We start from the raw sequence: 53732 nt of genomic DNA, 5'->3' as shown, positions 1-53732 counted from the left end.
ACGGCCGTCAACGCTCAGGCCTCCAGCCCCGCATACGGCATGTCATGAAGTACCCGGTGGTGGACGATCTTCCACTCGCCGTCGATGCGCCGCAGGTCGGTGTCGTAGTAGCCGGACTCGATGGGACGGATGGTGCCCTGGGCGCCGAACGCGTCCTCGGGCCAGCCGCCCTCCGGGCGGGAGAGGGCGCGGACCTCGAAGACCACGAAGTGGGCGTTCATGTGGGCCCGGTCGCCTGCGACCTCGATGAGGTGGTCGGCCGTGACGTGGTGGCTGGAGCCGCCCTCGGGGTGCGGGGCCATGAAGTTGTCGACCGCGTACGCCACTCCCGCGCTGCCGATGATGGGCTCGCCGATCTGCTCGTAGGCGTCGGGGCCGGTCTTGACGAAGACGTCCACGATCGCGTCGTCGGTGAACAGGGCGCCCTGGCTCTTGCCGTCCCGCCGGTCGGCGGCGCGGACATAGTGGGCCAGGATCTCCTGGACCTTGCGCTCGTCGCTCATGGTTCGCACGTTCCTCTCGTGTGTCCGAAGTGGGGCTCGCTGACTGCTTCGAGTCGACCATCGGGAACGGGGCGGAGCCATGAGGGTTCCGGCAAGGGTCGATACCCTTGAGGTATGGATCGTCTGGAGACCCGCGAACTCGCCTACTTCGTCGCGGTCGCCGAGGAACTGCACTTCGGCCGCGCCGCCGAGCGCCTGGGCATCGCCCAGCCCCCGCTGTCCCGCGCGATCAGCCGGCTGGAACGCCGGATGGGCGTACGGCTGCTGGAGCGCACCAGCCGCCGGGTCGCGCTCACCGACGCCGGTGCCGTGTTCCTGGACGAGAGCCGACGGCTGCTCGACTCGCTCGACGCGGCCGTACGGCGGACGCGGCGGGTGCCGCAGCCCGGCCGGCTGGTGATGGCCGTACGTCCCGGCACCGCGTCCGGACTGATCGCCGAACTGCTGCGCTCCTCCGAGGTCGGCGGTCACGACATCGTCTTCACCCATGACCGCCCGGCCGCCCTCAGGGACGGCCGCGCCGACATCGCGCTGCTGTGCGTCGGCAGCGACGACCTCACCGGGCTGCGGACCGCCGACCTGGCCGAGGAGGCGCCCTTCGCGCTGGTTCCGCGTGACCATCCGCTGACCCGCCGCCCCGCGGTGACGGTCGCGGAACTGGGCCGGGACCCGCACTACGCCCGCGAGTGCCCACCCGTCGGCCTCGACGAGATCATCGACCGGGTCGCGCTCGGCCGCCTGGTCACCGTCGTGGGTTCGGGGGCCGCCGAACGGATCTCCCCCGAGGTGACCGCCGTACCGGTGTCGGACCTCCCGCCCACCCGTCTCGCCCTCGCCTGGCCCGAGGGCGCGTCCCGCCCGGCCGTCGCCGCGTTCGTGCGCACGGCCCGCGCGGCGGAGGCACGGCGGACCCTCGACGCGAGGGACGCGCGAGACGCGAGGGACAGAGCCGGGGCCGACCTGCGCTGATCGGTCCGCCCCTTACCGGAACGGGATGTTCAGCCAGGGGCTCCCCGGATCGGACGTCAGGATCCGGTGCGCGGTGACCATCTCCTGGTACCAGGGGCCGAACTCCTCCTCGTCGAAGTGGAGGCAGCGGCCCAGGATGTAGCCGGCCGAGAAGTCCGGCCAGGAGCGATAGGCGAGGGAGGCGGCGCGGCCCGCGCGGACGAGCGCCGACTCGGTCTCCGGCAGGGTGCAGAAGCGGGCGCCGAGTCCCCAGCGGGCCATCTTCGAGGCGCGGCCCAGGTCCCAGGCCTCGACGGAGGTGACATGGCGGTTCTCGTCGAGGATGCCGTCGGCCCGCATCCGGGCCTCGTAGCGGGTGATGCGGCCGATGAGGTGTTGTACGCCCTCGATGCGGGCCTCGGTCTCGGACGCGGGGCGCGGGTCCGTCTTCGTGACGCCGTCCTCCGTGATGACCGTGGAGCCCTCGGAGTCGGCGCGGATGACGGTGGCTACGGCCTGCCGCCAGTAGCCGGTGTCGACGTGGCCGCCGAAGTCGCGGGCGATGGTGCGGCGCAGGCTCAGCGCGAACTCCCACACGGAGCTGGAGGCTTCGGCGGCGAGCAGGTTGCGCAGGTGCTGCTGCCATGCGGCGCGGGTGGTGATGCCCCACCATTCGCGCAGCTGCCGGCGCTCACCGTCGTAGCCGCTGCCGTGCCAGGCCGGTGCGTTCCACAGGGAGCCGTTGCTGACGCAGAGGAGGGCTCCGCAGGCCAGGCCGTGGGCGACGGGACCGTGCAGTGCGCCGCCGACGTGCAGGGCGCGCAGGCGCATCGCGGTGGCGGGCGTGCCCGCGTGTTCGGCCGCGCGCGACCAGTCCGTCGTGCCCCGGGGGCCGTAGGGGAGGGGGAGTTCGCAGGGGGTGCCGGGGTTGATGACGAGGGTGGGCGGGCACTGCGGGGTCCAGGCGTCGGCTATCCAGCGCAGTGAGGCGCGCGAGTAGACCATGTCGGTGCGCGGCGCGGGGAGCATGCCGTCGGTGAACAGTTCCCAGTGCCGGGTGCCGTGTCGGACATCGCGGATGAACACGCGGTGCACACGGTCGGGTTGGGCGTCGTAGGCCTCGCGGGACATCTCGTAGTAGAGGTGGGTCCGGGCCAGTACGTCGTAGTACGCGGGCCAGTCGCCGCGCGCCCTGGCCCCGGCGAGGTCCCGCTCGGTCTCGGTCGGCGGGGTCCAGGCGGGCGGACCGGCGGGCGGGGGAGGCCCGAAACCGGCGGAGGGCGGTCCGAACGACATGGGTGCTCTGTCCTTCCAGGGTCCAGCCGCTGCTGACCCCGGCACACTCCCACACGGGTCTGAGACGCCCCTGTGGGCCCCCGGAAACGCCCTTCCCAGTTGTGCCCGAGGCCCCCGGCCGCAGTCACGCGGTCAGGGGCCTCGCACAGTGCACTGCGGGCGGGTTGTCCGTCAGACGTTGACGCCGAAGTCCTGGGCGATGCCGACCAGGCCCGAGGCGTAACCCTGGCCCACCGCGCGGAACTTCCACTCCGCGCCGTTGCGGTACAGCTCGCCGAAGACCATCGCCGTCTCCGTCGCCGCGTCCTCGGAGAGGTCGTAGCGGGCGATCTCCGCGCCGCCCGCCTGGTTCACGATGCGGATGTAGGCGTTGCGGACCTGGCCGAAGTTCTGCGAGCGGGTCTCCGCGTCGTAGATCGAGACCGGGAAGACGATCTTGTCGATGTCCGCCGGGAGGCCGGCCAGGTTGACGTTGATCGCCTCGTCGTCGCCCGCGCCCTCGCCCGTGCGGTTGTCGCCGGTGTGGACGATGGTCTGGTCCGGGGTCGACTTGTTGTTGAAGAAGATGAAGTGGCCCTCCGAGTAGACCTTGCCCTCGGGGTTGACCGCGATCGCCGAGGCGTCGAGGTCGAAGTCCGTGCCGGTGGTGGTGCGGACGTCCCAGCCGAGGCCTACGGTGACGGCGGTCAGGCCCGGGGCCTCCTTGGTGAGCGAGACGTTGCCACCCTTGGACAGGCTTACAGCCATTGTTGGGAGTCCTTCCCTCGTTGCGGTGCGGGCTTCGTACTGAGGACGAAGCTACCGGTACCTCTATGAACGCCAAGAGGGGTATCGAAGGTTCCACGTGGCTTTACTTTCTTTACCCGGCGACGTTCCAGGTAATTGGCGTGACGTGGACCGGACAGGCAGGCGACCATGGGGACATGTCCGGTCCTTATCTCATCCGCGGCTCCGTCTCCCTGCCCGAGGCCGAGCTGATGTGGCGTTTCTCGCGGTCGTCGGGGCCGGGCGGGCAGCACGTCAACACCAGCGACTCCCAGGTGGAACTCCGCTTCGACCTGGCGAAGACCGAGGCCCTGCCCGAGGTGTGGAAGGCCCGCGCGCTGGAGCGCCTCGCCTCCCGGCTCGTCGACGGCGTGGTGACCGTACGGTCCTCCGAGCACCGCTCCCAGTGGCGCAACCGCGAGACCGCCGCCGTACGCCTCGCCGCGCTCCTCGCGGAGGCCACCGCGCCGCCCCCGAAACCGCGCAGGCCCACCCGGATCCCCCGGGGCATCAACGAGCGCCGGCTGCGCGAGAAGAAGGCGCGCTCCGACACCAAGCGGGGGCGGACCGGGCGCGACTGGGGGTAATCCCCGGTTCCCGCCGCCGGTTGTCACATCCTCGGCCCGCGCTCCGTCGTAGCAGTGACGACGGACCGCGACGAGGAGTGTTCACCTGTGGGCGACTTCGCATTTCCCCGACAATTCCCGCAGCGACAGGACAGCGAATTTCTCGCCGCCCGGTTCGAATCCCACCGTGCCCGCCTGCACGCCGTCGCGCACCGCATGCTCGGCTCGTCCGCCGAGGCCGACGACGCCGTGCAGGAGGCCTGGGTACGGCTGAGCCGGACCGACGCGGAAAAGGTGGAGAACCTCGCGGGCTGGCTCACCACCGTCGTGGGCCGGGTCTGCCTCGACATGCTCCGCTCCCGCACCTCCCGCGCCGAGGAACCCCTCGACGCCGGCGCCCCGGTCCCGGCCGCCGTGCCCACCCCCGAACAGGACGCCCTCCTCGCCGACTCGGTCGGGGCCGCGCTCCTCGTCGTACTGGAGACCCTGACGCCCGCCGAACGGCTCGCGTTCGTGCTGCACGACCTGTTCGCGGTGCCGTTCGAGGAGATCGCGTCCATCGTCGGCCGTACGCCCACGGCGGCACGGCAGTTGGCGAGCCGGGCCCGGCGGCGGGTGCGCGGGGCGCCCGCGCCGGACGGGGATCCGGTACGGCAGCGGGTGGTCGCCGACGCGTTTCTGGCCGCCGTGCGCGAGGGGGACTTCGAGGCGCTGGTGAAGGTGCTCGACCCGGACGTGGTCGCGCGCTCCGGGGACACGGTGACCGCGGGTGCCGCCGCCGTGGCGACCGGCGCGACCTCCTTCGCCCACTTCGCGGCCTTCGCCCGGCCCGCCCTGGTCGACGGCGCCACCGCCATCGCCCTCGTCGTCGACGGCCGCCCCGAGCGCACTCTGACCTTCACCTTCGTCGGCGACCGCATCGCCGCGATCGACATCGTGACGGAGGCGGAGAAGGTGGCGCTGCTGGACGTACGGCTCGTGTGAGGCGCGGCTACGACAGTTCCAGCACCCCGACCGTCTCGCCCTCGCTCAGCTCGCCGTTGGGCCGGAAACCGAGCCCCAGATAGAAGTTCGCCGGCCCGGCCGCGCCCTCGTGCCAGGTGACGTAGAGCTCCTTGCCGCCCCGGCGGCGGATCTCGGCGGCGACGGATTCGACGGCGAACCGGCCGTAGCCGCGCCCCTGTTGGTCCGCCGCGATGTTCAGGCGCCACAGGCCGGAACGGATGACGGTGCCGTCCAGGTTCCAGTCGATGTCGAAGAAGGCCATGAGGAAGCCGACGGGGCGGTCCTGGTCGACGATCAGGCGGGGCCAGGCGGTGCCGGGGTGGACGTAGGCCTCGGCGAGGGATTTCACGACGGGGGAGACCGCGAATTCCTGGTCGGGGTGGACCCGAATGCCCAGGGCGGCGTCGATGTTGGCGCGGGTGATCTCTTCGAGGCGGGGCCCTGGTTCGGCGGTGGTGATCGTCGTCATGGGGGCACGGTAGGCGGACCGCTCACCGGGGGGCGACCGAATTCCCGGTCACCCCAACTGCCGGTACCTGCCGCGGAAATAGGCCAGCGGGCCGCCGTCGGTGCTCGTCGCCTCCGCCGTCAGTACGCGGCCGATGACGAGGGTGTGGTCCCCGGCCGGAATCCGTTGTTCCGTGCGGCATTCGAGGGTCGCGAGGGCGCCGCGCACCAGGGGCGCGCCGGACGCCGCCCCGTGGACGTAGGGGATGTCGTCGAAGAGGAGGCGGTCGCTGATGCGGCCCTTCATCGCGAAGCGGCCCGCGATGTGGCGCTGGCTCTCGGAGAGGACGGAGACGGCCCACAGGGGCTGTTCGTCGAGGAGGTCGTCCATGCGGGAGCCGTTGCGGAGGCTGACCAGGACCAGCGGCGGGTCCAGGGAGACCGACATGAAGGCGGTCGCCGTCATGCCCACGTCCTCGCCGACCGGGGCGTGCGGGTCGTCCGGGTCGTACGGCTCCTCGTGCGCGGTCACCAGGACCACGCCCGCGGCCAGCCGGGCGAGGGCGGCGCGGAACTCGTCGTTGCTCACCCCCACAGCATGCCCGGAGGGGAGGGACCCGGTGATCGACGCGGTGTTCAGCACGCCGGGAACGCTAATCTCCGAGTGCCGCGCTCCGCATCGGACTTGGGTCGCAACAGGGTCCTAGGACCAATGGCCCACGCGACGGAACATCGTCGTGCATCATGTCCACACAGCCACAAAGTTTGCGTTCAGTAAACGCACAGGTAAAACGCAGAAACTCCACTCAATTGTTCATCTTCTGCTGTGACTTGAGTCACAAGGGGTAGTAATTGTTGACCCTGTGTACCGAGTGGGCAGCGCGCTGTGATTCAGTGGCGGGGAAGAAGACCCTTGATTCGCTGCGAGGTCTCGGGGGGAGGGCGAGTATGGAGACCGAGTCGGAACCCTACGTCCGTCTTGAGAACCTGCGGCAACTGCATACGGTCATGGCGGACATGAACACCGCCCGCAGCCTGGCGGACACCCTGCAGACCGTCGCCGACGGCGTGGTCAACGGCCTCGGGTACGAGCTGGCGTGCGTCAACCTCGTGCGCCCCGACGGCGACCTCGTCGTCGCCGCGTTCTCCGGCAACTCCGCCGCCGAGGCACTCATCACCGGCCGCGTCGGCTCCCGCGCCTCCTGGGAGCGCCGCCTCGGCATGGGCGAGGACTGGGGCGACCTGCGGTTCATACCGCACACCGAGGGCTGGGTCCTCGACGAGGACGACGTACCCCAGTGGTACACCGACGGCCCCGCCCCCCGCTTCGAGGACGAGTGGCACCCCTCCGACCGGCTGTTCGCGCCGATGTACACGCCCGGCGTCTCCGGCGGCTCGTGCGGCGAACTGATCGGCGTCCTGTCCGTGGACCGGCCGCGCAACGGCCGCCGGCCGGGCGCATGGGGTCGTGAAGCGCTCCAGATGTACGCGTTCCAGGCCGCCATCGCGATCAGCAACGCGCGTCTACGTGCGAATATGCAACGCGCACTTGTCAGACTCGAACGCGAGCAACAGGCCCTGCGCGCAAGCGAGGAGAGCTTCCGGCAGGCCTTCGAGTACGCCCCCTCCGGCATGGCGATAGCCGAGATGGGCGGCGACCAGCACGGCCGAATACTCCGCAGCAACGACGCCCTGTGCCGCCTCCTGGGCCGCCCCGCCTCCGCGATGCGCCGCTACTCCTTCTCGGACCTCGTCCACCCCGAGGACATAGGCACCCTGCTGAGAACCTCGGCGGAGGGCGGACGGGCGGAACTCCGCCTGGGCCGCCGGGACGGCACCTACGTCTGGGTCTCGCTCCGCAACTCCGTCGTCGCCGACGCCGCCGACGGGCCGCGCTTCCTCCTCTCCCACGTCGAGGACATAGAGGACCGCAAGCGCCGCGAGCTGCAGCTCGCCCACCGCGCCGCGCACGACGCGCTCACCGGCCTGCCGAACTCGGCCGAGCTGCGCACCCGCCTCTCCTCGCGCCTCTGTCAGCGCCCGACCTCCGCCTTCCCCGGCGAGGTCGAGTCCCTCGACGCCGCCTACGGACACCCGGCCTACGACACGAACGGCCACGGCTTCGACTACCCCCCCGGCGCCGACCTCCTGGGCGCCTACGACCACCACGTCCACACCATCGCCCCCGAGGGCGAGCGCGACGACGGCACCAAGGGGCTCGCGGTCCTCTTCTGCGACCTCGACGGCTTCAAGTCGATCAACGACCGGTTCGGGCACAACGCGGGTGACGCGGTCCTCATCGAGGTCGCCCGCCGGCTCGGCCGGGCCGTGCGCGACGGCGACACGGTGGCCCGGCTCGGCGGCGACGAGTTCGTGGTCCTCGCCGACGGCCTCGGCAAGGCCGACGCCGCCGACCTCGCCGTACGCCTGCGGAACGAGATCATTCAGCCCATCCGGGTCGACGGCCGGGCCATGCGGGTCGGGGCCAGCTTCGGCATCGGGTGGGCCCACTGCGGCATGACGGCGGACGAGGTGTTGAAGTCCGCCGACGAACGGATGTACATCGAGAAACGATCTCGTCCCAAACAGCACAGACGCGCGGGATGATCTCCAGGTCAGCGTTGTGATGCGGCCCGAGTCACCTGTTTGGACTACGCGGAGCGGGTAGGCTCGCAGTTCTCCAGACGTATGAAGCTGACGTTTCTGATCCGCCCCGCACCTGTTGAGGAGTACCTAGGGATGACGCCCGGCAACAACGGCGCGAGCACGCCCGAGGACGACGACCCGTTCGGCTATCTGTACGCCGATGGCCAGGCCAACGGCGCCCAGCCGCCGTCCGGCGGTGGCGGCTACGGCTACCCGGGTTCCGTCAACCGGGTGCGCGCGGTCGGCGAGCGCCAGTACGGCGGCCCGCCCGCCGCCGCCCCCACCGCCCAGTACCAGCAGCCGTACGGCCAGACCGTCCCGCAGCAGCAGGCCTACGGCGCTCAGCCGAACGCGCACTACCAGGCCCCGGAGGCGTTCGGCGCCCCGCCCACCCAGCAGCCCCCGTCCTACGACGGCGGACGCGGCGGCGGCCGGGGCCGCGGCCCCAACACCAAGGGTCTGCTGATCGGCGCGATCGCGGTCGTCGCCGCGGTGGTCATCGGCATCAGCGTGGCGATGATGAACGGCAACGACGACAGCAACAAGACCGGCGACCAGGCGGGCAGCACCCCGTCCGCGTCGCAGAGCGCGTCGTCGAGCCCGTCGCCGAGCAGCAGCGCGTCGGACGGCGCGGAGACGCAGGAGGTCGACGCCAAGGCGCTGAAGCTGGACGGCGGGACCACCACGGCCTCGGACGTCGATGGCGCGGAGGCCGCGGGCGGCGTCTATGTGTCGGGCTTCAACCAGGTCGGCGCGTCCATCACCTGGACGGTGAACGGCATCACCAAGGCCGGCAAGTACACGCTGAACGTCAACTACGGCGTACCCGGCAAGGACGCCAACGCCACGCTCACGGTCAACGGCACGGCCCAGACCCGCCCGCTCAACCTCGGCAACTTCGCCAAGGCCGCGGAGGGCGACTACGAAAAGGGCTGGACCAACACCTGGGGGAACATCACCCTCAACAAGGGCACCAACACCATCAAGGTCTCCTGCGAGCAGGGCAACCAGTGCGACGTCAACTTCGACCAGTTCTCCCTGGAATCGGGCTGGAAGTCGTAGCCCCGGGCGGGTCCTATGCCGCCGTGGCGTCCCCCGTCACCGTGACCCGCCCCAGCAGCTCCTCGTAGGCCGGGCGGTCGAACTCGCCCGCCGCCGGTGCCAGTACGGTCGCCGCCGACAGGGCCACGGCCCGGGCCAGGCGGTCCGGCCAGGGCAGGCGTTCGACCAGTCCCGAGAGCAGGCCCGCGACCGCCGAGTCGCCCGCGCCAGCCGGATTGCCGTGCACCCGCGCCGGAGGCGCCGCGTGCCAGTCGCCCTCCGGGGTCGCCGCCAGCAGACCCCGCACACCCAGCGAGGCGACGACCGTACGGGCGCCCCGGCGCCGCGCGTCCTGCGTGGCCCGCAACGGGTCGTGGGAGCCGGTGAGTTCGGCCAGTTCGTCGGTGTTGGGCTTGAGGATGTCGGGGCGGGCGGCGACTCCGCGGCGCAGGGGTTCGCCGCTGGTGTCCAGCAGCACGGGCACCCCGGCCGCCCGCGCTGTCCGGACCAGCCCGGCATACGCGCCCACCGGCACCCCCGGCGGCAGACTCCCGCACAGGGCCACCGCCGACACCCCGCCCAACAGGGCGCCGTACGCCTCCTGGAACGCCGACCACTCCGCCGAAGTGACCGTCGGGCCGGGCTCGTTGAGTTGAGTCGTGTCACCGGTCAGCTCGTCCACGATCGCCGTCGTGCGCCGGGTGGCCCCGGAGACCGGGACCAGCGCGTCCAACACACCCGGCGTACCGGCCAGTTGCTCCTGTACGACCCGCCCGGTGGCACCGCCCGTGAACCCGGTCACCGTCACCTCGTGGCCGAGGGCGGCCAGCACCCGGGCCACGTTGATGCCCTTGCCGCCGGGCCGCTCGGTCACCTCGGAGACGCGGTGTGTGCCGTGCGGCCGCAACTCCCGTACCCGGTAGGTGATGTCGAGCGCGGTGTTGAGTGTGACCGTGAGAATCACCCGCGTCGACCTCCCCCGACTTTCGCGTGAACGCGCTTGCTCCGGAGGCTCGATGATGCCAAACGGGAGGCGGTCCTCCCAGTCCCCCGGGACAACCGCCGCCGTCAACCACGTCACATATCAGCCCAGTTGGGGCTCGACCACCCAAGTGCCGCGCCGCATCACGCCCTTGAGATCGAAGTCGGAGTCCAGCAGCACCAGGTCGGCGTACTTGCCGGGCTCCAGCGAGCCGATCTCGTCGTAACTCCCCAGCAGTTTGGCCGGGTTGGCGGAGATCGCGGTGACCACGTCCTCGACCGGCAGCCGGTCGACCGTCACCGCACGCTTGAAGGCCCGGTCCAGGGTCAGCGTCGAGCCGGCGATCGAACCGCCCTCCACCAACCGCGCGACCCCCTCACTCACCTCGACCTCCAACGGGCCGAGCATGTACCGGCCGTCACCGAAGCCCGCCGCGTCCATCGCGTCCGTGATGAACGCCACCCGGCCCGCGCCCGCGTGATGGAACGCCAACTCCAGGGCCGCCGGATGGAGATGCGTACCGTCGTTGATCAACTCGACGGTGACGCGCTCGTCTTCGAGAAGCGCCGCGATCGGACCGGGCTCCCGGTGACCGAGCTGCGGCATCGCGTTGTACAGATGCGTGGCGACCGTCGCGCCCGCGTCGATCGCCTCCACCGTCTGCTCGTACGACGCGTCCGTGTGCCCGATCGCCGCGATGACGCCGTGCTCGACGAGCAGCCGTACGGAGTCGAGGCCGCCCGGGAGTTCGGTCGCCAGCGTGACCATCTTGGCGCTGCCGCGCGCCGCGTCGACCAGCTTGCGCACGTCCGCGGGGTCGGGCTCGCGCAGCAGGGCCTCGGAGTGGGCGCCCTTGCGGCACGGGGAGATGAACGGGCCCTCGAAGTGGATGCCGGCGAGGTCGCCCTGCTCGGCCAGTTCGGAGAGGAGGCCGGCGCGGTGGGTCAGGAAGTCCATCTCGCCGGTGACGGTCGAGGCGACGAGGGTCGTCGTGCCGTGCAGGCGGTGGGTGTGGATGCCCTTGAGGACGTCCTCGACGGTGCCGGAGGTGAAGGAGGCTCCGCCGCCGCCGTGGTTGTGGAGGTCGACGAATCCCGGTACGAGCCAGTGGCCGGTGACGTCGAGTACTTGGGCGTTGTCGGGGGCGGCATCGGTGATCTTCGTGCCGTCCACGATGACTCGGCCGCCGCGCACGATGCCGGTGGGGAGGACCACGTTCGCGCCGGACAGGATCAGGGGTGCGTTCGCCGTTGCGGGGTGCGGGCCGGTGGGGGCTGGTCGCGCAGTTCCCCGCGCCCCTGAGGGAGTTGCCATTAGGGCGTTACCTCCGTGCGGTCAGTGGTGTGTAGGAGATCCCAGGCCAGGAGGCCGGCACCGAGGCATCCGGCGGTGTCTCCCAGGGCCGCGGGGACGATCGTCGGAAGTTTCTGGAAGGTGATCCTGGTCTCGACCGCCTCCCGGAGTGGTGTGAACAACGTTTCCCCCGCCTCGGCCAGGCCGCCACCGATGATGATCGTGCGGGGGTCCAGGAGGGTGAGGGCGGTGACGAGGCCGTCGGCGAGGGCGTCCACGGCTTCCTGCCAGACTTTTTCCGCGCGGGGGTCCCCGGAGGCGACCGCCTTCGCGCAGTCCGCCGCGTCCGCGTCCGGGGCGCCGGAAACGGCCGTCCACGCCTCGGTCACCGCCGCCGCGGACGCGTACCGCTCCAGGCAGCCGGTCTGGCCGCAGGGGCAGGGGGCGCCGCCGGGGCGTACGACGATGTGGCCGATCTCGCCCGCGAAGCCGTGGGCGCCCGCCTCCACCCGGCCGTCGATGCCGATCGCGCCCGCTATGCCGGTGCCCAGCGGTACGAACAGGAAGCGGTCGGCGCCCTTGCCCGCGCCGATGCGGCCCTCGGCGAGGCCGCCGGTGCGGACGTCGTGGCCGAGGGCGACCGGGACACCGCCGAGCCGGGCGGCGAGCAGGTCGCGCAGGGGTACGTCGCGCCAGCCGAGGTTGGCCGAGTAGGCGGCGATGCCCCGCTCGGCGTCGACGATGCCGGGGACGGCGACTCCGGCGGCGGACGCGGGCTCGCCGTACCGCTCCTCGCCGTACGCGCGCAGCTCGGCGGCGAAGCCGAGGATGTGCTCGACGACCGCGTCCGGTCCGCGCTCGCGGCCGGTCGCCCGGCGGGCCCGGTGCAGCAGCTCGCCGTCGGCGCCCACTAGGGCGGCTTTCATCCCGGTGCCGCCCACGTCGAGGGCGATGACATGTCTCACGGGGGACAGTGTGGCCCGTCTACCCGCGAGAGGTCTAGTCCACTTACGTGGTGTAGACCTTATGGGTTCGCGGAGCGAACGTCACGACAGCAAAGCTTTGGGGAGTCAGCAGTGCAGCGGCGCAGGACAGGAATGATCGCGGCGATGTCCGTACTGGGCATGACGGCGGTCCTCGGCGGCTGCGGCCTCGGCGGGGACTCCGGTGACGTCACCCTGAGACTCGTCGCCGCCGACTACGGCGACTCCGCGTCCAACAGTTCGCGGAAGTACTGGGACGCGCTCGTCAAGGCGTACGAGGCGAAGCACCCCGGTGTGAAGGTCGACGTCAGCGTGTACTCGTGGAACGAGGTCGACGCCAAGGTCAGGGCCATGGTCGACGCGGGGAAGGCCCCGGACATGGCGCAGATCGGCGCGTACGCCGACTACGCCGACGAGGGCAGGCTGTACTCCACCGCCGACCTGCTCTCCATCCCCGTGGAGGCGGATTTCCTGGAGCCGCTCGCGGACGCCGGGAATGTCGACCACGTCCAGTACGGCATGCCGTTCGCCGCGTCCACGCGCGTCCTCTTCTACAACAAGACCCTCTTCGCCGACGCCGGTCTGACCCCGCCCAAGAACTGGCGCGAACTGGCCGCCGACGCCGAGGCGTTGAAGGAGCGGGGCGTGAAGTACCCGTTCGCGCTGCCGCTCGGCTCCGAGGAGGCGCAGGCCGAGACCATGCAGTGGCTGCTCGGCGGGGGCGGCGGCTACACCGACGACCTCGGCAGCACCTACACCCTCGACTCCGCGGAGAACATCTCCACCTTCACCTGGCTGCGCGACAACCTCGTCGGCAAGGGCCTGACCGGACCCGTCGCACCCGCCAAGCTCAACCGCGCGGACGCGTTCGCCGCCTTCGCCGACGGTGACGTAGGCATGCTCAACGGTCACCCGACCCTCATCCAGCAGGCGGCCAAGAAGGGCGTCAAGTTCGGCACGGTCGCGATGCCGGGGCGCACCGGCAAGGCCAAGACCACGATGGGCGTCGCCGACTGGATGGCCGCGTTCAAGCAGAACGGCCACCGCGACCAGATCGGTGACTTCCTCGACTACGTCTACAGCGAGAAGAACGTGCTCGCCTTCTCCCGCGAGTACGACCTGCTGCCGGTGACGAACTCCGCGTCGAAGGTGATGGAGGCGTCGAAGCAGGACCAGGACCTCCGCCCCTTCCTGGAGGAACTCCCCCTCTCCACGCTCTACCCGGTCGGCAACACCTCCTGGGCCGCGGTCAGCGCCGACATCAAGAAGCGCATAGGGCAGGCGGTCGCCGCGAACGGCAGCCCGGGCGCGGTGCTGGGGCAGCTGCAGGCGGCGGCCTCGCTGGCGGAGAGCGGCAAGTAGGCGGCGGCCGGGCCGGGCCGGGGCCGTTGTCGGTGGCGGGGGTTACGGTGCAGGGCATGGACAAGGACCGCCCCTCGCGTCTCCCGCCCCTGCACCGGAGGGAACAGGACATCCTCGCGCTGGAGCGCCGCGGCTTCCCGGGCCCCGGCGCGAAGGAGCGCGCGATACGCGAGGAACTGGGCCTGGTCCCCGTGCGCTACTACCAGCTGCTCAACGCCCTGCTGGACGACGAGCGGGCGCTCGCCCACGACCCGGTCACGGTGAACAGGCTGAGACGGGTCCGTGAGACGCGGCGTTCGGAGCGGTGAGGGTCCGGCCGAGGGGCGAGGGGTGCGGTCGGCTCCGCCCGGATAGGGTCGTTGTATGGGCAGCCCTGAGGACTCCACCGATCCAGTCCATTCCCCTTCCCATTCCCATTCCCCTTCCCCTTCCCCGGACGCACTGCCGACCCTGCCGATCCCTCGTACCAGTGCCGGGCGTGAGGGCCTGGAAGCGATCCTCGCGCGCCCCTCCGCCGCGGTGATCGGACTCGACTTCGACGGCACACTCGCACCGATCGTCGCGGACCCCGAGCAGGCCCGTGCACACCCGGGCGCGGTGCCCGCGCTGGCCGCCCTCGCCCCGAAGGTCGCCTCCGTCGCCGTGATCACCGGCCGCCCGGCGGGCGTGGCGGTCCGCAACGGCGGCTTCGCGGGCGTCCCGGGCCTGGAACACCTCGTCGTCCTCGGCCACTACGGCACGGAACGCTGGGACGCGGTCACCAGCACCGTCAGCGCCCCCGCCCAGCACCCGGGTGTGGCCGCCGTCCGCGCCGAACTCCCGGGCTTCCTCGACCGGATCGGCGCGTGGCAGGGCACCTGGATCGAGGAGAAGGGCCGCGCCCTCGCCGTCCACACCCGCCGCGCCACGGACCCCCAGGCCGCCTTCGAGGCCCTCCGCGCCCCCCTCACCGACCTCGCCACCCGCCACGGCCTGATCGTCGAACCGGGCCGCCTGGTCCTGGAGTTGCGCCCACCGGGCATGGACAAGGGAGTCGCCCTCGCCGACTACCTCCGCGAGACGAACGCCGAGTCCGTCCTCTACGCCGGCGACGACCTCGGCGACCTCCCCGCCTTCGCCGCCGTGGAAAAACTCCGCTCCGACGGCCTCCCCGGCCTCCTCGTGTGCAGCGGCAACGACGAGGTGACAGAACTGCGGGAGAGGGCGGACCTGGTGGTGGACGGGGCGGCGGGGGTTGTAGGCCTGCTGTCGGCTCTCGCCGCTCAACTGGGCTGATTGTGTGGGGGTGTTGACGGGCGCGCTGGGTCGGTTCGTCGCGTCGGTCCGGGTGCCCCCGGCTGGCTTTCTCGGCGTTCCGGCGCCCCCGTCGGTGGCCATCAACGGGGGTAATCAGGTGGGGTGTTGGTGGTGCCGGTTCAGGTTTTCGCGTCGGTCCGGGTGCCCCCGGTCGGCGGTCCGGTGTTCGGCGCCTCCCGCCCGTGGTCATCAACTGGGCTGATCAGGGCGGGTGTTGGCGGAGGAGGTCAGCAGGGGTCCGGTCCTGCGCCCGGCGCGGGCAGCGGCGAGTCGGGCCCGCCGCAACGGCGTGGCGGGCGTCGTCCGCCGGGACCGTGGCCCTGCCGTTGACGCGGGCCCGTGAACTCGGCTGATCGTGCGCGGGTGTTGGCGGGTGCTGGGCCGGATTGTCGGGCCGGGCCCGGGCGTCACCGGTCGGCGGTCCCGGCGGTACGCCACCCGCCCGTCGTCATCAACTGGGTTGATCGGGGCGGGTGTTGGCGGAGGAGGCCGGGTGGGGTGTCAGGTCCTGCGCCCGGCGCGGGCAGCGGCGAGTCGGGCCCGCTGCAACGGCGTGGCGGGCGTCGTCCGCCGGGACCGTGGCCCTGCCGTTGACGCGGGCCCGTGAACTCGGCTGATCGTGCGCGGGTGTTGGCGGGCGCCGGGTCAGGTCGTCGCGGCTGCCCGGGCGCCCGTCGGCCGGTCTCCCCGGCGCTCTAACGCCCGCGCCCGACGATCAACTCGCCTGGTCCCGCAGCGCGTTCAGCTGTTCCAGGAACCACTGGGCCGGGGGGAGTGCCGTGGCCGCGACGGCCAGCCTCTTTGTTCGTTCGGCGCGTTCCTCGGCCGGCATGGTCAGGGCCTCGTGGAGGGCGTCGGCCGTGCCGATCACGTCGTACGGGTTGACGGCGATCGCGTCCTTGCCCAGTTCCTGGAACGCGCCCGCCTCGCGGGACAGGACCAGCGCGCAGCCCTCGTCGGAGACGACCGGGACCTCCTTGGCGACGAGGTTCATGCCGTCGCGGATGGGGTTGACGAGGGCCACGTCGGCGAGGCGGTACGCGGCGAGGGAGCGGGCGAAGTCGTCCTTGACGTGGAGGACGACCGGGGTCCAGCCGGGCGTCTGGTAAAGGGAGTTGATCTCGTCGGCGACCCGTTGCACCTCGGCCGTGTAGTTCCGGTACACGGCGAGGTCCTGCCGGGACGGGTAGGCGAAGGCCACGTGCACGACCCGCTCCCGCCACTCGGGGTGGTCGTCGAGGAGTTGGCGGTAGGCCAGCAGTCCGCGCACGATGTTCTTGGAGAGTTCGGTGCGGTCGACGCGGACGATGGTCCGGCGGCCCTCGCCGATCTCCTCGCGCAGCGCGGCCATCCGCTCCTCGACGTCCGCCTGGTGCGAGCGCGCGTGCAGGAACTCGGCGTCGGCGCCGAGCCCGTGCACACCGATGAGCGTCCGGCGGGTGATCCGCTCCTGGTGGGTGGGCCCGTCCTTCCCCAGGTGCTCGATGGCCCGCGGGGCGCCCGACGGCCACGTGGAGAGCCAGCGATCGGTGTCGACCCCGCCCGCGCAGTTCTGGAACGCCGTCGCCCAGCGCCAGGTCAGGAACCCCACCCGGTCCGCCCCGAGCATGCCCTCCATCAGCCGCGCCTGGATGTCGTCGGGCAGCATCCGGAAGTAGTCCTGCGGCGCCCACGGCGTGTGCGAGAAGTGTCCGATCCGCAGGTCCGGCCGCAACTCCCTCAGCATCCCCGGGACCAGACACAGGTGGTAGTCCTGCACCAGTACCGCCGCGCCCTCGGCCGCCTCCTGGGCCAGCGCCTCGGCGAACGCCCGGTTGTATGTCTCGTACGACTCCCACTGGCGCCGGAACTCCGCGTCGAAGACCGGCTCCAGCGGGGTCTGGTACAGCATGTGGTGGACGAACCAGAGCACGGAGTTGGCGATGCCGTTGTACGCGTCGGCGTGCACGTCGGCCGGAATGGCGAGCATCCGCACACCGTCCTCGCCGACGCCCCGCCGTACCGCCTCCCGGTCACCCTCCGACAGCGCCGAGCACACCCACAGCGCCCCCGCGTCCGGCCCGATCGCCGAAAGACCCGACACCAGCCCGCCGCCCCCGCGCCGGGCGTGCAGCGAACCGTCGTCGCCCACCTCGTACGAGACCGGGCCGCGATTGGACGCGACGAGCACCTGAGCTGCACCGGGAGAGGGCGTGGAAGCCGTGGAAGCCATACGGCACAACCTAGCCCGGCCCGGAAACACTCAAACGTACGGACGGCCCGCGGCGGACTGTCGGAGTCCGTATACGGCCCCCGGGCCCTGGCTGTCGTGCCGTCGGCTACGCCACCTTGCGCGACTGGTACTCGGTGATGTCCGCCATCGGCGGCCGTTCCTCCGTGTCCACGGAGTACGTGCGCGGCTCGAAACCGTCCGGCCCCCGCTCGAACTGGGTCAGGGACGGCCGGATGAGATGCCCGCGGGCCAGCCTCAGCTGTGCCGTGCGGTAGATCTGCGCGGCCATCCGCCCCAGTGCCTGCCCGTCCTGGTGCCGGTGCTTGCGCACACCCACGTCGACCTGGGCGAGGGCGTCCAGGCCCACCAGGTGCAGCGCGTCGACGAGCATGCCCAACTCGACGCCGTACCCGACGGGGAACGGCAGCTGTTCGAGCAGCGAGCGCCGGGCCGCGTACTCGCCGCCCAACGGCTGGACGAATCCGGCCAGTTGAGGCCAGTGCATGTTCAGCAGCGGGCGGGCCATCATCTCGGTGACACGTCCGCCCTGGCCGGCCGCGCCGCCCAGCGGGCGGTCGTACATCGCCTTGACGAGGTCGACGCCGGGGTCGGTGAGCAGCGGGCCCACGATCCCGGTGACGAAGTCGGAGGAGAACTCCTTCAGGTCCGCGTCGATGAAGCAGACGATGTCGCCGCTGGTGACCAGCAGCGAGCGCCACAGCACCTCGCCCTTGCCGGGCACGGTGGGGATGCGGGGCAGGATGTCGTCGCGGTGCACGACCCGGGCGCCCGCCGCGGCGGCCACCTCGGAGGTGCGGTCGGTGGACCCGGAGTCGACGACGACGATCTCGTCGACGAGCGGGACCTGCTGCATGAGGTCGTGACGGATGATCGCGACGATCTCACCGACCGTCGCCTCCTCGTTGAGCGCGGGCAGCACGACGGAGACCGACTGGCCCGTGCGGTGCTTCGCGGCCAGGATCTTGTGGAGCGGCCGATCGGTCAGGGACCAGGAGCGGGTGCTCAGCCAGTGCTCGACTTCCTTCAGCACGTTGCGCGGCTCCTCTGCGTTCTCTCGGCGAGGACTGGTCACAGACAGTGAGTATGTGATCCATCTCGCGGTTCGGACGGCTCACTCAACTGTCCTGGCCTTCGGTTACAGTCTTGAACAACGCTGATGACCATCGCATGTCGGGGGCCGTCGGCGAGACAATTGCATACACAACTGAACACCGCTCATCCAGAGGGGCAGAGGGATACGGCCCGTTGAAGCCCCGGCAACCCTCCAGCCGGTCTTGCCGCATGGTGACCATGCGCCGAGGCTCCCGGCTCGGGAAGGTGCCAAATCCGTCTCACGGCGAAACGCGTCGTGAGGAAGATGAGGAAAGGGCCTCGCCTCCATGGCTGCGCAGACTGTTGCAAGCACCACGAACCCCGCGAAGACGGACACGAAGTCCGCAGACGCCGTTGATCTCGGCCCCGCCACCGCGCTCTCCTGCCGCGAGTGCGGCCACCGCGTCCCGCTCGGCCCGGTCTTCGCCTGCGAGGAGTGTTTCGGCCCGCTGGAGATCGCCTACGACTTCTCGGCCTACGACACCGAAGAGCTCCGCAAGCGGATCGAAGCGGGCCCCGCGAACATCTGGCGTTACGCGCCCCTCCTGCCCGTCCCCGCCGACGTGGCGACCAAGCCGAACATCAACCCCGGCTGGACCAAGCTCGTCCAGGCCGACAACCTCGCCCGCGAACTGGGCGTCGACGCGGGCAAGTTGTTCGTGAAGGACGACTCCGGCAATCCGACGCACTCCTTCAAGGACCGCGTCGTGGCACAGGCCATCGAGGCCGCCCGCGCCTTCGACTTCACCACCCTCTCCTGCTCCTCCACCGGCAACCTCGCCGGCGCCGTCGGTGCCGCCGCCGCCCGGGCCGGCTTCCGCTCCTGCGTGTTCATCCCGCACGACCTGGAGCAGGGCAAGGTCGTCATGGCCGCGGTCTACGGCGGCGAGCTGGTCGGCATCGAGGGCAACTACGACGACGTGAACCGCTTCTGCTCCGAGCTGATCGGCGACCCGGCCGGCGAGGGCTGGGGCTTCGTCAACGTCAACCTGCGGCCGTACTACGCGGAGGGCTCCAAGACCCTGGCGTACGAGATCTGCGAGCAGCTCGGCTGGCAGCTTCCCGACCAGCTGGTCGTGCCGATCGCCTCCGGCTCGCAGCTCACGAAGATCGACAAGGGCCTGCAGGAGCTGATCAAGCTCGGTCTCGTCGAGGACAAGCCGTACAAGATCTTCGGCGCCCAGGCGGAGGGCTGCTCGCCGGTGTCCGTCGCGTACAAGGCGGGGCACGACGTCGTACGGCCGCAGAAGCCGAACACCATCGCGAAGTCCCTCGCCATCGGGAACCCCGCGGACGGGCCCTACGTGCTGGACATCGCCCGGCGTACGGGCGGTGCCGTGGAGGACGTCACCGATGAGCAGTGTGTGGACGCGATCAAGCTGCTGGCGCGCACGGAGGGGATCTTCGCGGAGACCGCCGGTGGGGTGACCGTCGGGGTGGCGAAGAAGCTGATCGAGAACGGGCTGCTGGATCCGACGTTGACCACGGTGGTGCTGAACACCGGGGACGGTCTGAAGACGTTGGACGCGGTTGCCGGTACTGGGCTCACCGCGACGATCCGGCCGAGTCTTGAGTCGTTCAGGGAGGCTGGGCTCGCGTCCTAGCGTCGTTGTTCGTCTGCGGGCCGGTGGGGGCTGGTCGCGCAGTTCCCCGCGCCCCTAAAGGCCCCCACCTGACCGGAGGTTGAAAGTCATGAGCGTGACCGTTCGCATCCCCACCATCCTGCGCACCTACACCGGCGGCAAGGCAGAGGTCGCCGCCGAAGGCGCCACCCTCGCCGAGGTCATCAGTGACCTGGAGAAGAACCACACCGGGATCTCCGCCCGGGTCCTCGACGACCAGGGGAAGCTGCGTCGGTTCGTCAACGTGTACGTCAACGACGACGACGTGCGGTTCGAGCAGGGGCTGGAGACGGCGACTCCGGACGGGGCCGGCGTCTCGATCATCCCGGCCGTTGCCGGAGGCTGATCGTTACCCTGGGTAATGCCGATTACCGAGAGTTCATCGAATTGCCCCCTCCGCTGGAGAAGCGGAGGGGGCAATTCTCTATGGTTGAGCGGGGTACAGTTGGGGAACGCGCTCCACTCGGCATGCCGAACGCATATGAGTACCGGCTCCGCGTGCGATGAGAAGCAGCCAAAGTGTGCAGGTCTTTTGCGCCTTATGTGCCCTTTATCCGGCCCGACTTGCCCTGAAGTCGGACGAATTATCCGTAAATTCCCGACCGGTCCTGCCCGGAATTCTCGTCGGATTGACCTGTTGCAGACGGCAGTTGGACGGATACATTCGGCCGCGGTCGACGCGTTCCGGCGCACGCCCCCAATCCTGTGGGGGGTGAGGTCTGACCCGGATCCGCGAAGTGCGGATCCGTGCAAGGGCCAGTAATAGGGGAGTTAGGCATGGCTCAGGGCACCGTCAAATGGTTCAACGCGGAGAAGGGGTACGGCTTCATCGCGGTCGACGGTGGTGCGGATGTTTTCGTCCACTACAGCGCGATTCAGATGGACGGCTACCGCACCCTGGAAGAGGGTCAGCGGGTCGATTTCGAGATCTCGCAGGGTCAGAAGGGGCCGCAGGCGGACATGGTCCGGCTCGCGACCGGCTGAAGCACGCGCCGACGAACAGCAGCGACGTTCTTCGTTCTTCATCGAAGGGCTCGTACTCCTGGGGGGTCACCTCCTGGGGTACGGGCCCTTCGGCATGCCCGGGACCGGGGGCCGGAGCAGGGGCCGGAGCGGGTGTCAGAACCTGGGAGCCGCTTGCACTCGACCATGCCGAGTGCTAATCATTGGCGTTAGCACTCTGAAGGTGAGAGTGATAACGAAGGATCGGGTCGGTGAGGCCCGCAGGCCAGGTGGCGCAAGGAGCCACGGGGCAGGCGAGCCGTCCGTCGCGGGCGCCAGCGCGGTCCGGAGCAATCCACCCCAGTCCGGGAGGACCACTTCACATGGCCAAGATCATCGCGTTCGACGAGGAGGCGCGGCGAGGCCTTGAGCGCGGCATGAACCAGCTCGCCGACGCCGTCAAGGTCACCCTCGGCCCCAAGGGCCGCAACGTCGTCCTTGAGAAGAAGTGGGGCGCCCCCACGATCACCAACGATGGTGTCTCCATCGCCAAGGAGATCGAGCTGGAGGACCCGTACGAGAAGATCGGCGCCGAGCTGGTCAAGGAAGTCGCCAAGAAGACGGACGACGTCGCCGGTGACGGTACGACCACCGCGACCGTCCTCGCCCAGGCCCTCGTCAAGGAAGGCCTCCGCAACGTAGCCGCGGGCGCCAACCCGATGGCCCTCAAGCGCGGTATCGAGAAGGCCGTCGAGGCCGTCTCCGGTGCCCTCCTTGAGCAGGCCAAGGACGTCGAGACCAAGGAGCAGATCGCCTCCACGGCCTCCATCTCCGCCGCCGACACCCAGATCGGCGAGCTCATCGCCGAGGCGATGGACAAGGTCGGCAAGGAAGGCGTCATCACCGTCGAGGAGTCGCAGACCTTCGGTCTTGAGCTGGAGCTCACCGAGGGCATGCGCTTCGACAAGGGCTACATCTCGGCGTACTTCGCGACCGACATGGAGCGTATGGAGGCCGTCCTCGACGACCCGTACATCCTGATCGCCAACTCCAAGATCGCCAACGTCAAGGACCTGCTCCCGCTCCTGGAGAAGGTCATGCAGTCGGGCAAGCCGCTGCTGATCATCGCCGAGGACGTCGAGGGCGAGGCCCTGTCCACGCTGGTCGTCAACAAGATCCGCGGCACCTTCAAGTCCGTCGCCGTCAAGGCCCCGGGCTTCGGCGACCGCCGCAAGGCGATGCTGCAGGACATCGGCATCCTGACCGGCGGTGAGGTCATCTCCGAGGAGGTCGGCCTCAAGCTGGAGAACGCGACCGTGGACCTCCTCGGCCGCGCCCGCAAGGTCGTCATCACCAAGGACGAGACCACCATCGTCGACGGCTCCGGCTCCGCCGACCAGGTCGCCGGCCGGGTCAACCAGATCCGCGCCGAGATCGAGAACAGCGACTCGGACTACGACCGCGAGAAGCTCCAGGAGCGCCTGGCCAAGCTCGCGGGTGGCGTCGCCGTCATCAAGGCGGGCGCGGCCACCGAGGTCGAGCTCAAGGAGCGCAAGCACCGCATCGAGGACGCCGTTCGCAACGCGAAGGCGGCCGTCGAGGAGGGCATCGTCGCCGGTGGCGGCGTCGCGCTCATCCAGGCCGGTCACGTCTTCGAGAAGCTGGAGCTCGAAGGCGACGAGGCCACCGGTGCCGCGATCGTGAAGCTGGCCCTTGAGGCCCCGCTGAAGCAGATCGCCGTCAACGCCGGCCTTGAGGGCGGCGTCGTGGTGGAGAAGGTCCGCAACCTCACCCCGGGTCACGGCCTCAACGCCGCGACCGGCGAGTACGTGGACCTCATCGCCGAGGGCATCATCGACCCGGCGAAGGTCACGCGCTCCGCGCTGCAGAACGCGGCCTCCATCGCCGCGCTCTTCCTCACCACCGAGGCCGTCATCGCCGACAAGCCGGAGAAGGCGTCCGCGCCGGCCGGCGGCGGCATGCCGGGCGGTGACATGGACTTCTGATCGACCCCTTCCGGTTGATCAACGGTCTTACCGAGGGCGGTACTTCCTGCTTCTGGCGGGGGGTACCGCCCTCGGGCGTGTCCTGGCCGTGGGGATACACCAGCCCGTGGCCGCCCAAGAGTTCGCAGCCCGTACCTCGGGCCTTCTGGCCCCGGACTGTGATCCCGGCGGAGCCCGGCGTGTCCGGGATCACAGGCTGTCGCGTGAAGCGGGTGGAATGACGGACTTGGCTCGGAGGTTGTCGTTGACGCATGATCGATGCATACGCACATACCGTCCGGTACCCAGTGCCTTGTAGTTCCGAGGAGCCCCCACACGTGTCTACGTCCGCCCCCGCCTCCCGAGCGGCCGAAGTGCTCGCCCGTCCGATCGTCCTCAACGGCCTGACCGTCCCGAACCGGATCGTGATGGCGCCGATGACCCGGCAGTTCTCGCCGGGCGGCATTCCCGGTGAGGACGTGGTCGGGTACTACTCCCGCCGGGCCGCCGCGGGCGTCGGTCTGATCGTCACCGAGGGCACGTACGTCGGCCACGACTCCGCCGGGCAGAGCGACCGCGTCCCGCGCTTCCACGGCGCGGAGCAGCTCGCGGGCTGGGCGAAGGTCGCCGAGGGCGTGCACGCGGCGGGCGGCACGATCGTGCCGCAACTGTGGCACATCGGCATGGTCCGCGAGCAGGGCCAGCCGCCGTACGCGGACGCCCCCGCGGTCGGCCCGTCCGGGCTGCGCATCGGCAGCGACGACGTCACCGGTACGGCCATGACGCAGCGGGACCTGGACGACGTCATCGGCGCCTTCGCCGAGGCCGCCGCAGCCGCCGAGCGCATCGGCTTCGACGGCGTCGAGCTGCACGGCGCCCACGGCTACCTCATCGACCAGTTCCTGTACTCGGGCACCAACCGTCGTACGGACGCCTACGGCGGTGACCCGGTCGCCCGTACCAAGTTCGCGGCGGAGATCGTGGCGGCCGTACGGGAGACGGTCTCGCCGGAGTTCCCGATCATCTTCCGTTTCTCGCAGTGGAAGCAGGACGTCTACGGGGCGCGGCTCGCGGAGACCCCGGAGGAGCTGGAGGCGATCCTGACCCCGATCGCCGCGGCCGGTGTCGACGTCTTCCACGCGTCCACGCGCCGCTACTGGCTTCCCGAGTTCGAGGAGACCGGTTCCGACCTCAACCTCGCGGGCTGGACCAAGAAGCTCACCGGGAAGCAGACCATCACGGTCGGGTCGGTCGGCCTCGACGGGGACTTCCTCAAGGGGTTCCGCGGGGAGGGCGCGCCGGTCAAGGGCATCGACGATCTGCTCGACAGCCTGGAGCGGGACGAGTTCGACATGGTGGCGGTGGGGCGGGCGCTGCTTCAGGATCCGGAGTGGGCGGCGAAGGTGCTTGCGGGGCGGGTGGGCGAGTTGGCGCCGTACGACGCGGCGGCGCTGCGCTCGCTGAGCTGAGTTTCTCGCCCCCGCCGCCCCTGCCCGTCCCGTCCCTGGGGGCTGCCGCCCCCAGACCCCCGCTTCGGCCTGGACGGCCTCGTCCTCAAACGCCGGACGGGCTGATGGTGCGGGCCTGGGTTTGAAGGGTGCCGGACGGGCTGGGTGATGCCGGCCTGTGTTGGAAAGGTGCCGCTCAGCCTGCGATGCGCGCGAAGTACCCGAGGGCGAGTGAGTACGGCCCCAGCAGCAGGAGCATGGGGCGGAGGGCGCGGCCCTTCTGGTCGCCGCCGGCGGCGTAGGCGAGGGCGCTGGAGAAGCTGCCGCTCATGCCCGCGCTCGGGGTGAATCCGAATACGTCCCCCCAGCCCCCGATCGCGACCGAGGCGCCCGCGTGGCCGACGACGGCGAGGACGGCGCAGACCAGGTTGAGCCGGTCGTCCAACGGGCGCCAGACCGGGCCCCCTTTGCGCCCGTGCCCGGTGAACCGGGCGATGCCCGCGTACAGCAGCGCGGGCAGCCCGACGGCCACCAGCAGTACGGCCCACATGGCGCCGGTGTCCGGGTCTCTCGGGAACCCCACGATGTCTTCTCCGCCCTGCCGCTCCGGCTGTCGTTCTCCTCGTCCCCTCGTGCGCGAAGCTCCGTGGGCGTGCGTACGGTGATCGTATGACTTCCGCCGGCCGGGTGGCCACCGTCGCCGATCTCGACGCTCTCGTCGCCACCTTCACCAGTGCCTTTCTCCACGACCCGGTCTGGGGGCCCGCGTTCCCGGACGAGCGCCGGCGCGCCGAGCAGGCGGCCGTGATGTGGCGGGTCTACGCCGGTTCCGCGCTGCGGTATCCCTGGACGCTGGTGACGCCGGAGGTCGAGGCCGCCGCGATCTTCATCCCGCCGGGCGGTGTCGAGTTGACCGAGGAGGAGGCCGGTGGGCTGGAGGGGCGGTTGGCCGCGGTCACCGATGCGGGCACCGCTCGGGCGATCATGGAGGTGGGGGAGCAGTTCGAGGCGGCGCACCCCGCCCAGCCGTTCTTCTACCTCACCATCCTGGGCACGCACGCCGATCACCGAGGCAAGGGGCTGGGTATGGGGCTGGTGGCCGACGGGCTGGCCCGGATCGACGCGCTCGGTGCGGCCGGTGCGCCCGTGTATCTGGAGTCGACCAACCCGGCCAACAACAGGCGCTACGAGAGCGTCGGGTTCGAGGTCCGGGACGAGATCGTCACCGCAGGTGGCCAGGTCGTTACGACCATGTGGCGGCCGGCCACTCGTTGAGCCGTGGCTCTTGGTGGGGGCCCCAACTCGGGCTAGCGTGCCGGAACATGAGGATTCTCCACCTGTCCGACACCCACCTGGAGCGCACCGACGCCCCCAACCGGAACGGTGTCAACGCGACCGACTCGCTGCGGCTGATGCTCGCCGAACTCCGGCACCAGCGCGGGGTGGACGCGATCGTCGTCACCGGGGACCTCGCCAACGACGGTGCGGTGGAGGCGTATTCGACCGTACGGGAGCTGGTGGGCGGCTTCGCGCGGTCGATGGGCGGGGTGCCGGTCTTCTACACGACCGGGAACCACGACGAACGCGAGGCGTTCGGGAAGGTGTTGGGGAGCGGGCACCTGGCCGCCGACGGCACCGATCGGGTCGTATCGGCTGTGTTTCCGGTGGAGTTCGCGTGCGCGGCCGTGAGTGACGTGGGCGGGTATCGCTTCATCACGCTCGACTCACTGGTGCCGGGGAAGGTGTACGGGCGGCTGAGCGGGGCCCAACTGGACTGGCTGAAGGAGGAGTTGAGCACGCCGTTCGGGAACGGCACCGTCCTCGCCTTCCATCATCCGCCCATCGCCCTCGACGTACCGACCCAACAGGCCTTCGGGCTGCGCAATCCCGGGGAGCTGGCGGACGCGATCCGGGGGAGTGACGTACGGGTCGTCCTCACCGGGCACTTCCACCTCCAGCTCTTCGGCTTCCTGGAGGCGACCCCGGTGTGGGTCACGCCGGGTGTCGTCAACCGCGTCGACCTGACGACCGCGTACGGCACCGAGCGGGCGGTGCGCGGCGCCTCGGCCTCGCGGGTCGAACTGGGCGGTGACACCGGGCCGATGTTCCACACCTTCCACGCACGCGATCCACGGGCGCACGAGACGGTGTACCAACTGGACGCGGAGCGGACCCGGTTGGTCATCGAACGGGAGCGGGAACAGGGGCGGGAGCGGGAACAGGAGCGGGAGAACGGTGGCGCGGCTGGTGCTGCGACCTGATCCGCCTGACGGGTCCTAGCGGGTCGCCGCGACTCCCGTGCCTTTGAACAGGTCCAGGTCCACCGCCGCCGCGAGCGCCGCCGCGCCGGAGTCGCTCGGGTGGACGCCGTCGCCGGAGTCGAGGGCGGGGGCGAGTCGGGAAGCGTCCCGTGGATCGGACACCTCGGACGCGAAGTCGATCAGAGGCCAGTCGGACTGGGCGCGAAGCGCCTCGTTCACGGCGACCCTCGTGGTCTCGGTGCCCGCCGCGCGGAAGGTCTCGTAGACGCTGCCCATCGTCGGCGTCAGGGTGCCGATGACCGGGCGGATGCGGTGCTCCTCCGCGCGGCGGGCCAGTGCGAACAGCGCGTCGGTGATCTGCGCGGCCGTGGCGCCGAGGCCGACGTCGTTGAGGCCGGCCAGGAGCAAGAGGTGGGTGGCCTCCCGGGTGCCCAGCACGTCGCGGGAGAAACGGTCGGGGAGGGTGGGGCCGAACAGCGGGCCGAGGAGGCGGTTGCCACCGATTCCGGCGTTGAGGACGGTTCCGGCTGAGCCGATCCTCCGCTGGAGGTGGTCGGGGTAGCGCTGGTCGAGATCGGCCGAGGTGCCGTCGCCGCGCGTGATCGAGTCGCCGAAGGCGACGATGACCGGCCCGTTCGCGGGGGCGTTTGTCAGGACCCGGGTGATCCAGTAGAGCGACGTGAAGCGCTCGCCGGAGCCGAGCACCTCGCCGGTCCGCTGTGCGGAGTGCAGGTAGGCACCGGCCTCGGCGTTGTCGCCGAGTGTGAGGTCGACCGTCAGCTCGTGCCCGGCGTCGAACATCAGCGGGACCGGATCGCTGGTCGCGGTCCCGCCGGGCGGGACCTCCCAGGATGTCCGGCCCTCGCAGGTCACCGGCAGGCCGGCGTCCGCGATCGTGACCGTGTCGAAGACCAGTGGCGTGCGGCCGAACTCGTTGCTGAGCACCAGTCGCAGCGTGGTGCCCCCGCGCAGGACGCGGACACGCTGCCGCACGGTCTCCGCCGGCGCGAACGTGCGCGGCTGCGGCATGAACGGCGGTGTTCCGGCCGGATCCGCGAGTGCGGCGAGGTAGGCGGTGGTCCAGGTCACGAGGACATCCCCCAATCAATAATCAATCGACATCCATCAATGTCTTTGACGATAGTCGATGCGATCGGTGACTGTCGATATCCTGGGCGCATGATGGCAACCGACGACGACCGTCACCCCGCCGCGCAGGACCTCCGGCTGGTCAAGGTGCTGGCCGCGCTCGCCGACCCGGCGCGCGTCAGCATCGTCCGCACTCTCGCCGGGCTCGGCGAGTCGCCCTGCGTGGATCTCCGTCACGCCGCGGGTCTGACGATCAGCCAGCCGACCTTCTCGCACCACCAGCGCGTGCTGCGGCAGGCAGGCGTGCTGCGCGAACGCGTGCAGGGCGCGCACCGGATCGTCAGCCTGCGGACCGAGGATCTCGACGCCTGTTTCCCCGGACTGCTGGCCGCCGTGCTCGGCACCCGCCCCGACCTCGTCCGCTAGGACCTGTCCGGCAGACCTTGCGGGTCACAGTCCTAGCGGGACTTGAACCAGGCGACCGAGACGATCAGTGCCGCGCCGATCGCGGCGGCGGCGAACTCGTAGGCCGCGTGGTACGCCAGGTCGGAGCGTTCGGTCACGGCCCAGTCCCGGCCGGCGAAGAGCCGGATGCCCGTCACCTGCTCCTCGTCGTACTCGAAGGCCAACCCCGCTATTTTTCCCCGCCCTTGGTGTCCGTCGGGCAGGCGCCAGGTGCCCGTGCAGCGGTCGTTCGACTCGCAGTGGACGTATCCCTCGGTGATCGTCCGGTCGCCGTCGACGAAGCGGTGGACGTTCCTCGCGGCGAACCACAGCGGCAGCGCGAGCGCGCACAGGCACGCGACGAACACCACCCGCTGCCACCAGTTCAACCCCTTGAAGATGCTCACAGGTTCCCCAGCGGCTCGATGTCCACGTGCACCGGCGTGCCCCACACCCGCAGCACCTCGTAGTCCGTGAACTCGTGCACCAGCCGGTACGCCATCGCCGCGCGCGAGCCGCGGCGCTGCGCCGCGAGATACAGCTCGGCCTCGTGCCGGTCGCGGCGCGGGGTGCCGCACAGCTGCCAGGCCTGGCCGTTCCACAGCTCGGGCAGCCAGCGCTGCTGCGCCTGCGGGCGGTCCTCGCGCACGCCGTAGCGCGACGGCGTGGTGTCGGCCGGCCTGCGCACGTCGGGGCCGTTGATCTCGGAACGGCGGGCCGCGCGGCGCCGGGTCTCGCAGAGCAGGCACAGGTCGGGGGCGTCGGCGTCGACCGGGCCGCCCGGGTGCTCCGGGCAGCGGGTGGTCGGCGCGCCGCCGCTGACGGTGTCGTCCAGCAGGTCCAGGGCGCGCTTGATGTCCGCCTTGACCTCGTGCAGCCGGGCGTCGGGGGTGTCGGACGTCAGCGCCTCACCGTGCTCGCCGAGGAGGCGGAGGGCGCGACCTAGGGCGGTCTGCTGGGCGTGGTTCATGGTCCTGCCGACGATAGTCGGCTTTGCCGCGGGCCGGTGGCGGGGTGGACCCCGCCGTTCCTCCGCTCAGACGGCCAGGTGCGCTTCGCGTGTACGGAGTCGGTGGGCGAGGCGGCCGAGCAGGACGGCGTTGACCAGCCCGCACAGGGCGCAGGCGGCTGCGAAGAGCGGCGGGCTCAGCCAGGAGAGATCGGGGAGTTCGGCCGGTATCGACACCGCGAGGGGGACGAAGCTGAGCGGCGCGGTCGTGATGAGCGGCCAGATCCCGGCGAACCCCGGGTCCGGCAGGACGTACGCGGCGTAGAGGAAGAACACCACCGAGGCGGTGACCGCGGCGAGGTAGACCCGCGCGGGCCAGTTGTCCACGGCGGGCGCGAGCAGGGCACGGAGACGGGCGGTACGTGTCGCAGGGCGTGCTGTGGAGTGTGCTGCGGATTTCCTCGTCGCCAGGGCGCCGATCACGGCCGCGTTCACCAGCGCGCTCAGCGCGACCCACACCGTCCAGGAGCCGACGGCCAGCCCCTGCGCCGTCCCGCCGCCTTCGGTGCCGGGACCGAAGGGGAGGACGATGCCCAGCAGGGAGAGGGGCGCGGTGAGTACCAAGGGGGCCGTGGCGACGGGGCTCTCCGGGGAGAGGAACATCACCACGACGGAGGCGCCCACGACGCCCAGGTAGGCCCGGGCCGGCCAGTTGTCCGTGGCGAGCGCGAGGAGCCGGCGCGGGCGGGAGGGATGCGGCATCGAGGCGTCCTTCGGTTCGGTCCGGTGTGGGTGCCACAACGGTGGACCGAAGGGGGGCGGCCGGGCATGAGTACCGGTACTCAGCGGGAGGGGCTGAAGGGCTCAATCACCCACCATGGCAGCTCAGTTGGTCCGAGGCTCGATGTCCTGACGATCACCGCCCGAGATGCGCGGTCACATGCTGTCGGGCGGGACGGGGGTGGCCTGGTGGTAGTACATCCGCCACGTCGCCGGGACCGGTTTCCGTCCAGCGTGGTCTCGTAGGTGAGGCGCACCAGCGCATCGCCGCGAGTATCTCGTCATACGTCCACCGCCGCCCCGAAGCACCGACCTCTGTGAAGCCCGGGTCCAGGAGTTGTCGGGTAAGCGAGCGTGAACTGCGCACGCTGGGGTCCATGAGGCGCAGTTCACCTGCGATCGCCTCGGAGCGCAGCTCGGGGCGCCCTCAGGCAGCGGGGTGAGCGATGAACCTGACTTCCTCGTGGTCGTCGTCCAATGCGATGTTCAACGAGGCGTTCAGCGCCAGGGTCAGGCGCCGCAGCAAGGGGAGGGTCGGCACGGTGTCGGCACCCTCGACGCGGGAGATCTTCGCTTGGGTGAGCCCGGCCCGCTCCGCGAGCTGTGTCTGTGTGAGCCCCAGCTCCATGCGGCGGTCGTACACGGCCTTGGCGAAAGCCATGGCCAGCCGGATCTCCGCACGCTCGGCAGCGACCTCCGGGGATTCGGTGTCCTCCTCGGCCAGCTTCTTCTCGCGGGCCAGCTTCCAGCGGGTGTGGCTCATCGCGTGTCTCCTTTTTCGCCGCGACTGTAGGTGGTGTGAGCGGGCCCGTGCTTGCCGGCGCACACCTTGCGAGCGGCGACTGCTCGCGCGACCTGCGCGGCCTCATGCATACGGGTCTTGCGGAAGACCGTGAGGAGCACGATGCGGCGATCCGGTGCGAACCAGTATGTGATCCGGGTGTCTACGCCGCCGAGTGTGGGGCGCAGTTCGTAGACGCCCCCTTCGAGAGGGCGGGCGAAGGGCATGGGGGTCTGCGTCCCCGAAGCGGCCAGCAGTTCGGCGTACTCCTCCACTTTGCGGTGGTGGTTGTCGGGCAGGAGTTCCAGCCAGGACCGCACCTCTGGCTCCAGCTCGATCACGTACAGGTTGTCCATGCGGCGGACCGTAGTATGTCGACAACAGCATACTCGTGGTATTGGGAAAAGGTCACCGCATGGAGTGATGTGCCGTGGTCAGGCGTGCTTGAGGCCTTCGACGAACGTGGACCATGTGGCGGCCCGGAAGACGAGTTTCGGGCCGAGGGGGTTCTTGGAGTCGCGGACGGGGACGAGGGCGGGGTTGCCTTCGGCTACTTCGAGGCAGTCGCCGCCGTCGCCGCCGCTGTGCGTCGACTTGCGCCAGCGGGCGACTTCGAGGCAGTTGTCGCCCCCGCCGCCGCTGTAGCTGGACTTGTGCCAGATCGCGGTGCTCAGGTCGTACTCAGGGTTGCTCCTCATGGGCGTAATCCTGCGCCATCGCTTCGATCAAGACCAGGGACTTCTCGGGGGAGAGCGCGCAGGCCGCGAGGAGTTCGTAGGTGAGGCGGTGATGCCTGACGGTGCTCGGATCGTCCTCCAGGCGTCCGGTGCCAACGCCTTCGAAGTAGACCAGCGGCGGGGCGTCCTCGAAGTCCATGAGCTTGATGGAGCCCTGCATGGCCGGGTGTGCCCCTGCCTCGAACGGCAGGACCTGCACGATGACCCGGTTCCGGCGCATCAGGCCGATGACGCGGTGCAGGGCCGCCGCCATGACCGCAGAGCCGCCCGACACCCGGCGCAACGCGGCTTCGTCAACAATCGCCCACAACAGTGGTGCTGTTGGGTCGTCGAGGAGATGCGTCCGCTCGATCCGGGCCGTCACGAGTTCCTCGATCACCTCATCCGTTGCCGTGGGCTGATAGGCGCGGCACACGGCCCGTGCGTACTCGGGTGTCTGGAGCAACCCGGGGATGAGCATCGTCGAGTACTGCCTGATCTCAGTCGCTGCGGCTTCCGCCTCCGCCGCCTCCGCAAAGTGCTCGGGGTACCTGGACTTCGCCGCCGCTCCACAGTTCCGCGTGAAGAAGTCCCCCGTCCCCAGCTCAACGTCCAGCATCCGCGCGTACTCCGGCAGCATCCGGCGCGTCCCCGCCTCCAACTGCCCGATGAACGAACCGCTCACGAACAGTCGCTGCCCCAACTCCTCCTGGCTGAGGCCCGCCTTCTCGCGGGCGTGGCGGAGTTCGGCGCCGAGCAGGGCGCGTGGTGACGACGACGGGTCGAGGTCTTTCTGTCCTGCCACAGCAACTCCCTGCCCTGACACCCGAGTTTGTTGGGACTTCGCGTATGGCCAGGTTAGACACGTAGAGGACACGCTGTGTCGCGAACAGCGAACTCTGCGTGGAGGTGAAGGAATGCTGCGGTCGACGGAAGAAGTCGTCGCCCTGCTGCGGGACGCGCTCACTGGTGTGGGTGTCGCCCTGCCGTCCCTGGGTGTGGACCCGGTGACGGGTGCGAGCGAGGAGCCGTTCGCGTTGGTGGTGCTGGGGCGTTGCAACGTCCGTACCGCCGAGAAGCTGGCGTCCGCGCTGCGCGGGGAACGGCCGCCGGTCGGGGCGCACGCCGTGGACGTACGGGACGGGCGGGTCGGCGAGGTGATGGGTCACGTGGGCGGGAACGTGCAGTTGCGGCCCGTCTGCGGCGGCCGGGAGTGGGACTGCCCTCCGGAGTCGACGGGGCCCGCGGCGCAGGAGGAGGTGCTGCGGGCCCGGGTACGGGAACGGAACCGCGAGGCTCGGCTCCCCTAGCCTGCGTACGGCACCGGCTGAGCGGTGAGGGCGTCGAGGACGACGCGGTCGGCGAGCGGCTGCCGCAACTCCACCCTCACGTCCTGTTCGATCAGTTGGGCTGTGCAGGCGCCGCTTCGCGCCCCCGCGACGGAGGCGTACAGCACGACGCTCTCGTCCGTCTCCAGCACGTTGACGACGGGGCCGTCGTCGCAGGCTCCGTGGGTCGCCCGCACGGTGAGGGAACGGCCGTCCGCCGCCGTCCCGGCCAGCTCGGCGACACTCCAGAGGCCGTCTGCGGATCCTTGCGGAGCCCGTACGATCGGCGGCTCGGGAAGCTTCGACGGGGTGACTGCGACGTGCTTGAGCGGGGCGTCGTAGCCGTCGAGAGCGAACAGCCAGGCGGGAACAGTCGCCGTTCCCCGGCTTGTGGTGATCGTCATCTCGCCGAGCTTCACTCCCGTCACGGTGAGCCTGGGGCCCTTACTGCTGTAGTGGCCGAACGACTGATACGCCCTGTTCGGATCCACCACCGGACGGCTCAGCGTGCTTCCGCTCCGCCACTTCACCGTCCCCTGCGTGATCGCGGTGGTCGGCAGCTTGCCGCTCCGGACGATGGTCCCGCTCTCGTAGGCCTGCTTGTCCGCGTCGCTGTGCCAGCCGGATACCGGGGGCTGCGTGGTGTCGGCCATCGGGTAGTAGCCCTGGCTCCAGGCAGCGGCGGCCGCGGATCCGTGCCAGGCGTCGGCCACTTCACGAGCGCGCTTCTCCTGCGTCTGCTGCGACTTACTGTCCGTACGCGCGTCGTCCGCGCTCCGGTCATCGCCGCAACCGGCAAGGAGGCAGGTACCCAGAAGTGGTGCGAGGAGCAGGCTGGCGAGCCGGTTCGCTTGCGTGTTCATGGAGTCCCCCTGGGCGTTGATGCTTGCGCCTGTCTGTCCGTCCTACGACGCGGAAGGGGGGCCGCACGTTCACTCCCGGGATGCGTCAACAGGCACTACCCCGCTCAACCCCACCACATAGGTCGCCACGAAGCCGACCGCGTACCCCGTCAGCAGCCCGCCCCCGTAGATCGCCATCGACGTCCCCAGCCCCCTGTTCCCCGCCAGCAGCGGGAACAGCGCCCAGCCCGACGGGCCGATCGCCGTCGCGCCCACCTTGTCGCCGAGGGTCGCGAAGAAGCCCACGAACGCGCCGCCCGCCGCACCGCCCGCACACGCGGTCAGGAACGGGCGGCCGAGGGGGAGTGAGACGCCGTAGACGAGGGGCTCGCCGATGCCCAACAGGCCTGCGGGGAGTGCGGACTTGATCGTGGTGCGGAGTGAAGTGTCGTGACGCAGACGGAAGTAGACCGCCACCGCCGCGCCGACCTGGCCCGCTCCCGCCATCGCCAGGATGGGCAACAGGACGGTGTAGCCCTGCTGTTGGATGAGGGTGGTGTGGATGGGGATGAGGGCCTGGTGGAGGCCCAGCATCACCAGGGGGAGGAAGAGGCCGCCCAGGATCAGGCCCGCGAAGGGGCCCGTGGTGGTGAGGAGCCAGTTCGCCGCGCTGCCGATCGCCGTGGAGATCTCGCCGGCCGCGTACATGAGGCCGTAGAGCGTCGCCAGGCCCGCGACCAGGACCGTCAGGGTGGGCGTGACGAGGACGTCGAGGGCGGCGGGGACCCAGGTGCGGCACCACTTCTCGACGTACGTGCCGAGCACCGCGGCGGCCAGCGCGCCCAGCACTCCGCCCTGGCCGGGGGAGAGGGCGACCCCGAACGCCGTCACCTTCGCCACCCCGGGGTACACGACCACTGCCGCCACCGCCCCGCCGAGCACCGGCGTCCCGCCGAACTCCTTCGCCGTGTTGTAGCCGACGAAGACCGAGATGAGGGCGAGGAACGCGGAGGCCACGGCGGAGAGGGCCGGGGTGAGGCCGGGCAGCCAACTCATGTTGATCAGCAGACCGTTGAGCCCGGCCAGCACCCCGCAGCCGATCAGGGCGGGGATGAGCGGGACGAAGATGTTCGCGATCCGGCGGAGGAGGAGTTTGGCGGGGGTGGCGTTGCGTGCCTGCCGCGATTCCTTCAACTCGGCTCCCCGCGCGGCCACTTCGCCACCGCCACCCACCAACTTCTCGAACTCGGGGGTCACTCGGGCCACCACCCCCGGCCCCAGCACGATCTGGTACGTGTCGTCGTCCACGATCCCGAGCACGGCGGGCAGTGCCCGCAGCCCGTCCTCGTCCACCCGTGACCGGTCGGCCAGGCCGAGCCGGAGGCGGGTCATGCAGTGGGCCACGGAGGTGACGTTCGCGGGGCCGCCGACCAGGGGGAGGAGCGCGGCGGCGATGTCGTACGGAGTGTCGGTATCCACCCCCTGAGCGTGCTGGTCAGCCGCCCGCAGCGGTCAGTGCCGCGCGCAACCGGCCGCCGGACTCCTCCAGAAGGCGGGCGGCCGTCGGGCCGTCGACCCCCGCCAGGACCACCAGGATCGCGTTCTTCACCTCGCCGCCGGTCGCCGCGAGGGCCCGCTCGATCTCCTGGTCGTCCGCGCCGGTCGCCAGCGCGACGATACGGCGGGAACGGGCGCGCAGCTTCTCGTTCGAGGCGCGGACGTCGACCATGAGGTTCCCGTACGTCTTGCCGAGCCGGATCATCGTGATCGTGGACAGCATGTTGAGGACGAGCTTCTGGGCTGTGCCCGCCTTCAACCGCGTTGATCCGGTGAGGAGTTCGGGGCCCACGACGACCTCGATGCCGTGCTCGGCCGCTGCCGCGAGCGCGCTGTGCTCGTTGCAGGACAGGCCGATGGTCAGCGCGCCTTCGCTCCGCGCGTGTTCTACGGCTGCGATCGCGTACGGGGTGCGTCCCGAGGCGGAGATGCCGACCACCGTGTCGTCGGCCGTGAGCGCGAGCGCGTCGAGGTCCGCTTCCGCCAACTCCCTTGAGTCTTCCGCCCCTTCGACGGACGTGACCATGGCGGCCGGGCCGCCCGCGATCAGTCCGACCACCTGGGAGGGGTCGGTGTTGAAGGTCGGCGGACACTCGGACGCGTCCAGCACGCCGAGCCGTCCGGCGGTACCGGCGCCCATGTAGATCAGCCGGCCGCCACGCTCCATCCGTTCGGCTACGGCGTCGATCGCGGCGGAGATCTCGGGGAGCCGCTGCGCGACGGCGGCGGCGACTGTGGCGTCCTCGGCGTTCATGAGGCGGGCGATGTCGAGGGTGGGGAGTTGATCGATCCCGGCGAGTTCCGGGCGGAAGGCTTCGGTGGTGAGTGACTCCAACTCGGTGCGGAGGTCACGGGGGTTGGACGTGGAGGTCATGGAGAAGCGGCTCTTTCGGTTGTTCTTTGGCTGCGGGGCGGTGGGGGCTGGTCGCGCAGTTCCCCGCGCCCCTAAAAGCCCACGCCGAACCGTGTGTTTTAACGCCTGTGGCGGTGTGCCAGCGCCTCGTACGACGCCGACAGCGCCGGCGCAGCCTGCTCGTACGTCCGCTGCGCGACCCCGATGAACAAACAGTCCACCACCAGCAACTGACTCGTCCGCGACGACATCGCCGCCGGCCGAAGCTCACTCTCCCGAGCCGTGGACGTCGTCAGAATGTGATCGGCGTACTGCGTCACCGCGCCGTTCGGCCGCCCGGTGATCGCCACGGTCGTGGCCCCGTGCTCGAAGGCGACTCTCAGCGGTTCGATGACGTCACCGGTGGACCCGGAGTGGGTGATCGCGATCGCCACGTCACCCGCCTTCAGCTGCACGGCGTTGGTGACGGCGAGGTGCGGGTCGCTGTGGGCGTGGGCTATGAGCCCTATGCGGAGCAGTTTCTGGGTGAGGTCCTGGGCGACGAGCCCGGACGCGCCGACGCCGTAGATGTCGGTACGGCGGGCCGCCGCGAGCGCGCTGACGGCCGCGCCGAGTTGCGCGGTGTCGAGGCCGGCGGCCGTGTCGGCGAGGGTCTGCTGTTCGTCGTAGGCGAGTTTCGCGACGACGTCGGCGATCGGGTCGTCGACCGCGATGTCGGTGGTGAGGGCGGGCGCCCGCCCGGACTGCTGCTGCGCGGCGAGCCCGGCGAGGGCCAGGCGCAGATCGCGGTAGCCGGGGTAGCCGAGGATGCGGGCGGTGCGGACGACGGTGGCCTCGCTGGTGCCGGTGAGTTCGGCGAGGGCGGTGACGGTGAGGGCCGCGCAGCCGGCCGGGTCGGCGGCGACGGTCTCGGCGACACGCTGCATGGAGCGGGTCATGGAGGGGACGAGGGTGCGCACCTTGGCGGCCAGGGCCGCGGGTGGCGTACCCCCGGTACTCCCGGAGGCGCTTCCGAAAATTTCTTTCACGTCCTGGGTCACCTTTGAAAGATATTTTCGGTGCGGTGGTTCGGTCAAGAGTGCGCACAATGGGTCCATGGAAGAACCCACCGGCGACCCCGTCAGCCCCCTGGAGCAGGCGCTGCACGCCGCTCGCGCGCTCGTGCTCGCCGACCTCGCCGCGCGCGAGGTCGTGGCGGCGGACGTGGTGTCGATGGTGGAGGAGTCCGTCGCGCAGCGGCGGTGGTGGGTGGAGCAGTGGCCGGAGGGCGTCGACTACGTGGCCGGCCTGGTCGCGCAGGACGTGCAGGACGCGCTGCTGGAGGCGTACGGCCGCTGGCCGCTCTGCCGGGTCTGCTCGGCCGGCGACCCGCACGCCCTGGAGATCGAACCGGAGTTGGGACCCGACCCGCACTGGGTCTGCCACCAGGCGGGCGTGAAGGTCGCCGCGGTGGGAAACCTGGGTTCCCTGTGACCGTGTACATCGACCCGCCGACCTGGCCGGGGCACGGGCGCCTGTGGTCCCACCTCGTCAGCGATGTCTCGTACGACGAACTCCACCTGTTCGCCGAGGAGTTGGGCGTGCCGCGCCGGGCCTTCGAGCGGGATCACTACGACATCCCGTCGCATCGTTACGCGGACGCGGTGGCCGCCGGGGCGGTGGAGGTCAGGAGCCGGGAGGTGGTGCGGCTGCTGACGGCGGCGGGGCTGCGCAGGCCCAAGGGGCGGGAGCTGTAGCCCGGTTGGGCGGGTCGGTCGCCTCGTTCGCAGGTCAGCCTGGTAGCTCGTAGGTCAGTTCGTCGATGTCCTCGCCCACCTGCTTGAAGCCCACGCGGGAAACGACCGCCTGGGAGGCGAGGTTGTCGCGTTCGACGGTCGCGAGGACCGTGCGTACGTCGTCCCGTGCCAGGGCCCAGTCGGTCAGCGCGCGCAGCGCCTCCGTCGCGTAGCCCTGTCCGCGCGCGCCCTCCACCAGGTCGTAGCCGACCTCGGTGCGGCCCTCCTCGTCGGGTACGGCGTGGAAGCCCATGCCGCCGATCGCGCGGCCGTCCTCGCTGCGGACGAGGGCGAACACCCCGAACTCCGGGCGGTGCAGGCCCGCTCGGTACGCCTTCGTCATGAAGGTCGCGGCCTCCCGGGTGCCCTGGAAGGGGCCGCCGGTGATCCACTCGAAGCCGCCGTCGCCGCCCGAGGCCAGGTCGGCGGCGGCTGCCGGGTGGACGCCCTCCAGGGTGAGGCGGTCGGTAGGGAGGACGAGGTTGTTGCGCCAGCGCCACTCGGTGACGGGGGCGCGGCCGGGGAGTCGGCCGCGGCCGGTCGCCCAGAGCAGGGTGAGCCAGGGGTCGGCGCCGGGGCGGACGTGCGGGAAGATCCGGGTGAGGACGAACTCGGCGAGTTTCCGGGCGGGTTGGTAGGTCAACCCCAGGGCCTCGGCGATGTCCTGGGTGTGCAGCAGCACTTCCGCGGTGCCCATCGCGGCGAAGCCCTCGCGGTTGGCGCTGCGGAACGGGTACGGGTGGAAGGCGCGCACCTCGCGCGGAGTGGTGCGGACGGCGGCGGCGAGCAGGGTGCCGGTCGCCCCGATCACGTCGAGGACACCGGAGTTGTCGGTGCCTTCGTCGAGGGCGATGTCGAAGGGGACGTAGGCGTGCTGTGCGCGACCGGCCAACTGGCCCGCGTACGCGATGAGATCACTGGCGATGTGCTCGGCGGTGTGCCGGCAGCTCCACTCCAGGCGGTCGGCCTTCACGCCGTCCCAGTCCCGGTCCGTCGCCGTGCTCAGCAGTGCGACACAGCTTGCTACGGCCTCTTCCAGTTGTGGTGCGCCCGTGGTCCCCATGCCGGGGAGCATACGGGCCGCGCTCCGCTAACCGCCGTGAATAATTCGTTCACCACTCGCCGTCCTCACCCGGCACTCGGGTCCGCCGAACCCAGCAGGGCAAGTTCCCCCGTCAGGTTGTAGCGCGCCGTCGCCTCCCACTCCGCCAGCCCGTGCGGCGTCCTGAACAGCCGCGGCAGGGAGAGGAGTTGGCGCAGGATCGCCGAACGGCCCTCCCGGAAGGCGTCGTTGGGCACGAAGTGGTACTCCTCGCGGACGGCGGCCGTGTACGCGGCGTACGTCGACGGCGGTGCGGCCAGGATCGCGAGGTCCGCGTCGCACAGGACCATGCCGTCGCGGTCGTCGTCGGCGGGGGCGTGGGTGACGGTGAGGCGGACCAGCCGGGCGACCTCGGCCGTCTTCGCGTCCGGCACCCCGGCCTCGGGCAGCGCCCGCTCGGCCAGCCGGGCCGACCGGTCCTCGTTCTCGGAGCGGTCGGGGAGATAGACCGCGTCGTGGAACCAGGCCGCGAGCCGTACGACGTCCGGGTCGTCGGCGTACCGCTCCAGCACGTCGATGTGGTCCAGGACCGCCGTGAGGTGGGTGAGCGTGTGGTAGTGGCGCTGCGGCTCCTGCCAGCGGGCGAGGAGATTCTCCGCGTACGGCAGGGGGTCGGGTCCGCCGCCCGGCGCCCGGGCTCCTTCGAGAGCACGGGTCCAGCGGGCGCGGAGGGCGTCGAGATCGGCCATGGTGCTTATTTTCCTCCCGTGGCCCCGCCCCTAGCGTGGGACCCATGACTTACGCCGATACGACACACGACGTACGTGATCCCGAGCTGCCCGGACGGCTGCTCGCCGGGGAGCGTGACGTGCTGATTCCGCTGCTGCGTTCCCGTTCCGAGGAGGATTTCGCGCTGGCGACCGCCGCGTGTCCGGGGTGGACCGTGCGGGACGTGCTCGCGCACTGTTCGTCCGCGCTCATGCGGGTGGTGGAGCGCCGGTTCGAGGAAGGGGTGTTCTCGCCGGAGGCCAACGACCGGGACATCGCCGAGCGCGCCGACTGGAGCAACGCGCGGGTCCTCGACGAACTGGAGCGCGGGATGACCGAGGCCGGTGCGGTGATCGCCCGCGCGGGCGGGGCGCTGGACGCGGTCGCGTTCGGGGAGTGGGTGCACGCCGGCGACGTACGGGACACCCTCGGCGAGCCCGGGGCCTATGGGGGCGAAAGGCTGGGGTCCGCTCTAACCCTTCTCGGCCTTGTGACCCGTCAGAGAAGGCACCAGCCTCTCCACGCCGACCTCGACGACCTGGACGATCCACTGCGGCTGGGCGATGTGTCGGGCGACCGCACCCCGGCCCGGTACATCGGCGACGCGCCCACGCTCGTACGGCTGTACTCGGGGCGTCCGGTCCCGGAGGGGGCGGCGTACGAGCTGGCGGGGGCGGAGCCGGCGGAGCTGAACATCTTCGGCGCGTGGCCGTAGGACCCTGTTTTTCGTCGTGTGTCTTCCGTCATGTGTTCGCCGTTCACGGGGGTGATCTCGCGGCCACCGATCCGCCCGCGTACCCTGAGATTGGACTAGACCTGTAGCCGCTCCAGGGAACACGACGGAAGGGGTCCTATGAGCACGCGTGCAGTCCTGGAGGTGATCGCCCTCGGCGCCGAGGACGCGATCGCCGCCCAGGCCGGAGGCGCGGACCGCCTCGAAGTGGTCACCGACATCGCGGCCGACGGACTGACCCCGCCGATCGAGACCTTCGCCGCGATCCGCGCCGCCGTGGACATCGACCTGCGCGTGATGATCCGCCTCGCGGACGGCTTCGCCGCGGGCGACACGCACCGGCTGGTACGGGTCGCCGGGGAGCTGCGGACCGCCGGCGCCAACCAGTTCGTGCTCGGGTTCCTCGACCCGGACGGACGCGTCGACCTGGACGCGGTGGAACGCGTCGTAGCCGAACTGGACGGCTGCGCCTGGACGTTCCACCGCGCGATCGACCGCGCCGCCGACCGCGACGCCCTCCGCAAGCAGCTCGCCGACCTGCCCGGCCTCGACACCTACCTCACCGCCGGTTCGGCCGACGGCGTGGACGACGGCCTCCCCGCACTGCTCCGCGAGGCGGCCCTGCACGGCGAACCCGGCTACGAGCAGCGCATCCTCGTCGGCGGCGGCCTGCGCCTCGACCACGTACCCACCCTGCGCGCCGCCGGGGTCGACGCCTTCCACATCGGCGGGGCCGCCCGCCCGGACGGCTGGACGGCCCCGGTCTCGGCTTCCGCCGTGGAGCAGTGGCGGGCGGTGCTCGACGGGTGAGGCGCGGTCAGCCGTGCCGGGCGCACGGGGGGTCGTAGGGCAGTTGCGGGATGTACGTGTGCCAGAGCGCCGGTGTCAGGGTGCCGCCGGTCGCCGTGCAGACGTAGGCCGTGGCCGTCTTCACCGACAGGGGCAGGGTGCGGACCGTGTGCTCGCCGTCGCCCAGGAGGAGGGTGGCGCCGTCAGGGGTGAAGGCGACCGCGTTGACCCAGTTCAGGAAGCCGGTCAGGGGCGCTCCGTGCGGGCGTGCGCGCTGCGGGTCCGTCAGGTCCCACAGGCGGACCGTGTTGTCGAAACTGGTGCTGGCCAGCGTGTGTCCGTCCGTCGTCCCCGGCACTCGCCAGCAGCCGTCCGTCCGGGCTGAAGGCCAGGGTGTCCACCCGGTCCGTGTGGCCCGGCAACACCGTGGACAGCGCCAGGTTCTGCGCGCTGATCAACCGCGTAGTTGGGGCGGCAGCGGGGCCGCGTGCGTCACGATCAGGCCCGACACCGCTCGGGTCAGGGCGACGTACAGGCGGCGCAGGCCGGTGCGTTCGTCCGGTTCGCCGTCGACCACGGCCTGGGGTTCGTCGAGGACCACGTAGTCGTACTCCAGGCCCTTCGCGAGCGAGGCCGGGACCAGGGTCAGGCGAGTGTCCACGGTCGTTTCTTCGCCGGGATCGATGTAGCCGATGCCCGCCGCCGTCAGGGCCTCGGCCAGCTCGGGGACGCGGGCGTCCGCCGCGATCAGGCCCGTCGAACCCTCGTTGCGCAGCAACTCCTCGCAGGCGGCGACCACTTCGGCCGTGCCGGCGGTCTCGCGGAGGTCGAAGAAGCCCGGGTTCTCACGGACCGAGGCGACCGGGGTCAGGCCCGGCGCGATGTGGGGGAGCAGCCGGGAGGCGTAGGTGATGACGTCCGTCGGTACGCGGAAACCGGCCGTCAGCTCCTCGATCACACCGTCCGACTTGCCGAGATGGGCCAGCGCCTCGTCCCAACTCCGCGTCGCCCAGGGCGTGGTGCCCTGCGCCAGGTCCCCGAGGACGGTCGCGGAACCGGTGGTGCAGCGGCGGCCCACCGCCCGGTACTGCATCGGGGAGAGGTCCTGCGCCTCGTCGAGCACCACATGCCCGAGCGAGTGCGTCCGCTGGACGATGTCGGTCGCCTCGTCGATCAACACGGCGTCCGCGGCGGCCCACTTGGCGGCCTTCACGCTCCGGACGGCCCGTTTTCCAGATCCAGGCTGTGCCCACAGGATCGTCTTCTGCTCGTCCTCGTCGAGGATCCCGTCCGCGTGGGCGGCGAGGAACTCCGCGTCCGAGAGCAGCCGCAGCACCAGCTTCTCCGGCTCGACCGGCGGCCAGACCGTCTTTACGGCCGCTTTCACCGCCGCGTTGCGCGCCACGGCGTCCTGCACCCGGTCGTCCGGCGCCTCCCCGGACCGCTCCATCTGCACCAGCACGGCATGCGCGATGCGCTGCGGCAGGGCCTCGCGGGCGGCGCCGTAGCGGATGTCGCGGTCGAGCAACTCCCGCACGATGGCTTCGAGTTCGTACGCCGGGACCCGCCAGCGGCGCGAGCCGCGCACCACCATCACCGGCTCGGTCGGGATGCTCACGTGCGAGTAGACGGCCCTCCGGAGGACCTCCGCCATCCTCGCGTCGCCCTTGATGACGGCGGCCGGTGCCTCGTCCGTGCCGCGCACCTCGACATGGGCGACCAGGTCGTCGACCGTGCCCTGGCGGACCGTCAACTCGCCCAGCGCGGGCAGGACTTGCTCGATGTAGTGGAGGAAGGACTTGTTCGGCCCGATGACGAGGGTGCCGGTGCGGGCCAGCCGCTCGCGGTGGGCGTAGAGGAGGTAGGCGACGCGGTGCAGGCCGACGGCGGTCTTCCCGGTGCCCGGTCCGCCCTGTACGCACACCGTCCCGCCGAGTCCGGACCGTACGATCTCGTCCTGCTCGGGCTGGATGGTGGCGACGATGTCGCGCATGGGGCCGACGCGGGGCCGTTCGATCTCCTGCTGGAGCAGCTTGCTGGTGGCGGCGGCCTCGGCCGGGTCCATGAGGTGCTCGTCCTCGTACGCCGTGAGGTCGCCGCCGGTGTAGCCGAAGCGGCGGCGCAGCGAGATGTCCTGCGGGTCCTTCTTCGACGCCCGGTAGAACGGCTGCGAGACCGGCGCCCGCCAGTCGATCACCATCGGGTCGCCGTCGCCGTCGTGCACATGCCGGCGCCCGATGTAGAACTGCTCGCCCTCCGCGCCCTCCGCCTGCTCGGCGCCGGGCGCGTGCAGGTAGTTGAGGCGGCCGAAGAACAGCGGGGTGTCGCTGAGGTCGGCCAGCGCCTTGATGCGCTCGTCGATCTGGCGGGCCAGGACCTCGGCGTTGACCCAGTTCGCCGTGACGTCCTTGATGTCGAGGGACTCGACGTCCTCGCGCATGGCGCGCAGGGCGGAACGGGAGGAGGCGAGGTGGGTGCGTTCGCGGGCGAGGGGGTCGTCGAGCGGGGCGCCGAGGGGATCGCCGAGGGGGTCGGTGGCGGGCGTGGACAAGGGCGTGCCTCCGGAGGGCCTGCTGGTGCGGCTGCTGGGTGTGTGCTGGGTGGATGCCGGCCGGTTTCCGTCCGGGCGGCGGCACTCCCTGCGGGGAGGCGGGCAAGAGCGGAGAGTTTAGTGACGGGGGCCGGGTGAGGGCCAATCGTTTTCCGTTCCCTATCCGTCCCCTAGGGGACGACCCCTCCACCCGACGGGGGAACGGGTCAGCCCGGAGTCGTACGCGGGCGGCTCGCAGGTTGGCTCTCTGGACCGATGCCGACCTTATGTCCCAAGACGCACCATGGATTCATGAGCGCAGCAACCATCCACCCGGTCCCCGTCCGCCCGGCCGGTGCCACACCGGTCACCGGCGGCACCCGCCCCCATCGCCTGGGCAATGCCCTCCGCGCCATAAAAGTGTTCGCGGGCGCCGCGTTCAGCGTGGTCGTCCTCGGAGAGTACGGCGAGGAAGCGGGCATACGCCGTAAGTGACGTAGGCCGTGCCCGGGTTCAGTTCTCCGCGAGGATCTCGTCCGCGTCCATGATCCGGTACGCGTAGCCCTGTTCCGCCAGGAAGCGCTGGCGGTGGGCGGCGAAGTCCTGGTCGATCGTGTCGCGGGCGACGACCGAGTAGAAGTGGGCCTTGTGGCCGTCGGCCTTGGGGCGCAGGACGCGGCCGAGGCGCTGGGCCTCCTCCTGGCGGGAGCCGAAGGTGCCGGAGACCTGGATGGCCACGGTCGCCTCGGGCAGGTCGATGGAGAAGTTCGCGACCTTCGACACGACCAGGACGCTGATCTCGCCCTCGCGGAAGGCACCGAAGAGCTTCTCGCGCTGCGCGTTGGACGTCTCGCCCTTGATCACCGGCGCGTTCAAGTGCTCGCCCAGCTCGTCGAGTTGGTCGATGTACTGGCCGATGACGAGGATCTGCTGACCGGCGAACCGTCGCACGATCGCCTCCGTGACCTTCCGCTTCGTCGCGGTCGTCGCACAGAAGCGGTACTTCTCCTCGGTCTCGGCGGTGGCGTACGCGAGCCGCTCAGAGTCCGTGAGGTTGACGCGCACCTCGACACAGTCGGCGGGCGCGATGTAGCCCTGCGCCTCGATCTCCTTCCAGGGCGCGTCGAACCGCTTCGGGCCGATGAGGGAGAACACGTCCGACTCACGGCCGTCCTCGCGGACGAGCGTCGCCGTCAGACCGAGGCGGCGCCGGGCCTGGAGGTCGGCGGTGAACTTGAAGACGGGCGCGGGCAGCAGATGCACCTCGTCGTAGAGGATCAGGCCCCAGTCGCGGGAGTCGAAGAGTTCCAGGTGGGGGTAGACGCCCTTCCGCCTGGTCGTCAGCACCTGGTAGGTGGCGATGGTGACGGGCCGGATCTCCTTCCGGGTCCCGCTGTACTCGCCGATCTCCTCCTCGGTCAGGGAGGTCCGCTTGATCAGCTCGTGCTTCCACTGCCGGGCGGAGACGGTGTTGGTGACGAGGATGAGCGTCGTCGACTTGGCCTGCGCCATCGCCCCGGCGCCGACCAGGGTCTTGCCCGCGCCGCAGGGCAGGACGACGACACCGCTGCCGCCGTGCCAGAAGTTCTCCACGGCCTGCTTCTGGTAGGGCCGCAGCGCCCAGCCGTTCTCGTCCAACTCGATCGCGTGCGCCTCGCCGTCGACGTACCCGGCGAGGTCCTCGGCCGGCCAGCCCAGCTTCAGCAGCACCTGCTTGATCTGCCCGCGCTCGGAGGGGTGCACGGCGACGGTGTCCGGGTCGAGCCGCGCGCCGACCAGCGGGGCGATCCGCTTCGAGCGCAGGATCTCCTCCAGCACCGGCCGGTCGGTGGTGGTGAGGACGAGCCCGTGCGCGGGGTGCTTGGACAGGGTGAGCCTGCCGTAGCGGTCCATGGTCTCGGCGATGTCGACCAGGAGCGCGTGCGGCACGGGATAGCGGCTGTACTCGACCAGCGCGTCCACGACCTGCTCGGCGTCGTGCCCGGCGGCCCGCGCGTTCCACAGCCCCAGCGGTGTCACCCGGTAGGTGTGGATGTGCTCGGGCGCCCGCTCCAGCTCGGCGAACGGCGCGATGGCGCGCCGGCAGTCGTCGGCTCGCTCGTGATCGACCTCAAGAAGCAGGGTCTTGTCGGACTGGACGATGAGGGGGCCATTCACGTACGTACACATCCCTTCCGCACGGCCAAACGTCAAGTGTGCACTACCGGCGGATGATCACGGCCGGGCTCTGTGAGGGTGGGGCCATGGGAGAACTGGTGGAACGGGTGGACGAACAGGACCGGATCGTCGGCACGGTGGACCGGGGCGAGGCCATCGCGCGGCACTGGCTGCACCGGGTCGCGACGACTGTGTGCCGGGACGCGGAGGGCCGGGTCCTGGTGCACCGGCGGGCGGCGGACATGTCCCGGTTCCCGGGACAGTACAACTTCCTGGTCGGCGGCGCGGCGGAGGTCGGGGAGTCCTACGAGGAGGCGGCGGCCCGTGAACTCACCGAGGAGATCGGGGTGCGGGCGCCGGTCCGGTTCGCCTTCAAGTATCTGTGCCGGGGCGTGATCAGCCCGTACTGGATGGGCGTCCACGAAGCGGTCGTCAGCACGGACATCACCCCCGACCCCGACGAGATCGCCTGGCACGCGTGGGTCACGGAGGGCGAGTTGCGGGAGATGGCCCGGCGCCCGACGTTCGTGGCGGACGCCGTCGAGGCCCTGGACCGCTATCTGGGCTGAGGCGAGGAGGCAGGGGCCCCTACCCCTCCGCCAGCTCCGCGACCCCCGTCACCCGGTGCAGCGGATACGTCCGTACCTCGTCCGCCGTGTGGTCGTACGCCGTGACGAAGCCGCCCTCCACGCGGATGGGCGCGATGACGCGCTGGCTGGCGGAGCCCTCGGCGTTGACGTAGCCGATCCAGAGGGTGGTGCCGGTGAGGACGGCGGCCTGCATGGTGGCGAGGGTCTCGGCGGAGGTGGTGCGGGGGAGTTCACCGGCCGGGGCCGGGGTCGTCGACGGCTTCAGCGGGGTGGTGGAGGCGCGGTCGCCCGCCCTGATCGCGCGGATCGCCGCCGACAGGAGGGTCGTGTCCGGGGTCGGCGGACCGTCCGGCACCGGCTCCGGAGCCGTGCGGGGCGGAGTGCGGTGGGCATGGGCGCGGGTGATGACGACATCGCCGTCCGCGGACTCGGCGGCCGGTGCGAAGCCCATCGCGCGCAGCCCGTCCAGGAGCGCCGCCGGATCGGCCTGCGCCGCCAGCACGGTCGGCGCCAGCCGGCGCAGCCGCAGGCCCGCCGACCGCTTGTCCGCGAGGATCTCGCTGAGCACCGCCTCGTCGTCGCACCGCACATACGCCGAGGCCGCGCCGATCCGCAGATGGCCGTGTCTGCGGGCCACGTCGTCGATCAGATAGGCGAGGGGCTGCGGGACGGGCGTGCGGGAGTGCGCGGTGAGGAAGTCGTGCAGGTCGGAGGCCGAGCGGCCCGCGTCCAGGGCGCGGCGCACCGAGCCCGGAGTGAAGCGGTAGACCGTGGCACCGCCCTTCGACTCCACGTCGGCGAGCACGTCCAGCACATCGGCCAGCGGCCGTTGCAACGGGCCGGGGGCCACCGCCGTCAGATCCGCCTGCAGCAGGACATGGTCCAAGGGCTCGGGCAGCAGCGGAGCGAGCAGCCGGGCGGCGGCGGCACTCGCCACGGCCTGCTCGGCGGGGGAGAGGGGTTCGGGGAGAGCGGGCGCGCGATGGTGGACGGGGAGCTTGTCACCGGCACCCGAAGGCGACGCGGAGGAGTCAGCGGCAGCGGAGGGGGCCGCATGACCGGACGCGCCGCCCGTCGCCCGCCCGGCACCCGCCGACGTGCCCGTACCCTTCGCCGCCGCGCCACCCGCCGCCGCCCCCAGCAACGCCCGCCCCTGCCCCGACAGGGCGCCCCGCCCCGTCACCCCCAGCAACTCCGCCTCGTCCAGGGCCCAGCGGGCCAGGCGGCTGCGCAGGTCGTCGTCGGACTGGGGCGCCGCACCGCCCGTCCCCCGCGGCGGCCGTTCCCAGCGCAGCCGGGCCAGCACCGATTCCGTGGCCGGCGAGGCGCCCTCCGGAAGCGCGGCGAGCAGCGTGAGCACCCGGTGCCGTACCTCCGGGGCCGCCGAGCGGTCCAGGCCGGGGCCCAGCGCCGACAGCGTGCGCTCCTTCGCGTCCCGGCCGCCGACCAGCCCGGACGTCCGGGTCGCCGTCAGCCAGGTCTCCGCGAGATGCGTCCAGCGCTGCGCGGCGGGCTGCTCCAGCCACTCGTCGTACGCCGGGGTCGCCGCATACCGTTCGTCCGCCTCGCCGTCGGACGCCAACAGGCCCGCCGCATAGGCGAGTTCGACCCAGAACGCGGCGACCGGCTCCGCCAGGTCCAGCGCGACGGCGGTCCGCTTCAGGTCGCGGATACTGAGGCCACCGGCCCGCAGCACGGTCGGCCCGCCCTCGTCCCAGTCCCTCAGCAGCTCCTCGACCGTCGCCAGCGCCGTGTACGCCTGCCCGGCCGCCGCCGCGTCCACAACCTGTGGACGGTGCGTCGCCTTCGCCTCGATCGGCGGCGCCACCGGCTCCGTCTCCCGGTGCGCCCGCCCGGCCCGCAGATACAGAGCCACCTCACGCGGCAGTACGACCGTGCCGGGCGCCGTCGGCAGCAGCAGCCCCCGGTCGATGAGCCAGCGCAGCCGGGCCGCCGGATCGGCCGTCACCTGCCCGTACGGCGGCCCCCACACCAGCCGGTTCAGCACCTCCAGCGAGTCCTCGGGGGCGCCGGCCAGCAGCGTCTTCATCCGCCGCCGGGCCGTGAACAGCTTGGTGAGCGCGGCCACCGCCGACACCGGGTCGTGCGTGGAGGGCAGGCCCGCCGCCGTCACGATCTCCTGGATCCGGCCCGGCGACATGCCCGCCGTCGCCTCCGCGACCGTAGGGCCGAGCCCGGTCGGCGACGGATGCTGCGGCGCCGGCGCCAGCAGCTCACGCGCCGTCCGCACCAGCCGCAACCGGTCCTCCCCGCCCCACACCAACGCCTGCTCGCGCAGCGCCGCGACGGCGCGCGGCAGCGCGTTCACCACCGCCGGATCACGCGCGTCGCCCGCCATCAGCCCCAGCAGCTCGTCGTACGGCGCCGGGTCCGCCGCCACGGCCAGCGCCTGCGCCGTCTGCAGCGTGAAACGGTCCAGCCGCTCCAGCGCCCGCACCACCGAAGCGCGCGTTCCGGCCCTGGTCGCGAGCTGGGTCAGATCGGTGGGCACGGGCGTGATGAGGTCGGGGCGAGTGCGCAGCAGCGCGGCCAGGGAGACGTCGTCCCTGGTTCGGAGTGCCTCCGCGAGCGAACGGGGCGGCGTGGCCGGAGTGCTCATCCGACCCACGGTAGCGGGTGGGTGTGACCGTGGGGGAGCGCGCACGACGTGAGGTTCCCGGCACCGGGCCCGCTGGCGGTAACGTCTGTCACCACGGGGTATCCAACGCACCCGCCCCGGAGGGGACTTCGTGGGTATCGAGAGCGACCAGGTCGTCTACGAGTATCTGAGCCGCGTCGGTGACGTCGCGCAGCAACGCCAGCTGCCCTCGGTCACCCGGATGCGGCTGGTGTCGGAGCTGCGCAACGAGATCGACCGGCGCCGCGCCGGAGCCACCGCCGACACCCCCGCCGCCGTCCAGCGCATCCTCAAGGGCCTCGGCACCCCGGACGAGGTCGTCGCCGCGGCCGGCACCGGCGCCGGTGTCCCCCGGGCGCCGTCCACCTCCGTACCCGTACAGCGCGACCACGAGGACGATCTGCGGCCCAAGGGCCTGCGCCGGGTCGTACCGCGCCCGCGCCCCACCAAGGCCGCCCCCGCACCGGAACCCGACAACGCGGCCGCCCCGCCGCACCTCGCGAGCGCGGCCGAACTCGGCAACAGCGTGCTGCAGCCCGACTGGTGGCGGGTGGCGGGCGACGGCAACGGCAACGGGTTCGCGCTCGGCGACAGCGTGCCCGGGTTCACCGGCGGGGTGGAGATCCCGGAACTGCTCAAGCCCCCGCCGCCGAAAGAGCCCCTGAAGGAGCCGGCGACGGAACCGGCGAAGGAACCGGAACCGGCGACCGCACCGGCCGTCGAGCAGGCACCGGAAGCCCCCGCCCGCCGGCGCCGCCTGGTCCCCCGCCTCCCCACCGGAGGCTGGTCCAACCCCCTCCTCCTGATCGCCGCCGCGCTGCTCGTCGTGGGCGCCGTGCTCGGCAACTGGTTCGCGCTGCTGCTGGGTTGGCTCATCGCGTACGCCTCCAAGCGGCTGACCGACGCCGAGACGAAGGCGGCGGTGATCGGTCTGCCGACGGCGGCCGTCGCGGCCGGCATCGTCTGGCTGTGGGGCAGGAACACCGGACGCTGGGGCACCCCCATCGCGCAGGGCCACATGAACGACGCGATCTCCGAGACCTGGCCGTGGGTGGTGCGCGGCGCCGCGGTGGCGTCGGCGCTGTTCCTGGTGTGGCGGTCGCAACGGCAGCGGTAGGGCGGTCGAGGGCCCGGTGGGATCGTCGTGGCGACTGGGCACAATAGCCCATATGACTTCTTACTCCTCGCCCGCCCCGACCGTCGGCTTCGACCTCGACATGACCCTCATCGACTCCCGGCCCGGCATCCACGCCTGCTATCTGGCGCTGGCGGAGCGGACGGGGACGTACATCGACGCCGATCTGGCGATCACCCGGCTCGGGCCGCCGCTCGCCGACGAGCTGATCAACTGGTTCCCGGCGGACGAGGTGCCCGCCATGTCCGACCTGTACCGCGAGATGTACCCGGCGATCGCCATCGCCGCGACCCCCGCGATGCCCGGCGCCCGTGAGGCGATAGCGGCCGTACGCGGGGCCGGTGGGCGGGCGGTCGTCGTCACCGCGAAGTACGAGCCCAACGCGAAGCTGCACCTCGCGCACCTCGGCATCGACGCCGACGCGGTGATCGGCGACCTCTGGGCCGAGCGGAAGGCGGAGGCGCTGCGCGAGGAGGGCGCGAGCGTCTACGTCGGCGACCACGTCGGGGACGTCCGCGGAGCCCGCGGAGCCGACGCCCTGTCGGTCGCGGTCGCGACCGGGCCGTGCGATGCGGAGGAGTTGCGGACGGCCGGTGCGGATGTCGTGCTCGGCGATCTCACCGAGTTCCCGCGATGGCTTTCGGACTACCTGGTGACGCGCGCCTGACGGCGGCCGGCGGCCACGGACCGGAGCACACCGGCCGCGGCGAGCAGAAATCCGACGCCCATGAGCATGCTCAAGAGGTACATGTACGTCGGAAAAGGCGTCGTATGGAGCAGTAGCGGTACCACGGTGACGAGTGTGGCCACCGCACCGACGAAGAAGACGATGGCACCGGCACGGATCAGTCGGTCACCGGCCACGGCGGAATTCGTTTGGGTTTTGTCACGCACTCGACCAGGGTAGTTCCCTGCGCACAGGAACAGTCCGGCGACGTCTTGTCACCGGCCTGAAGACCATTAGCCTTGGTACCGGCAGTTCCCCAGCGTTTTCCGAGCAGTTTTCCGACGAGTACGAGGACGAGGACAGACGTGCCCACCGGCAAGGTCAAGTGGTTCAACAGTGAGAAGGGCTTCGGCTTTCTCTCCCGCGACGACGGCGGCGACGTCTTCGTCCATTCCTCGGTACTGCCCGCCGGAGTTGACGCCCTGAAGCCCGGACAACGCGTGGAGTTCGGGGTCGTCGCCGGTCAGCGCGGCGACCAGGCGCTCTCGGTGACGCTGCTCGACCCGACCCCCTCGGTCGCGGCGGCCCAGCGCAAGAAGCCGGACGAACTGGCCTCCATCGTCCAGGATTTGACGACCCTTCTCGAAAACATCACCCCGATGCTGGAGAAGGGCCGCTACCCCGACAAGGCCTCCGGCGGCAAGATCGCGGGCCTACTGCGCGCGGTCGCCGACCAGTTGGACGTATAGCCGCCACACCGTCAGTTCTACGGGAATTCGAGCGCGTTCGGCCCGAGGGGCGGCACCAGCCCCTCGGCCGCCGCACGCGTCAACAGCCCCCGGATCGCGGCATATCCGTCCTCGCCGAGGTCGGCGGTGAACTCGTTGACGTACAGGCCGATGTGCTGGTCGGCGACGGACGGGTCCATCTCCTGGGCGTGTGCCATGACGTACGGGCGGGAGGCCTCGGGGTCGTCCCAGGCGGCGCGCACGGACGACCGGATCGAGTCGGCGAGCAGGTTCAACTGCTCGCCGCCCAGGGACCGTTTGGCGATGATCGCGCCCAGCGGGATCGGCAGACCGGTGGTCGCCTCCCAGTGCTCGCCCATGTCCGCGAGCTTGTGCAGCCCGTAGTTCTGGTACGTGAAGCGCGCCTCGTGGATGACGAGCCCCGCGTCGACCTTCCCGTCCCGCACGGCCGGCATGATCTCGTGGAACGGCATGACGACGATCTCGCCCACCCCACCCGGAATCGTGTCCGCCGCCCAGAGCCGGAACAGCAGATACGCCGTCGACCGCTCGCTCGGCACGGCGACCGTACGACCCGTCAGGTCCCCCGGCTCCCGGGTGAGGATCAGCGGCCCGCAACCCCGCCCCAGCGCGCCCCCGCAGGGCAGCAGCGCGTACTCGTCGAGAACGTACGGCAGCACGGCGTACGACACCTTCAGCACGTCCAGCTCACCGCGCTCGGCCATGCCGTTGGTGATGTCGATGTCCGCGAAGGTCACGTCGAGCTCGGGCGCACCCGGCACCCGGCCGTGCGCGAGGGCGTCGAAGACGAAGGTGTCGTTGGGGCAGGGGGAGTAGGCGATCTGCAAAGGCTCAGTGGCGGTCATGCCTGTTTCCAACTCTCCAGTACGGGCGCGCACTTCCCGAATCCCTCGGTCAGGGCGGCGAGCGCGTCGCCGATGCGCCAGACGGCGCGGTCGCGCGGGCCGACGGGGTTGGAGACCGCGCGCAGTTCCAGGACGGGGACGCCGTGCGCGACGGCGGCCTCGGCCACGCCGAAGCCCTCCATCGCCTCCGCGAGGGCCCGCGGGTGGCGGGCGCGGAGTTCCGCGGCACGGGCGGCCGTACCGGTCACCGTGGACACGGTCAGTACGGTTCCGGTGCGGGCGCCGGTCGCGGTCGCCAGCGCTCGTACGAGTGCGGCCGGCGGACGGTGGGTGACGGCGCCGAAGCCGAGTTCGGTGACCGGGAGAAACCCGTCGGGGGTCTCCGCGCCCAGGTCGGCGACGGTGATCTCGTCGGCGATCACCAGGGAGCCGACGGGCGCCTCGGGCTGGAAACCGCCGCCGATCCCGGCGGAGACGACGAGGTCGTACGGGGTGCGGGCGAGGGCGGTCGCGGTGCCGGCGGCAGCGGCGGCCGGACCCACCCCGACGGCGATGACATCCCAGGTGAGGCTGGTCAACGCCCGTGCCACCGCGTCCCGTTCGGCCGGGACGGCGGTGGCGACGAGGACGCGTGGGGACGACGTGGTCAGGAGTCCTTCTTGAACTTGAAGGACCAGATGCCCTTGACCGTCTTGTCGCCCTCCTTGATGGAGACGACGGTGGAGTTGCCGGTCGCGCCGTACTGGGTGTTGAAGAACACGCTGCCCGGGATCGTCCGGTAGGTCTTCTTGCTGGAGTCGGTCAGCGGCTGACCGTTCATCAGGATCGTCCAGCCGTTGTCGGCGATCTTCGGGTCGACACCGAAGCGCACGGTCTCGTCCGGGTCCACCGAGATCGACGTGGAGGCCTTCAGACACTTCGCCAGGTCCGCGGTCTTCACCGCGTCGCCGTCGTTGTAGCAGGTGGCCTCCGTGTGGACCGAGTTCCTCCCGACGGTGATCGTCGAGATCGGCGTCGGCTTGTCGCACGCCGACAGGACGAGCAGTCCGGCGGAAACGGCGCCGGCGGCGGCGACGGCGCGGCGGCGTCGCACAGCGGATTGCATGGTCATGGGGCGAAGGCTATCGGGCCCGTCCACTCCTCCCCCCACGTGGGGTACGGCGTGCCGGACCGGGACCGAGGGTTAGGCCACTCGCGGGCGTCCGGTGCCGTCGTGCCGCCGGGGTGGCGCGGGCCAG

General features: G+C 71.0%; 59 protein-coding genes, 1 pseudogene and 1 riboswitch. Of the genes and pseudogenes, 26 read left to right on the top strand and 34 right to left on the bottom strand.

Annotated features, from left to right (window positions below; translation table 11 throughout):
* Positions 1–14: 14 nt before the first annotated feature.
* Positions 15–503, bottom strand: a complete 489-nt coding sequence (locus ACIBJH_RS05780) for a nuclear transport factor 2 family protein (protein ID WP_399115542.1) — start codon at positions 501–503, stop codon at positions 15–17.
* Between the two features lie 114 nt (positions 504–617).
* On the opposite strand from ACIBJH_RS05780, the gene ACIBJH_RS05775 reads away from it, so the two are divergent.
* Positions 618–1472 carry a LysR family transcriptional regulator gene (locus ACIBJH_RS05775; RefSeq protein WP_399115541.1) on the top strand — a complete coding sequence of 285 codons (855 nt, stop codon included), beginning with the start codon at positions 618–620 and terminating at the stop codon, positions 1470–1472.
* A 12-nt stretch (positions 1473–1484) separates the two neighbouring features.
* Here the strand turns inward: ACIBJH_RS05775 and ACIBJH_RS05770 are convergent, their stop codons facing one another.
* Both ACIBJH_RS05770 and ACIBJH_RS05765 read right to left on the bottom strand, forming a co-directional pair.
* Positions 1485–2747 (bottom strand): DUF1266 domain-containing protein, encoded by a 1263-nt coding sequence (locus ACIBJH_RS05770; protein ID WP_399115540.1) that lies wholly within the window; start codon positions 2745–2747, stop codon positions 1485–1487.
* Between the two features lie 171 nt (positions 2748–2918).
* A complete protein-coding gene (locus tag ACIBJH_RS05765) occupies positions 2919–3494 on the bottom strand; it encodes a TerD family protein (protein WP_019072463.1) in 576 nt (191 codons plus the stop codon).
* Positions 3495–3670: 176 nt separating this feature from the next.
* Here ACIBJH_RS05765 and arfB point away from each other — a divergent pair, with 176 nt between their 5' ends.
* Complete coding sequence (gene arfB, locus ACIBJH_RS05760) at positions 3671–4099, top strand: alternative ribosome rescue aminoacyl-tRNA hydrolase ArfB (protein ID WP_019072464.1); 429 nt, start codon at positions 3671–3673, stop codon at positions 4097–4099.
* An 87-nt stretch (positions 4100–4186) separates the two neighbouring features.
* On the top strand, positions 4187–5062 hold the full coding sequence (locus ACIBJH_RS05755; protein ID WP_399115539.1) for a sigma-70 family RNA polymerase sigma factor: 876 nt from the start codon (positions 4187–4189) through the stop codon (positions 5060–5062).
* Between the two features lie 7 nt (positions 5063–5069).
* On the opposite strand, the gene ACIBJH_RS05750 is transcribed toward ACIBJH_RS05755, so the two are convergent.
* Positions 5070–5552, bottom strand: a complete 483-nt coding sequence (locus ACIBJH_RS05750) for a GNAT family N-acetyltransferase (protein ID WP_399115538.1) — start codon at positions 5550–5552, stop codon at positions 5070–5072.
* A 48-nt stretch (positions 5553–5600) separates the two neighbouring features.
* Positions 5601–6173 carry a flavin reductase family protein gene (locus ACIBJH_RS05745; protein ID WP_399115537.1) on the bottom strand — a complete coding sequence of 191 codons (573 nt, stop codon included), beginning with the start codon at positions 6171–6173 and terminating at the stop codon, positions 5601–5603.
* Positions 6174–6478: 305 nt separating this feature from the next.
* On the opposite strand from ACIBJH_RS05745, the gene cdgB reads away from it, so the two are divergent.
* Both cdgB and ACIBJH_RS05735 read left to right on the top strand, forming a co-directional pair.
* The gene (gene cdgB, locus ACIBJH_RS05740) at positions 6479–8137 is read left to right on the top strand and encodes a diguanylate cyclase CdgB (RefSeq protein ID WP_399115536.1); all 1659 of its coding nucleotides are present in this window, start codon (positions 6479–6481) and stop codon (positions 8135–8137) included.
* 132 nt (positions 8138–8269) lie between these two features.
* Positions 8270–9238, top strand: coding sequence for a CBM35 domain-containing protein (locus ACIBJH_RS05735; RefSeq protein WP_399115535.1), 969 nt, complete (start codon positions 8270–8272; stop codon positions 9236–9238).
* 13 nt (positions 9239–9251) lie between these two features.
* On the opposite strand, the gene ACIBJH_RS05730 is transcribed toward ACIBJH_RS05735, so the two are convergent.
* The 3 genes from ACIBJH_RS05730 to ACIBJH_RS05720 form a co-directional block, all read right to left on the bottom strand.
* Entirely contained in the window at positions 9252–10181 is a 930-nt protein-coding gene (locus ACIBJH_RS05730; RefSeq protein ID WP_399115534.1) for a 1-phosphofructokinase family hexose kinase, read from the bottom strand.
* 120 nt (positions 10182–10301) lie between these two features.
* Positions 10302–11513 carry an N-acetylglucosamine-6-phosphate deacetylase gene (nagA, locus tag ACIBJH_RS05725; protein WP_399115532.1) on the bottom strand — a complete coding sequence of 404 codons (1212 nt, stop codon included), beginning with the start codon at positions 11511–11513 and terminating at the stop codon, positions 10302–10304.
* Positions 11513–12457 carry an ROK family protein gene (locus tag ACIBJH_RS05720; RefSeq protein WP_399115531.1) on the bottom strand — a complete coding sequence of 315 codons (945 nt, stop codon included), beginning with the start codon at positions 12455–12457 and terminating at the stop codon, positions 11513–11515. The genes nagA and ACIBJH_RS05720 overlap by 1 nt, the downstream gene beginning before the upstream one ends.
* Before the next feature lie 144 nt (positions 12458–12601).
* Here ACIBJH_RS05720 and ACIBJH_RS05715 point away from each other — a divergent pair, with 144 nt between their 5' ends.
* From ACIBJH_RS05715 to otsB, 3 genes are read left to right on the top strand one after another with little or no spacing between them, the layout of a single operon-like run.
* Entirely contained in the window at positions 12602–13837 is a 1236-nt protein-coding gene (locus ACIBJH_RS05715) for an extracellular solute-binding protein (RefSeq protein ID WP_399115530.1), read from the top strand.
* 56 nt (positions 13838–13893) lie between these two features.
* A complete protein-coding gene (locus ACIBJH_RS05710) occupies positions 13894–14145 on the top strand; it encodes a DUF3263 domain-containing protein (protein WP_399115529.1) in 252 nt (83 codons plus the stop codon).
* A 55-nt stretch (positions 14146–14200) separates the two neighbouring features.
* The gene (gene otsB / locus ACIBJH_RS05705) at positions 14201–15112 is read left to right on the top strand and encodes a trehalose-phosphatase (RefSeq protein ID WP_399115528.1); all 912 of its coding nucleotides are present in this window, start codon (positions 14201–14203) and stop codon (positions 15110–15112) included.
* A gap of 736 nt (positions 15113–15848) precedes the next feature.
* Here the strand turns inward: otsB and ACIBJH_RS05700 are convergent.
* Positions 15849–17345, bottom strand: coding sequence for a trehalose-6-phosphate synthase (locus ACIBJH_RS05700; protein ID WP_399115527.1), 1497 nt, complete (start codon positions 17343–17345; stop codon positions 15849–15851).
* Positions 17346–17451: 106 nt separating this feature from the next.
* Positions 17452–18396 carry a glucosyl-3-phosphoglycerate synthase gene (locus ACIBJH_RS05695; RefSeq protein WP_399115526.1) on the bottom strand — a complete coding sequence of 315 codons (945 nt, stop codon included), beginning with the start codon at positions 18394–18396 and terminating at the stop codon, positions 17452–17454.
* A 182-nt stretch (positions 18397–18578) separates the two neighbouring features.
* Positions 18579–18730, top strand: a riboswitch (SAM riboswitch).
* 15 nt (positions 18731–18745) lie between these two features.
* Between ACIBJH_RS05695 and thrC the strand changes: the two genes are divergently transcribed.
* The 5 genes from thrC to ACIBJH_RS05670 all read left to right on the top strand — a co-directional run bounded on the left by thrC (position 18746) and on the right by ACIBJH_RS05670 (position 24476).
* Positions 18746–20062 carry a threonine synthase gene (gene thrC, locus ACIBJH_RS05690; protein ID WP_399115525.1) on the top strand — a complete coding sequence of 439 codons (1317 nt, stop codon included), beginning with the start codon at positions 18746–18748 and terminating at the stop codon, positions 20060–20062.
* An 88-nt stretch (positions 20063–20150) separates the two neighbouring features.
* Positions 20151–20426 (top strand): MoaD/ThiS family protein, encoded by a 276-nt coding sequence (locus tag ACIBJH_RS05685; protein ID WP_019072479.1) that lies wholly within the window; start codon positions 20151–20153, stop codon positions 20424–20426.
* A 431-nt stretch (positions 20427–20857) separates the two neighbouring features.
* Complete coding sequence (locus ACIBJH_RS05680) at positions 20858–21064, top strand: cold-shock protein (protein WP_007493268.1); 207 nt, start codon at positions 20858–20860, stop codon at positions 21062–21064.
* A gap of 341 nt (positions 21065–21405) precedes the next feature.
* Positions 21406–23028 (top strand): chaperonin GroEL, encoded by a 1623-nt coding sequence (gene groL, locus ACIBJH_RS05675; RefSeq protein WP_399115524.1) that lies wholly within the window; start codon positions 21406–21408, stop codon positions 23026–23028.
* 317 nt (positions 23029–23345) lie between these two features.
* Positions 23346–24476 carry an NADH:flavin oxidoreductase gene (locus ACIBJH_RS05670; protein ID WP_399115523.1) on the top strand — a complete coding sequence of 377 codons (1131 nt, stop codon included), beginning with the start codon at positions 23346–23348 and terminating at the stop codon, positions 24474–24476.
* A gap of 175 nt (positions 24477–24651) precedes the next feature.
* Here ACIBJH_RS05670 and ACIBJH_RS05665 read toward each other — a convergent pair whose 3' ends face one another.
* The gene (locus ACIBJH_RS05665; protein WP_399115522.1) at positions 24652–25038 is read right to left on the bottom strand and encodes a hypothetical protein; all 387 of its coding nucleotides are present in this window, start codon (positions 25036–25038) and stop codon (positions 24652–24654) included.
* 86 nt (positions 25039–25124) lie between these two features.
* Between ACIBJH_RS05665 and ACIBJH_RS05660 the strand changes: the two genes are divergently transcribed.
* Positions 25125–25730: a GNAT family N-acetyltransferase gene (locus ACIBJH_RS05660; RefSeq protein ID WP_399115521.1), complete on the top strand. Its 606-nt coding sequence runs from the start codon at positions 25125–25127 to the stop codon at positions 25728–25730.
* A 47-nt stretch (positions 25731–25777) separates the two neighbouring features.
* Positions 25778–26716 carry a metallophosphoesterase gene (locus tag ACIBJH_RS05655; protein WP_399115520.1) on the top strand — a complete coding sequence of 313 codons (939 nt, stop codon included), beginning with the start codon at positions 25778–25780 and terminating at the stop codon, positions 26714–26716.
* Between the two features lie 15 nt (positions 26717–26731).
* Here the strand turns inward: ACIBJH_RS05655 and ACIBJH_RS05650 are convergent, their stop codons facing one another.
* Positions 26732–27805: a GDSL-type esterase/lipase family protein gene (locus tag ACIBJH_RS05650; RefSeq protein ID WP_399115519.1), complete on the bottom strand. Its 1074-nt coding sequence runs from the start codon at positions 27803–27805 to the stop codon at positions 26732–26734.
* Between the two features lie 90 nt (positions 27806–27895).
* Between ACIBJH_RS05650 and ACIBJH_RS05645 the strand changes: the two genes are divergently transcribed.
* Complete coding sequence (locus ACIBJH_RS05645; RefSeq protein WP_399115518.1) at positions 27896–28231, top strand: ArsR/SmtB family transcription factor; 336 nt, start codon at positions 27896–27898, stop codon at positions 28229–28231.
* Positions 28232–28263: 32 nt separating this feature from the next.
* Here ACIBJH_RS05645 and ACIBJH_RS05640 read toward each other — a convergent pair whose 3' ends face one another.
* The 8 genes and pseudogenes from ACIBJH_RS05640 to ACIBJH_RS05605 all read right to left on the bottom strand — a co-directional run bounded on the left by ACIBJH_RS05640 (position 28264) and on the right by ACIBJH_RS05605 (position 32280).
* On the bottom strand, positions 28264–28656 hold the full coding sequence (locus ACIBJH_RS05640) for a hypothetical protein (RefSeq protein ID WP_399115517.1): 393 nt from the start codon (positions 28654–28656) through the stop codon (positions 28264–28266).
* The gene (locus ACIBJH_RS05635; protein ID WP_399115516.1) at positions 28653–29219 is read right to left on the bottom strand and encodes a hypothetical protein; all 567 of its coding nucleotides are present in this window, start codon (positions 29217–29219) and stop codon (positions 28653–28655) included. The genes ACIBJH_RS05640 and ACIBJH_RS05635 overlap by 4 nt, the downstream gene beginning before the upstream one ends.
* 66 nt (positions 29220–29285) lie before the next feature.
* Positions 29286–29960: an SCO4225 family membrane protein gene (locus ACIBJH_RS05630; RefSeq protein WP_399115515.1), complete on the bottom strand. Its 675-nt coding sequence runs from the start codon at positions 29958–29960 to the stop codon at positions 29286–29288.
* 174 nt (positions 29961–30134) lie between these two features.
* Positions 30135–30357 (bottom strand): annotated as a pseudogene (locus tag ACIBJH_RS05625) (hypothetical protein).
* 48 nt (positions 30358–30405) lie between these two features.
* Positions 30406–30741 carry a helix-turn-helix domain-containing protein gene (locus ACIBJH_RS05620; RefSeq protein WP_399115514.1) on the bottom strand — a complete coding sequence of 112 codons (336 nt, stop codon included), beginning with the start codon at positions 30739–30741 and terminating at the stop codon, positions 30406–30408.
* Positions 30738–31115, bottom strand: coding sequence for a type II toxin-antitoxin system RelE/ParE family toxin (locus ACIBJH_RS05615; protein ID WP_399115513.1), 378 nt, complete (start codon positions 31113–31115; stop codon positions 30738–30740). The genes ACIBJH_RS05620 and ACIBJH_RS05615 overlap by 4 nt, the downstream gene beginning before the upstream one ends.
* Positions 31116–31193: 78 nt before the next feature.
* Positions 31194–31457, bottom strand: a complete 264-nt coding sequence (locus ACIBJH_RS05610) for a DUF397 domain-containing protein (RefSeq protein WP_399115512.1) — start codon at positions 31455–31457, stop codon at positions 31194–31196.
* Positions 31441–32280 carry a Scr1 family TA system antitoxin-like transcriptional regulator gene (locus ACIBJH_RS05605; protein WP_399115511.1) on the bottom strand — a complete coding sequence of 280 codons (840 nt, stop codon included), beginning with the start codon at positions 32278–32280 and terminating at the stop codon, positions 31441–31443. Before ACIBJH_RS05605 ends, ACIBJH_RS05610 begins: the two co-directional genes overlap by 17 nt.
* Before the next feature lie 112 nt (positions 32281–32392).
* Between ACIBJH_RS05605 and ACIBJH_RS05600 the strand changes: the two genes are divergently transcribed.
* Positions 32393–32785: a hypothetical protein gene (locus tag ACIBJH_RS05600; RefSeq protein ID WP_399115510.1), complete on the top strand. Its 393-nt coding sequence runs from the start codon at positions 32393–32395 to the stop codon at positions 32783–32785.
* Here the strand turns inward: ACIBJH_RS05600 and ACIBJH_RS05595 are convergent.
* From ACIBJH_RS05595 to ACIBJH_RS05580, 4 genes are all read right to left on the bottom strand, one after another.
* Positions 32782–33666, bottom strand: coding sequence for a hypothetical protein (locus ACIBJH_RS05595; protein WP_399115509.1), 885 nt, complete (start codon positions 33664–33666; stop codon positions 32782–32784). The two genes, ACIBJH_RS05600 and ACIBJH_RS05595, sit on opposite strands and share 4 nt — an antisense overlap.
* A gap of 69 nt (positions 33667–33735) precedes the next feature.
* Entirely contained in the window at positions 33736–35124 is a 1389-nt protein-coding gene (locus ACIBJH_RS05590; RefSeq protein ID WP_399115508.1) for a PTS transporter subunit EIIC, read from the bottom strand.
* A 16-nt stretch (positions 35125–35140) separates the two neighbouring features.
* On the bottom strand, positions 35141–36076 hold the full coding sequence (gene murQ / locus ACIBJH_RS05585) for an N-acetylmuramic acid 6-phosphate etherase (protein WP_399115507.1): 936 nt from the start codon (positions 36074–36076) through the stop codon (positions 35141–35143).
* Positions 36077–36174: 98 nt separating this feature from the next.
* Positions 36175–37095, bottom strand: a complete 921-nt coding sequence (locus tag ACIBJH_RS05580; RefSeq protein ID WP_399115506.1) for a MurR/RpiR family transcriptional regulator — start codon at positions 37093–37095, stop codon at positions 36175–36177.
* Between the two features lie 55 nt (positions 37096–37150).
* Between ACIBJH_RS05580 and ACIBJH_RS05575 the strand changes: the two genes are divergently transcribed.
* Together ACIBJH_RS05575 and ACIBJH_RS05570 are read left to right on the top strand one after the other, a co-directional pair.
* Positions 37151–37528 (top strand): hypothetical protein, encoded by a 378-nt coding sequence (locus ACIBJH_RS05575; protein WP_399115505.1) that lies wholly within the window; start codon positions 37151–37153, stop codon positions 37526–37528.
* Positions 37525–37791 (top strand): DUF4031 domain-containing protein, encoded by a 267-nt coding sequence (locus ACIBJH_RS05570; RefSeq protein ID WP_019072497.1) that lies wholly within the window; start codon positions 37525–37527, stop codon positions 37789–37791. Before ACIBJH_RS05575 ends, ACIBJH_RS05570 begins: the two co-directional genes overlap by 4 nt.
* A 34-nt stretch (positions 37792–37825) precedes the next feature.
* Here ACIBJH_RS05570 and ACIBJH_RS05565 read toward each other — a convergent pair whose 3' ends face one another.
* Together ACIBJH_RS05565 and ACIBJH_RS05560 are read right to left on the bottom strand one after the other, a co-directional pair.
* A complete protein-coding gene (locus tag ACIBJH_RS05565) occupies positions 37826–38893 on the bottom strand; it encodes a GNAT family N-acetyltransferase (protein ID WP_399115504.1) in 1068 nt (355 codons plus the stop codon).
* 65 nt (positions 38894–38958) lie between these two features.
* Positions 38959–39621 carry a hypothetical protein gene (locus tag ACIBJH_RS05560; RefSeq protein WP_399115503.1) on the bottom strand — a complete coding sequence of 221 codons (663 nt, stop codon included), beginning with the start codon at positions 39619–39621 and terminating at the stop codon, positions 38959–38961.
* Between the two features lie 44 nt (positions 39622–39665).
* Here ACIBJH_RS05560 and ACIBJH_RS05555 point away from each other — a divergent pair, with 44 nt between their 5' ends.
* Both ACIBJH_RS05555 and ACIBJH_RS05550 read left to right on the top strand, forming a co-directional pair.
* Positions 39666–40355, top strand: a complete 690-nt coding sequence (locus ACIBJH_RS05555; RefSeq protein WP_399115502.1) for a maleylpyruvate isomerase family mycothiol-dependent enzyme — start codon at positions 39666–39668, stop codon at positions 40353–40355.
* Between the two features lie 138 nt (positions 40356–40493).
* Positions 40494–41183 carry a copper homeostasis protein CutC gene (locus ACIBJH_RS05550; RefSeq protein ID WP_399115501.1) on the top strand — a complete coding sequence of 230 codons (690 nt, stop codon included), beginning with the start codon at positions 40494–40496 and terminating at the stop codon, positions 41181–41183.
* A 7-nt stretch (positions 41184–41190) separates the two neighbouring features.
* On the opposite strand, the gene ACIBJH_RS05545 is transcribed toward ACIBJH_RS05550, so the two are convergent.
* Both ACIBJH_RS05545 and ACIBJH_RS05540 read right to left on the bottom strand, forming a co-directional pair.
* Entirely contained in the window at positions 41191–41520 is a 330-nt protein-coding gene (locus ACIBJH_RS05545; RefSeq protein WP_399115500.1) for a WD40 repeat domain-containing protein, read from the bottom strand.
* Positions 41521–41616: 96 nt separating this feature from the next.
* Positions 41617–43713: a HelD family protein gene (locus tag ACIBJH_RS05540; protein WP_399115499.1), complete on the bottom strand. Its 2097-nt coding sequence runs from the start codon at positions 43711–43713 to the stop codon at positions 41617–41619.
* A gap of 291 nt (positions 43714–44004) precedes the next feature.
* On the opposite strand from ACIBJH_RS05540, the gene ACIBJH_RS05535 reads away from it, so the two are divergent.
* Positions 44005–44187, top strand: a complete 183-nt coding sequence (locus tag ACIBJH_RS05535) for a hypothetical protein (RefSeq protein WP_399115498.1) — start codon at positions 44005–44007, stop codon at positions 44185–44187.
* An 18-nt stretch (positions 44188–44205) separates the two neighbouring features.
* Here ACIBJH_RS05535 and ACIBJH_RS05530 read toward each other — a convergent pair whose 3' ends face one another.
* The gene (locus ACIBJH_RS05530; protein ID WP_399115497.1) at positions 44206–45849 is read right to left on the bottom strand and encodes a DNA repair helicase XPB; all 1644 of its coding nucleotides are present in this window, start codon (positions 45847–45849) and stop codon (positions 44206–44208) included.
* An 86-nt stretch (positions 45850–45935) separates the two neighbouring features.
* Between ACIBJH_RS05530 and ACIBJH_RS05525 the strand changes: the two genes are divergently transcribed.
* The gene (locus tag ACIBJH_RS05525; protein WP_399115496.1) at positions 45936–46418 is read left to right on the top strand and encodes an NUDIX hydrolase; all 483 of its coding nucleotides are present in this window, start codon (positions 45936–45938) and stop codon (positions 46416–46418) included.
* 19 nt (positions 46419–46437) lie between these two features.
* On the opposite strand, the gene ACIBJH_RS05520 is transcribed toward ACIBJH_RS05525, so the two are convergent.
* Positions 46438–49059 carry a helicase-associated domain-containing protein gene (locus ACIBJH_RS05520; RefSeq protein WP_399115495.1) on the bottom strand — a complete coding sequence of 874 codons (2622 nt, stop codon included), beginning with the start codon at positions 49057–49059 and terminating at the stop codon, positions 46438–46440.
* 130 nt (positions 49060–49189) lie between these two features.
* Between ACIBJH_RS05520 and ACIBJH_RS05515 the strand changes: the two genes are divergently transcribed.
* Together ACIBJH_RS05515 and ACIBJH_RS05510 are read left to right on the top strand one after the other, a co-directional pair.
* On the top strand, positions 49190–50194 hold the full coding sequence (locus tag ACIBJH_RS05515) for a hypothetical protein (protein ID WP_399115494.1): 1005 nt from the start codon (positions 49190–49192) through the stop codon (positions 50192–50194).
* 52 nt (positions 50195–50246) lie between these two features.
* On the top strand, positions 50247–50879 hold the full coding sequence (locus ACIBJH_RS05510; RefSeq protein WP_399115493.1) for an HAD family hydrolase: 633 nt from the start codon (positions 50247–50249) through the stop codon (positions 50877–50879).
* Here the strand turns inward: ACIBJH_RS05510 and ACIBJH_RS05505 are convergent.
* Complete coding sequence (locus ACIBJH_RS05505; RefSeq protein ID WP_399115492.1) at positions 50858–51106, bottom strand: hypothetical protein; 249 nt, start codon at positions 51104–51106, stop codon at positions 50858–50860. The genes ACIBJH_RS05510 and ACIBJH_RS05505 overlap by 22 nt on opposite strands.
* A 138-nt stretch (positions 51107–51244) precedes the next feature.
* On the opposite strand from ACIBJH_RS05505, the gene ACIBJH_RS05500 reads away from it, so the two are divergent.
* Entirely contained in the window at positions 51245–51628 is a 384-nt protein-coding gene (locus tag ACIBJH_RS05500) for a cold-shock protein (RefSeq protein WP_019072514.1), read from the top strand.
* Positions 51629–51645: 17 nt separating this feature from the next.
* On the opposite strand, the gene ACIBJH_RS05495 is transcribed toward ACIBJH_RS05500, so the two are convergent.
* From ACIBJH_RS05495 to ACIBJH_RS05485, 3 genes are read right to left on the bottom strand one after another with little or no spacing between them, the layout of a single operon-like run.
* On the bottom strand, positions 51646–52494 hold the full coding sequence (locus ACIBJH_RS05495) for a 1,4-dihydroxy-6-naphthoate synthase (protein ID WP_399115491.1): 849 nt from the start codon (positions 52492–52494) through the stop codon (positions 51646–51648).
* Positions 52491–53171 (bottom strand): futalosine hydrolase, encoded by a 681-nt coding sequence (locus tag ACIBJH_RS05490; protein WP_399115614.1) that lies wholly within the window; start codon positions 53169–53171, stop codon positions 52491–52493. Before ACIBJH_RS05490 ends, ACIBJH_RS05495 begins: the two co-directional genes overlap by 4 nt.
* On the bottom strand, positions 53141–53605 hold the full coding sequence (locus ACIBJH_RS05485; RefSeq protein WP_399115490.1) for a DUF2771 domain-containing protein: 465 nt from the start codon (positions 53603–53605) through the stop codon (positions 53141–53143). The genes ACIBJH_RS05490 and ACIBJH_RS05485 overlap by 31 nt, the downstream gene beginning before the upstream one ends.
* Positions 53606–53732 lie beyond the last annotated feature (127 nt).

Source organism: Streptomyces sp. NPDC050548, assembly GCF_044457385.1.
Classification (GTDB): Bacteria; Actinomycetota; Actinomycetes; order Streptomycetales; family Streptomycetaceae; genus Streptomyces.
This window is presented reverse-complemented; position numbering and strand designations above follow the sequence as displayed.

Excerpts from the sequence above, each read along its gene's own strand:
- ACIBJH_RS05780 (WP_399115542.1), bottom strand. The coding sequence starts at position 503 with ATGAGCGACGAGCGCAAGGTCCAGGAGATCCTGGCCCACTATGTCCGC.
- ACIBJH_RS05775 (WP_399115541.1), top strand. The coding sequence starts at position 618 with ATGGATCGTCTGGAGACCCGCGAACTCGCCTACTTCGTCGCGGTCGCC.
- ACIBJH_RS05770 (WP_399115540.1), bottom strand. The coding sequence starts at position 2,747 with ATGTCGTTCGGACCGCCCTCCGCCGGTTTCGGGCCTCCCCCGCCCGCC.
- ACIBJH_RS05765 (WP_019072463.1), bottom strand. The coding sequence starts at position 3,494 with ATGGCTGTAAGCCTGTCCAAGGGTGGCAACGTCTCGCTCACCAAGGAG.
- arfB (WP_019072464.1), top strand. The coding sequence starts at position 3,671 with ATGTCCGGTCCTTATCTCATCCGCGGCTCCGTCTCCCTGCCCGAGGCC.
- ACIBJH_RS05750 (WP_399115538.1), bottom strand. The coding sequence starts at position 5,552 with ATGACGACGATCACCACCGCCGAACCAGGGCCCCGCCTCGAAGAGATC.
- cdgB (WP_399115536.1), top strand. The coding sequence starts at position 6,479 with ATGGAGACCGAGTCGGAACCCTACGTCCGTCTTGAGAACCTGCGGCAA.
- ACIBJH_RS05735 (WP_399115535.1), top strand. The coding sequence starts at position 8,270 with ATGACGCCCGGCAACAACGGCGCGAGCACGCCCGAGGACGACGACCCG.
- nagA (WP_399115532.1), bottom strand. The coding sequence starts at position 11,513 with ATGGCAACTCCCTCAGGGGCGCGGGGAACTGCGCGACCAGCCCCCACC.
- ACIBJH_RS05715 (WP_399115530.1), top strand. The coding sequence starts at position 12,602 with ATGTCCGTACTGGGCATGACGGCGGTCCTCGGCGGCTGCGGCCTCGGC.
- ACIBJH_RS05710 (WP_399115529.1), top strand. The coding sequence starts at position 13,894 with ATGGACAAGGACCGCCCCTCGCGTCTCCCGCCCCTGCACCGGAGGGAA.
- otsB (WP_399115528.1), top strand. The coding sequence starts at position 14,201 with ATGGGCAGCCCTGAGGACTCCACCGATCCAGTCCATTCCCCTTCCCAT.
- ACIBJH_RS05700 (WP_399115527.1), bottom strand. The coding sequence starts at position 17,345 with ATGGCTTCCACGGCTTCCACGCCCTCTCCCGGTGCAGCTCAGGTGCTC.
- thrC (WP_399115525.1), top strand. The coding sequence starts at position 18,746 with ATGGCTGCGCAGACTGTTGCAAGCACCACGAACCCCGCGAAGACGGAC.
- ACIBJH_RS05685 (WP_019072479.1), top strand. The coding sequence starts at position 20,151 with ATGAGCGTGACCGTTCGCATCCCCACCATCCTGCGCACCTACACCGGC.
- ACIBJH_RS05680 (WP_007493268.1), top strand. The coding sequence starts at position 20,858 with ATGGCTCAGGGCACCGTCAAATGGTTCAACGCGGAGAAGGGGTACGGC.
- groL (WP_399115524.1), top strand. The coding sequence starts at position 21,406 with ATGGCCAAGATCATCGCGTTCGACGAGGAGGCGCGGCGAGGCCTTGAG.
- ACIBJH_RS05660 (WP_399115521.1), top strand. The coding sequence starts at position 25,125 with ATGACTTCCGCCGGCCGGGTGGCCACCGTCGCCGATCTCGACGCTCTC.
- ACIBJH_RS05655 (WP_399115520.1), top strand. The coding sequence starts at position 25,778 with ATGAGGATTCTCCACCTGTCCGACACCCACCTGGAGCGCACCGACGCC.
- ACIBJH_RS05645 (WP_399115518.1), top strand. The coding sequence starts at position 27,896 with ATGATGGCAACCGACGACGACCGTCACCCCGCCGCGCAGGACCTCCGG.
- ACIBJH_RS05635 (WP_399115516.1), bottom strand. The coding sequence starts at position 29,219 with ATGAACCACGCCCAGCAGACCGCCCTAGGTCGCGCCCTCCGCCTCCTC.
- ACIBJH_RS05630 (WP_399115515.1), bottom strand. The coding sequence starts at position 29,960 with ATGCCGCATCCCTCCCGCCCGCGCCGGCTCCTCGCGCTCGCCACGGAC.
- ACIBJH_RS05620 (WP_399115514.1), bottom strand. The coding sequence starts at position 30,741 with ATGAGCCACACCCGCTGGAAGCTGGCCCGCGAGAAGAAGCTGGCCGAG.
- ACIBJH_RS05615 (WP_399115513.1), bottom strand. The coding sequence starts at position 31,115 with ATGGACAACCTGTACGTGATCGAGCTGGAGCCAGAGGTGCGGTCCTGG.
- ACIBJH_RS05610 (WP_399115512.1), bottom strand. The coding sequence starts at position 31,457 with ATGAGGAGCAACCCTGAGTACGACCTGAGCACCGCGATCTGGCACAAG.
- ACIBJH_RS05600 (WP_399115510.1), top strand. The coding sequence starts at position 32,393 with ATGCTGCGGTCGACGGAAGAAGTCGTCGCCCTGCTGCGGGACGCGCTC.
- ACIBJH_RS05595 (WP_399115509.1), bottom strand. The coding sequence starts at position 33,666 with ATGAACACGCAAGCGAACCGGCTCGCCAGCCTGCTCCTCGCACCACTT.
- murQ (WP_399115507.1), bottom strand. The coding sequence starts at position 36,076 with ATGACCTCCACGTCCAACCCCCGTGACCTCCGCACCGAGTTGGAGTCA.
- ACIBJH_RS05575 (WP_399115505.1), top strand. The coding sequence starts at position 37,151 with ATGGAAGAACCCACCGGCGACCCCGTCAGCCCCCTGGAGCAGGCGCTG.
- ACIBJH_RS05565 (WP_399115504.1), bottom strand. The coding sequence starts at position 38,893 with ATGGGGACCACGGGCGCACCACAACTGGAAGAGGCCGTAGCAAGCTGT.
- ACIBJH_RS05560 (WP_399115503.1), bottom strand. The coding sequence starts at position 39,621 with ATGGCCGATCTCGACGCCCTCCGCGCCCGCTGGACCCGTGCTCTCGAA.
- ACIBJH_RS05555 (WP_399115502.1), top strand. The coding sequence starts at position 39,666 with ATGACTTACGCCGATACGACACACGACGTACGTGATCCCGAGCTGCCC.
- ACIBJH_RS05550 (WP_399115501.1), top strand. The coding sequence starts at position 40,494 with ATGAGCACGCGTGCAGTCCTGGAGGTGATCGCCCTCGGCGCCGAGGAC.
- ACIBJH_RS05535 (WP_399115498.1), top strand. The coding sequence starts at position 44,005 with ATGAGCGCAGCAACCATCCACCCGGTCCCCGTCCGCCCGGCCGGTGCC.
- ACIBJH_RS05525 (WP_399115496.1), top strand. The coding sequence starts at position 45,936 with ATGGGAGAACTGGTGGAACGGGTGGACGAACAGGACCGGATCGTCGGC.
- ACIBJH_RS05520 (WP_399115495.1), bottom strand. The coding sequence starts at position 49,059 with ATGAGCACTCCGGCCACGCCGCCCCGTTCGCTCGCGGAGGCACTCCGA.
- ACIBJH_RS05510 (WP_399115493.1), top strand. The coding sequence starts at position 50,247 with ATGACTTCTTACTCCTCGCCCGCCCCGACCGTCGGCTTCGACCTCGAC.
- ACIBJH_RS05495 (WP_399115491.1), bottom strand. The coding sequence starts at position 52,494 with ATGACCGCCACTGAGCCTTTGCAGATCGCCTACTCCCCCTGCCCCAAC.
- ACIBJH_RS05485 (WP_399115490.1), bottom strand. The coding sequence starts at position 53,605 with ATGACCATGCAATCCGCTGTGCGACGCCGCCGCGCCGTCGCCGCCGCC.